Source organism: Frondihabitans sp. GW821-FHT04F02 (assembly GCF_059420045.1).
On sequence record NZ_JBWKSZ010000002.1, the window covers coordinates 587,889 to 642,084 of the forward strand.

General features: G+C 70.2%; 59 protein-coding genes, 1 pseudogene and 1 riboswitch (1 of these 61 running past the window's edge). Of the genes and pseudogenes, 31 read left to right on the top strand and 29 right to left on the bottom strand.

Annotated features, from left to right (window positions below):
* Positions 1-6: 6 nt before the first annotated feature.
* On the bottom strand, positions 7-642 hold the full coding sequence (locus AC07TY_RS07855; RefSeq protein ID WP_494784927.1) for a PadR family transcriptional regulator: 636 nt from the start codon (positions 640-642) through the stop codon (positions 7-9).
* Between the two features lie 163 nt (positions 643-805).
* Between AC07TY_RS07855 and AC07TY_RS07860 the strand changes: the two genes are divergently transcribed.
* Positions 806-1,837, top strand: a complete 1,032-nt coding sequence (locus tag AC07TY_RS07860; RefSeq protein ID WP_494784928.1) for an alpha/beta fold hydrolase — start codon at positions 806-808, stop codon at positions 1,835-1,837.
* On the opposite strand, the gene AC07TY_RS07865 is transcribed toward AC07TY_RS07860, so the two are convergent.
* The 3 genes from AC07TY_RS07865 to AC07TY_RS07875 are packed head-to-tail and all read right to left on the bottom strand — an operon-like array spanning position 1,834 to position 3,624.
* The gene (locus tag AC07TY_RS07865) at positions 1,834-2,448 is read right to left on the bottom strand and encodes a hypothetical protein (protein ID WP_494784929.1); all 615 of its coding nucleotides are present in this window, start codon (positions 2,446-2,448) and stop codon (positions 1,834-1,836) included. The genes AC07TY_RS07860 and AC07TY_RS07865 overlap by 4 nt on opposite strands.
* A gap of 5 nt (positions 2,449-2,453) precedes the next feature.
* The gene (locus AC07TY_RS07870; protein WP_233579887.1) at positions 2,454-2,729 is read right to left on the bottom strand and encodes a hypothetical protein; all 276 of its coding nucleotides are present in this window, start codon (positions 2,727-2,729) and stop codon (positions 2,454-2,456) included.
* Positions 2,730-2,766: 37 nt separating this feature from the next.
* Positions 2,767-3,624 (bottom strand): HpcH/HpaI aldolase/citrate lyase family protein, encoded by an 858-nt coding sequence (locus AC07TY_RS07875; RefSeq protein ID WP_488624541.1) that lies wholly within the window; start codon positions 3,622-3,624, stop codon positions 2,767-2,769.
* Positions 3,625-3,828: 204 nt separating this feature from the next.
* On the opposite strand from AC07TY_RS07875, the gene AC07TY_RS07880 reads away from it, so the two are divergent.
* Positions 3,829-5,409: a YrzE family protein gene (locus AC07TY_RS07880; protein ID WP_494784930.1), complete on the top strand. Its 1,581-nt coding sequence runs from the start codon at positions 3,829-3,831 to the stop codon at positions 5,407-5,409.
* A gap of 37 nt (positions 5,410-5,446) precedes the next feature.
* On the opposite strand, the gene AC07TY_RS07885 is transcribed toward AC07TY_RS07880, so the two are convergent.
* Positions 5,447-6,028, bottom strand: coding sequence for a hypothetical protein (locus AC07TY_RS07885; RefSeq protein ID WP_494784931.1), 582 nt, complete (start codon positions 6,026-6,028; stop codon positions 5,447-5,449).
* Between the two features lie 15 nt (positions 6,029-6,043).
* Positions 6,044-6,247, bottom strand: coding sequence for a hypothetical protein (locus tag AC07TY_RS07890; RefSeq protein ID WP_148061149.1), 204 nt, complete (start codon positions 6,245-6,247; stop codon positions 6,044-6,046).
* A 320-nt stretch (positions 6,248-6,567) separates the two neighbouring features.
* On the opposite strand from AC07TY_RS07890, the gene AC07TY_RS07895 reads away from it, so the two are divergent.
* Genes AC07TY_RS07895 through AC07TY_RS07905 form a run of 3 tightly spaced genes read left to right on the top strand, consistent with a single transcriptional unit; the run spans position 6,568 to position 9,626 of the window.
* The gene (locus tag AC07TY_RS07895; protein ID WP_494784932.1) at positions 6,568-7,377 is read left to right on the top strand and encodes a hypothetical protein; all 810 of its coding nucleotides are present in this window, start codon (positions 6,568-6,570) and stop codon (positions 7,375-7,377) included.
* 40 nt (positions 7,378-7,417) lie between these two features.
* Positions 7,418-8,209: a S53 family peptidase gene (locus AC07TY_RS07900; protein ID WP_494785049.1), complete on the top strand. Its 792-nt coding sequence runs from the start codon at positions 7,418-7,420 to the stop codon at positions 8,207-8,209.
* Positions 8,210-8,258: 49 nt separating this feature from the next.
* A complete protein-coding gene (locus tag AC07TY_RS07905; RefSeq protein ID WP_494784933.1) occupies positions 8,259-9,626 on the top strand; it encodes a glucose-6-phosphate dehydrogenase in 1,368 nt (455 codons plus the stop codon).
* A 22-nt stretch (positions 9,627-9,648) separates the two neighbouring features.
* Here AC07TY_RS07905 and AC07TY_RS07910 read toward each other — a convergent pair whose 3' ends face one another.
* Entirely contained in the window at positions 9,649-10,446 is a 798-nt protein-coding gene (locus tag AC07TY_RS07910) for a nucleotidyltransferase domain-containing protein (protein WP_494784934.1), read from the bottom strand.
* A gap of 120 nt (positions 10,447-10,566) precedes the next feature.
* Between AC07TY_RS07910 and AC07TY_RS07915 the strand changes: the two genes are divergently transcribed.
* Both AC07TY_RS07915 and AC07TY_RS07920 read left to right on the top strand, forming a co-directional pair.
* The gene (locus AC07TY_RS07915) at positions 10,567-11,280 is read left to right on the top strand and encodes an SDR family oxidoreductase (protein WP_123505281.1); all 714 of its coding nucleotides are present in this window, start codon (positions 10,567-10,569) and stop codon (positions 11,278-11,280) included.
* A 2-nt stretch (positions 11,281-11,282) separates the two neighbouring features.
* Complete coding sequence (locus AC07TY_RS07920; RefSeq protein ID WP_123505280.1) at positions 11,283-11,894, top strand: RBBP9/YdeN family alpha/beta hydrolase; 612 nt, start codon at positions 11,283-11,285, stop codon at positions 11,892-11,894.
* A 72-nt stretch (positions 11,895-11,966) separates the two neighbouring features.
* Here AC07TY_RS07920 and AC07TY_RS07925 read toward each other — a convergent pair whose 3' ends face one another.
* Both AC07TY_RS07925 and AC07TY_RS07930 read right to left on the bottom strand, forming a co-directional pair.
* Positions 11,967-13,868, bottom strand: a complete 1,902-nt coding sequence (locus AC07TY_RS07925) for an APC family permease (protein WP_494785050.1) — start codon at positions 13,866-13,868, stop codon at positions 11,967-11,969.
* A gap of 127 nt (positions 13,869-13,995) precedes the next feature.
* Positions 13,996-14,592, bottom strand: a complete 597-nt coding sequence (locus AC07TY_RS07930; RefSeq protein ID WP_494784935.1) for a DNA-3-methyladenine glycosylase I — start codon at positions 14,590-14,592, stop codon at positions 13,996-13,998.
* Between the two features lie 53 nt (positions 14,593-14,645).
* On the opposite strand from AC07TY_RS07930, the gene AC07TY_RS07935 reads away from it, so the two are divergent.
* Positions 14,646-15,605, top strand: coding sequence for an amidohydrolase family protein (locus tag AC07TY_RS07935; RefSeq protein ID WP_123505278.1), 960 nt, complete (start codon positions 14,646-14,648; stop codon positions 15,603-15,605).
* Between the two features lie 18 nt (positions 15,606-15,623).
* Here the strand turns inward: AC07TY_RS07935 and AC07TY_RS07940 are convergent, their stop codons facing one another.
* Positions 15,624-15,905 carry an acylphosphatase gene (locus tag AC07TY_RS07940; RefSeq protein ID WP_494784936.1) on the bottom strand — a complete coding sequence of 94 codons (282 nt, stop codon included), beginning with the start codon at positions 15,903-15,905 and terminating at the stop codon, positions 15,624-15,626.
* 142 nt (positions 15,906-16,047) lie between these two features.
* On the opposite strand from AC07TY_RS07940, the gene AC07TY_RS07945 reads away from it, so the two are divergent.
* Positions 16,048-16,314: a hypothetical protein gene (locus AC07TY_RS07945; RefSeq protein WP_123505276.1), complete on the top strand. Its 267-nt coding sequence runs from the start codon at positions 16,048-16,050 to the stop codon at positions 16,312-16,314.
* A 99-nt stretch (positions 16,315-16,413) separates the two neighbouring features.
* Here the strand turns inward: AC07TY_RS07945 and AC07TY_RS07950 are convergent, their stop codons facing one another.
* On the bottom strand, positions 16,414-17,859 hold the full coding sequence (locus tag AC07TY_RS07950; RefSeq protein WP_494784937.1) for a hypothetical protein: 1,446 nt from the start codon (positions 17,857-17,859) through the stop codon (positions 16,414-16,416).
* Positions 17,860-17,951: 92 nt separating this feature from the next.
* Positions 17,952-18,089 carry a hypothetical protein gene (locus tag AC07TY_RS07955; RefSeq protein WP_488624531.1) on the bottom strand — a complete coding sequence of 46 codons (138 nt, stop codon included), beginning with the start codon at positions 18,087-18,089 and terminating at the stop codon, positions 17,952-17,954.
* A 139-nt stretch (positions 18,090-18,228) separates the two neighbouring features.
* Here AC07TY_RS07955 and AC07TY_RS07960 point away from each other — a divergent pair, with 139 nt between their 5' ends.
* Positions 18,229-18,645: a DNA glycosylase AlkZ-like family protein gene (locus tag AC07TY_RS07960; protein WP_494784938.1), complete on the top strand. Its 417-nt coding sequence runs from the start codon at positions 18,229-18,231 to the stop codon at positions 18,643-18,645.
* Positions 18,646-18,773: 128 nt separating this feature from the next.
* Here AC07TY_RS07960 and AC07TY_RS07965 read toward each other — a convergent pair whose 3' ends face one another.
* Entirely contained in the window at positions 18,774-20,855 is a 2,082-nt protein-coding gene (locus AC07TY_RS07965) for an MMPL family transporter (protein WP_494784939.1), read from the bottom strand.
* A gap of 83 nt (positions 20,856-20,938) precedes the next feature.
* Here AC07TY_RS07965 and AC07TY_RS07970 point away from each other — a divergent pair, with 83 nt between their 5' ends.
* Complete coding sequence (locus AC07TY_RS07970) at positions 20,939-21,424, top strand: MarR family winged helix-turn-helix transcriptional regulator (RefSeq protein ID WP_494784940.1); 486 nt, start codon at positions 20,939-20,941, stop codon at positions 21,422-21,424.
* Between the two features lie 32 nt (positions 21,425-21,456).
* Here AC07TY_RS07970 and AC07TY_RS07975 read toward each other — a convergent pair whose 3' ends face one another.
* Both AC07TY_RS07975 and AC07TY_RS07980 read right to left on the bottom strand, forming a co-directional pair.
* Positions 21,457-22,935, bottom strand: a complete 1,479-nt coding sequence (locus AC07TY_RS07975) for a GH32 C-terminal domain-containing protein (protein WP_494784941.1) — start codon at positions 22,933-22,935, stop codon at positions 21,457-21,459.
* The gene (locus AC07TY_RS07980) at positions 22,932-23,933 is read right to left on the bottom strand and encodes a LacI family DNA-binding transcriptional regulator (RefSeq protein ID WP_488624526.1); all 1,002 of its coding nucleotides are present in this window, start codon (positions 23,931-23,933) and stop codon (positions 22,932-22,934) included. Before AC07TY_RS07980 ends, AC07TY_RS07975 begins: the two co-directional genes overlap by 4 nt.
* A gap of 181 nt (positions 23,934-24,114) precedes the next feature.
* On the opposite strand from AC07TY_RS07980, the gene AC07TY_RS07985 reads away from it, so the two are divergent.
* The 6 genes from AC07TY_RS07985 (at position 24,115) to AC07TY_RS08010 (ending at position 31,209) form a co-directional block, all read left to right on the top strand.
* Positions 24,115-25,518: an ABC transporter substrate-binding protein gene (locus AC07TY_RS07985; RefSeq protein ID WP_488624525.1), complete on the top strand. Its 1,404-nt coding sequence runs from the start codon at positions 24,115-24,117 to the stop codon at positions 25,516-25,518.
* 50 nt (positions 25,519-25,568) lie between these two features.
* Positions 25,569-26,477, top strand: a complete 909-nt coding sequence (locus AC07TY_RS07990; protein ID WP_494784942.1) for a carbohydrate ABC transporter permease — start codon at positions 25,569-25,571, stop codon at positions 26,475-26,477.
* Entirely contained in the window at positions 26,474-27,376 is a 903-nt protein-coding gene (locus AC07TY_RS07995) for a carbohydrate ABC transporter permease (protein ID WP_494784943.1), read from the top strand. The genes AC07TY_RS07990 and AC07TY_RS07995 overlap by 4 nt, the downstream gene beginning before the upstream one ends.
* Positions 27,377-27,426: 50 nt before the next feature.
* Positions 27,427-28,836, top strand: a complete 1,410-nt coding sequence (locus AC07TY_RS08000; protein WP_494784944.1) for a glycoside hydrolase family 32 protein — start codon at positions 27,427-27,429, stop codon at positions 28,834-28,836.
* 16 nt (positions 28,837-28,852) lie between these two features.
* Positions 28,853-29,761 (top strand): carbohydrate kinase family protein, encoded by a 909-nt coding sequence (locus AC07TY_RS08005; protein WP_494784945.1) that lies wholly within the window; start codon positions 28,853-28,855, stop codon positions 29,759-29,761.
* Positions 29,762-29,853: 92 nt separating this feature from the next.
* Positions 29,854-31,209 carry an L-serine ammonia-lyase gene (locus AC07TY_RS08010; RefSeq protein ID WP_494784946.1) on the top strand — a complete coding sequence of 452 codons (1,356 nt, stop codon included), beginning with the start codon at positions 29,854-29,856 and terminating at the stop codon, positions 31,207-31,209.
* Between the two features lie 36 nt (positions 31,210-31,245).
* Here the strand turns inward: AC07TY_RS08010 and AC07TY_RS08015 are convergent, their stop codons facing one another.
* Complete coding sequence (locus AC07TY_RS08015; protein WP_494784947.1) at positions 31,246-32,106, bottom strand: aminotransferase class IV; 861 nt, start codon at positions 32,104-32,106, stop codon at positions 31,246-31,248.
* Between the two features lie 22 nt (positions 32,107-32,128).
* Here AC07TY_RS08015 and AC07TY_RS08020 point away from each other — a divergent pair, with 22 nt between their 5' ends.
* The 4 genes and pseudogenes from AC07TY_RS08020 (at position 32,129) to ribH (ending at position 34,983) form a co-directional block, all read left to right on the top strand.
* Positions 32,129-32,794 carry a pentapeptide repeat-containing protein gene (locus AC07TY_RS08020; protein WP_158614158.1) on the top strand — a complete coding sequence of 222 codons (666 nt, stop codon included), beginning with the start codon at positions 32,129-32,131 and terminating at the stop codon, positions 32,792-32,794.
* 138 nt (positions 32,795-32,932) lie between these two features.
* A riboswitch (FMN riboswitch) is annotated at positions 32,933-33,082 on the top strand.
* 109 nt (positions 33,083-33,191) lie between these two features.
* The gene (locus AC07TY_RS08025) at positions 33,192-33,824 is read left to right on the top strand and encodes a riboflavin synthase (RefSeq protein WP_494784948.1); all 633 of its coding nucleotides are present in this window, start codon (positions 33,192-33,194) and stop codon (positions 33,822-33,824) included.
* Positions 33,821-34,459: pseudogene (gene ribB, locus AC07TY_RS08030) on the top strand (3,4-dihydroxy-2-butanone-4-phosphate synthase); the annotation flags it as partial. The gene AC07TY_RS08025 and the pseudogene ribB, both read left to right, overlap by 4 nt.
* Before the next feature lie 35 nt (positions 34,460-34,494).
* Positions 34,495-34,983 (top strand): 6,7-dimethyl-8-ribityllumazine synthase, encoded by a 489-nt coding sequence (gene ribH / locus AC07TY_RS08035; RefSeq protein WP_494784949.1) that lies wholly within the window; start codon positions 34,495-34,497, stop codon positions 34,981-34,983.
* A gap of 43 nt (positions 34,984-35,026) precedes the next feature.
* Here ribH and AC07TY_RS08040 read toward each other — a convergent pair whose 3' ends face one another.
* The 9 genes from AC07TY_RS08040 to upp all read right to left on the bottom strand — a co-directional run bounded on the left by AC07TY_RS08040 (position 35,027) and on the right by upp (position 43,339).
* On the bottom strand, positions 35,027-35,812 hold the full coding sequence (locus AC07TY_RS08040) for a dienelactone hydrolase family protein (RefSeq protein WP_494784950.1): 786 nt from the start codon (positions 35,810-35,812) through the stop codon (positions 35,027-35,029).
* A gap of 29 nt (positions 35,813-35,841) precedes the next feature.
* Positions 35,842-36,429: a TetR/AcrR family transcriptional regulator gene (locus AC07TY_RS08045; protein ID WP_158614157.1), complete on the bottom strand. Its 588-nt coding sequence runs from the start codon at positions 36,427-36,429 to the stop codon at positions 35,842-35,844.
* 80 nt (positions 36,430-36,509) lie between these two features.
* The gene (locus tag AC07TY_RS08050; protein WP_494784951.1) at positions 36,510-36,950 is read right to left on the bottom strand and encodes a GNAT family N-acetyltransferase; all 441 of its coding nucleotides are present in this window, start codon (positions 36,948-36,950) and stop codon (positions 36,510-36,512) included.
* Between the two features lie 85 nt (positions 36,951-37,035).
* A complete protein-coding gene (locus AC07TY_RS08055) occupies positions 37,036-38,511 on the bottom strand; it encodes a serine hydrolase domain-containing protein (RefSeq protein ID WP_494784952.1) in 1,476 nt (491 codons plus the stop codon).
* A complete protein-coding gene (locus AC07TY_RS08060) occupies positions 38,508-39,881 on the bottom strand; it encodes a cryptochrome/photolyase family protein (protein ID WP_488624515.1) in 1,374 nt (457 codons plus the stop codon). Before AC07TY_RS08060 ends, AC07TY_RS08055 begins: the two co-directional genes overlap by 4 nt.
* Positions 39,882-40,460: a MarR family winged helix-turn-helix transcriptional regulator gene (locus tag AC07TY_RS08065; RefSeq protein ID WP_494784953.1), complete on the bottom strand. Its 579-nt coding sequence runs from the start codon at positions 40,458-40,460 to the stop codon at positions 39,882-39,884. It abuts the gene before it with no gap.
* A gap of 76 nt (positions 40,461-40,536) precedes the next feature.
* Positions 40,537-41,262, bottom strand: a complete 726-nt coding sequence (locus AC07TY_RS08070; RefSeq protein WP_494784954.1) for a hypothetical protein — start codon at positions 41,260-41,262, stop codon at positions 40,537-40,539.
* A 275-nt stretch (positions 41,263-41,537) separates the two neighbouring features.
* Entirely contained in the window at positions 41,538-42,236 is a 699-nt protein-coding gene (locus AC07TY_RS08075; protein ID WP_494784955.1) for a winged helix-turn-helix domain-containing protein, read from the bottom strand.
* Positions 42,237-42,703: 467 nt separating this feature from the next.
* Positions 42,704-43,339, bottom strand: coding sequence for a uracil phosphoribosyltransferase (gene upp / locus AC07TY_RS08080; protein WP_123505259.1), 636 nt, complete (start codon positions 43,337-43,339; stop codon positions 42,704-42,706).
* A 72-nt stretch (positions 43,340-43,411) separates the two neighbouring features.
* On the opposite strand from upp, the gene AC07TY_RS08085 reads away from it, so the two are divergent.
* A complete protein-coding gene (locus AC07TY_RS08085; protein ID WP_123505875.1) occupies positions 43,412-43,843 on the top strand; it encodes a nucleoside deaminase in 432 nt (143 codons plus the stop codon).
* A 300-nt stretch (positions 43,844-44,143) separates the two neighbouring features.
* Here AC07TY_RS08085 and AC07TY_RS08090 read toward each other — a convergent pair whose 3' ends face one another.
* Entirely contained in the window at positions 44,144-45,106 is a 963-nt protein-coding gene (locus AC07TY_RS08090; RefSeq protein ID WP_488624510.1) for a cation diffusion facilitator family transporter, read from the bottom strand.
* A gap of 73 nt (positions 45,107-45,179) precedes the next feature.
* On the opposite strand from AC07TY_RS08090, the gene proC reads away from it, so the two are divergent.
* The gene (gene proC / locus AC07TY_RS08095; protein WP_488624509.1) at positions 45,180-46,013 is read left to right on the top strand and encodes a pyrroline-5-carboxylate reductase; all 834 of its coding nucleotides are present in this window, start codon (positions 45,180-45,182) and stop codon (positions 46,011-46,013) included.
* Between the two features lie 30 nt (positions 46,014-46,043).
* Here proC and AC07TY_RS08100 read toward each other — a convergent pair whose 3' ends face one another.
* Positions 46,044-46,715, bottom strand: a complete 672-nt coding sequence (locus AC07TY_RS08100; protein WP_123505256.1) for a potassium channel family protein — start codon at positions 46,713-46,715, stop codon at positions 46,044-46,046.
* Positions 46,708-48,099: a TrkH family potassium uptake protein gene (locus AC07TY_RS08105; protein ID WP_123505874.1), complete on the bottom strand. Its 1,392-nt coding sequence runs from the start codon at positions 48,097-48,099 to the stop codon at positions 46,708-46,710. The genes AC07TY_RS08100 and AC07TY_RS08105 overlap by 8 nt, the downstream gene beginning before the upstream one ends.
* A gap of 153 nt (positions 48,100-48,252) precedes the next feature.
* On the opposite strand from AC07TY_RS08105, the gene AC07TY_RS08110 reads away from it, so the two are divergent.
* The 4 genes from AC07TY_RS08110 to AC07TY_RS08125 all read left to right on the top strand — a co-directional run bounded on the left by AC07TY_RS08110 (position 48,253) and on the right by AC07TY_RS08125 (position 49,668).
* On the top strand, positions 48,253-48,756 hold the full coding sequence (locus tag AC07TY_RS08110) for an ArsR/SmtB family transcription factor (protein ID WP_494784956.1): 504 nt from the start codon (positions 48,253-48,255) through the stop codon (positions 48,754-48,756).
* Positions 48,757-48,887: 131 nt separating this feature from the next.
* The gene (locus AC07TY_RS08115; RefSeq protein ID WP_123505254.1) at positions 48,888-49,082 is read left to right on the top strand and encodes a helix-turn-helix domain-containing protein; all 195 of its coding nucleotides are present in this window, start codon (positions 48,888-48,890) and stop codon (positions 49,080-49,082) included.
* A gap of 140 nt (positions 49,083-49,222) precedes the next feature.
* Positions 49,223-49,321, top strand: coding sequence for a 30S ribosomal protein bS22 (locus tag AC07TY_RS08120; protein WP_003792170.1), 99 nt, complete (start codon positions 49,223-49,225; stop codon positions 49,319-49,321).
* 77 nt (positions 49,322-49,398) lie between these two features.
* Complete coding sequence (locus AC07TY_RS08125) at positions 49,399-49,668, top strand: glutaredoxin family protein (protein WP_494784957.1); 270 nt, start codon at positions 49,399-49,401, stop codon at positions 49,666-49,668.
* A 19-nt stretch (positions 49,669-49,687) separates the two neighbouring features.
* Here the strand turns inward: AC07TY_RS08125 and aspS are convergent, their stop codons facing one another.
* The gene (gene aspS, locus AC07TY_RS08130) at positions 49,688-51,016 is read right to left on the bottom strand and encodes an aspartate--tRNA(Asn) ligase (protein WP_233579885.1); all 1,329 of its coding nucleotides are present in this window, start codon (positions 51,014-51,016) and stop codon (positions 49,688-49,690) included.
* Positions 51,017-51,124: 108 nt separating this feature from the next.
* Between aspS and AC07TY_RS08135 the strand changes: the two genes are divergently transcribed.
* The 4 genes in view from AC07TY_RS08135 to resB are tightly spaced (each overlapping or abutting the next) and all read left to right on the top strand, a layout consistent with a single transcriptional unit that may run on beyond the window.
* The gene (locus AC07TY_RS08135; RefSeq protein WP_123505251.1) at positions 51,125-51,766 is read left to right on the top strand and encodes a histidine phosphatase family protein; all 642 of its coding nucleotides are present in this window, start codon (positions 51,125-51,127) and stop codon (positions 51,764-51,766) included.
* A complete protein-coding gene (locus tag AC07TY_RS08140; protein WP_123505250.1) occupies positions 51,763-52,365 on the top strand; it encodes a TlpA family protein disulfide reductase in 603 nt (200 codons plus the stop codon). The genes AC07TY_RS08135 and AC07TY_RS08140 overlap by 4 nt, the downstream gene beginning before the upstream one ends.
* A complete protein-coding gene (locus AC07TY_RS08145) occupies positions 52,366-53,133 on the top strand; it encodes a cytochrome c biogenesis CcdA family protein (protein ID WP_488624504.1) in 768 nt (255 codons plus the stop codon).
* On the top strand, positions 53,117-54,196 hold the 5' portion of the coding sequence (resB, locus tag AC07TY_RS08150; protein ID WP_494784958.1) for a cytochrome c biogenesis protein ResB. Its footprint extends 657 nt past the window's final position; the window shows 1,080 of its 1,737 coding nt (coding positions 1-1,080); its start codon is at positions 53,117-53,119; its stop codon lies beyond the right edge, outside the window. Before AC07TY_RS08145 ends, resB begins: the two co-directional genes overlap by 17 nt.

The following is a 54,196-nucleotide window of genomic DNA, read 5'->3' on the forward strand; positions in this document are numbered from 1 at the left end:
ACGGAGCTAGTCGGCCAGAATCGTATAGAGCGCCCGGCGCAGCTCGTCGAGCTTGTCCTTGCCGGCGCTGCGCTGCTCGGGGGTGGCGTCGAAGGCGAACTGCTTGATGACGCCGGCGAGCTTGATGGCCGAGCCGATGAACTCGTCGTGGCGGGGGTCGGCCTCGGTGGCCTCGCCCCACGCCTTGGCGATCTCGTCGCCGTGCTCGGCGACGTAGGCGGTGCCTTCGTCGGTGAGCTGGTACATCGACTGACGGCCCTCGCCGGTGACGGCGATGAGGCCCTCGTCGACGAGCTGCTGCAGGGTCGGGTAGACCGAGCCCGGGCTGGGACGCCAGGCGCCTTCGGTGCGCTCGGCGATGGACTTCATCAGTCCGTAGCCGTTCGCGGGGGCGTCACCGAGGAGCGACAGGATCGCGAGCCGGACGTCGCCCTTGCGAGCGCGGCCGCGGCCGCCGCGGCCCGGGCCGAAGCCCATGCCGGGGCCGCCGAACGGGAAGCCGGGGCCCATGGCGCCGGCTGCGGCACCGAAGCCGCTCATGCCGGGGCCGAAGCCGCGGCCGCGGCCTCGGAAGGGACCGAACTCGGGACGCTCGTGGTGGGTACGGGTTGTGTCTTTCTCAAAGAAATCGTGCGTGTTCATGGAGTACTTCTTTCGATAGGTGCAGAGGGCGACGCTGTCGGGCTCTGCAAGTTCGGTGGACCGCTGGGCTTTCCTACCCGGCGATAGCTCAAAGATATATCGTGATAGTTCGTTAAGCAAGCCCCGACTGAAACTTTCTTCCAGGCGCTGGCAGACTGGCCCGATGGTCAAGGGATCCGACACCACCGTCAGCGTCACGCGCGTCCAAGCCGGCGACGTCTACGTGCGCGTGTCGTCGATCGGCGACAAGGGGGTCCGGCCGTTCGTGCTGGTCCCGGGAATCGGCGTCGCGAGCAACTACTTCGAGAGGCTCGCCCCGAACCTGAACGAGTTCGGCCCTGTCTACGCGGTCGACCTTCCGGGCTTCGCGGGCGTTCCGCACCCGGAAGACGCCATGACGATCCGCCAGTACGCCGACCTCGTCGGAAAGGTCATCGACGAGCTCGAGCTCGTCGATCCGGTGATCGTGGGCCACTCCATGGGCACGCAGGTGGTGACCGATCTCGTCGCGAGGCGTCCTGAGATCTCGACCGTCGTCCTGATCGGGCCGGTCATCAACCCGGCTGAGCGCGTCCTCCTCAAGCAGGGCCTCCGATTCGCCCAGGCCGCTGTCCACGAGCCCGGCCGCGTGAAGGCGCTCGCGTTCTCGGCCTACCTGTTCTGCGGCGTGAAGTGGTTCTCGCGGATCCTGCCGAAGATGATGACATTCCCGATGGAGCGCGCGCTCCCGCACGTGAAGGCCGACACGCTCGTGATCCGCGGCGAGTTCGACGCGGTCGCTCCGAGCGACTGGGTGCGCCGGGTCGGCGAGCTCCTGCCGTCGTCGCGTCTGTGGGAGATCCCCGGGGCCGCCCACTCGGTCATGTACGCCCACGCTGAGGAGGTCGCGAAGCTGTGCGTGGAGCACGCCGAGCAGCCCATCGAGTACGACGAGGGCGGCGTGCTCCGGGTGTTCCGTCACGAGGGCGAAGGCGAGGCCGGCGAGATGTTCGATCCCTCGGCCGCCGACGTCGTCGCGTCGGTCCGAGGCCGGGTGCGCGAGTCGATCGGCATGGTGACCGGCGACGACGATCTGATCGCCGAGGGCAAGACGGAGCACGGCGAGGCGATGCAGCGCGCGCACGCTCGCGCCGAGGGCGACCACGAGGCAGAGGGCGGCGCGAAGGACGCCGCCGGGGCGGGGGAGCCCGCCTAGCGGTAGTTGCCCGGCCAGTCGAAGGCCGGAGCGGGCTGCGCGCGGGTTCCTGCCGCGTGGATGACGAGGTCGATGTCGTCGAGGTTCCGCAGCACGATCGACGAGGGATCGCCGACCCGCCGATGGCCGTCGACGAACACCGTCAGGATCTCGCCGATGTCGCGGCCCTCGGAGCCGATGTGGCGGGCGTCGAGCCGGACGTCCCACTCGGTGAAGAACTGACCGAGGGTGAAGTCGCGGCGCTCGGGCGACTCGACGTGGATGATGCCCGACGTGTCGTGCGTGTGGAGCGACGTCGCGTAGCCGTGGCTCTCGTCGAGCCCGATCTGCGCGGCGACGGCCTGGGGCACGCCGTCGACGGTGATCGTGAGGTGCGTGTGGACGTGCTCGGCCAGCTTCGCGCCGTAGACGTTCGGCAGGTTGGCGGCGGCGCTGAATTTTTGCTGGCGATCACCCGTCGGGGCCGGCCACGGCGGCGAGCTTGCTGCCCCGTGCGACAGCTGCGTCGACGTGGCCCGGTCGTGCGTGACGCCGATGGCGGCGACGATGCCGACCACCGCGAGGATCACGAGCAGGAACTCGAGGCGGTACCGCGGGCGGGCCGATGACACTCCGATCAGCTCCCCACGACGAGCGGGACGAGGAGTCCGGCGATCCACGCCGCGAAGAAGACGGCCACTCCGACGAACAGGAAGGCGAAGCGGCGGCGCGACGGGTGGCCCGGGCCAGAGCCCCAGATCGCTGCGCGCTGCATCACCCGGTGCGCCTCGTAGACGACCTTGTCGACGGCCGGCTCGCTCCGGTCGAGCGTGCCGTCGCGGTCGAGGGCGACGATGCGCTCGGCCTCGTCGAGCGTCATGCGGGTGACGCTGCGGCGGGGGCGGGAGGGCATGGGTCAAGCGTGCCACCTGCGGGGCTCGCTGGGGCGCCTAGTTCGGCTGCACTCCGAAGGCACGCGCGAGCCGGTCGATCTTCTGGGCGCGGCCGAGGCGGGGCAGGTCGCTGCCGTCGCGGATGATCCGGCCCCGACCCTCGAAGTCGGCGAGGAAGTCGCGGGCCCACGCCGTGTCGGACGGCGTCGGCGAGATCACCTCGTTGATGACCGGGAGCTGGTCGACGTCGAGGCACAGCTTGCCCGTCAGGCCGAGGTTGACCGCGATGGTCGACTGCTCGCGGAGCACGCCGTGGCTCGAGCCGACCGTGGGGCCGTCGATGGGGCCGGGCAGGTTGCCGATGCGCGAGGCCACGACGAGGCGGGAGCGCGGGTAGGCCATGGCCATGTCGTCGGCGCTGGTGCCGGTGTCACGGCGGTAGTCGCCCGAGCCGAACGCCAGGCGGAACGCGCCGCGCGCGCTGGCGATGCTCGGCGAGAGCTCGATGCCGAGGGCCGACTCGACCAGCGCCAGCACCGGTGTGACGCCGTGCAGGCGGTCGAAGGTCTCGGTGACGTGCTCGCCGGCCTCGGTCTTGGCGAGCATCACGCCCTGCAGGCCGGGGAGCCCGACGAGGGCGTCGACGTCGTCCGACCAGAAGTCGCTCGACCGGTCGTTGATCCGCACCCAGGCGCGACCGCCGTTCGACAGCCAGGCGACCACGTCGTCGCGGGCGGCCGGCTTGCGCTTCGGGTCGACGGCGTCCTCGATGTCGAGCACGATCTGGTCGGCGCGCGACGAGCCGGCGGAATCGAACGACTCCGGCCGCGTTCCCGGCACGAGCAGCCAGGAGCGGGCGATCTCGGGGTCGGGGCGCGAGCGGCCCGTCGCGGGCTGCGAAGTGGTGTCGGTCATGGTGCCTCGTCGTTCGTCGTCGATCGGTGCCCCCACGCTAGCGGGCGGCGGCGGCATCGGCCGGTTCGTGACGCGGGCGCGCGGGAACGGGCCAGCGGCGGCCTGGGACGGCGCCGGCGCGGGTTCGGCGGCAGGCGGCGGGGGAGAGCGGCGGGCGGGGCGGGGCGGGGTAGCGTCCCCGGAGACCGATCACGAGGAGCGATCATGACGGATCCGAACACGCCGGCCGGCGCCCCGCACGGCGAGGCCGAAGAGCAGAGCAGGACAGCGCTGGGCGGTGCCCCTTCGCAGGACGATGCCTCCGCGCAGGACGGTGCCCTCGCGCAGGAACGTAGCGCCGACCCCGACGACACGTCCTTCGCCGCGCCCGCCCCCGCGTGGACCGCCACCCGCGCCCCGGAGGCCTCCGCCGAGACGGAGCGGCCCGCCGCCGAGCAGTCGGCAGCCGAGGCGGAGTCCGAGCCCGTCGGTCCGAGCCAGTCGGAGCCCGCCGGCGAGCAGCCCGCGTCCGAGCAGCCGGTGGATGAACCGGTGCACGCTGCCGAGCAGCCCGTCGACGAGCCCGCCCGTTCCGCCGATGAGCCCGTTTCCGAGCCCATCGCCGTCGGCTCCGCGCCCGGCCCGGAGCCGGACTCGTCGCCGGAGCCGGCCGCAGCCGAGCGAGCCTCGACGCCCGAGCCTGCCTCGACGCCCGAGCCCACCTCGACCCGCGAGCCCGCCTCGACGCCTGAGCCGGACGCCGCTCCCGCGGCGCCGAGCGTGCCGCCGCTCGCGCAGCCGACGTCGGCGGTTCCCGCCGCAGCCTCGGCCACCGGCGCGCTGCACGACGACAGCGCGCTCCGGGCCGCCGAGGCGGCCCGCTCGGGGGAGGCCGGAGTTCCTGCGCCCGCATCATCGGCATCCGCCCCCGCAGGCGCCGATGCGAACGACGACCTCGACGACACGCGCATCACGGCGCCGAACGGCGCCCGCGCCTCGTCGTGGACCCCGCCGCCCGCGCCCGTCTCGCCGTCGGAGGGCGCCGCTCCCGCGCCGGTGACGACGCCGACGCCGTACGCGCCGCCGACCCAGACGGTTCCGGCCGTGACCAGCACCACGCCGATCTCGAGCCTCGGCACCTCGCCGGCCGAGAGCCTCGGGTTCGCCGACGGGATCGCCTCGGACGACGACTTCACCCCCGAGGAGCTCGCGCAGCGGCGCGCGTTCCACGGCGAGATGGTGTTCCGGCAGAAGCAGGAGTTCTCGGGCTTCAACTTCGGCGCCGCGTTCTTCGGATGGCTCGCCGCGACGGGCCTGGCAGTCCTGCTCGGCGGGATCGCCGGCGGCATCGCGCAGGCCTCGGGCTTCGTGCAGAAGCCGCTCCTCGACGGAAGCGTCGACACGATCTCGTCGTCGGGCACGACCCTGAGCGTCCAGACGCTGCAGATCGTCGCGCTCGGGATCGCGCTGTTCGTGATGCTGATCTCGTACTTCGTCGGCGGTTTCGTCGCAGCGCGGATGGCCCGGTTCTCGGGCATCAAGCAGGGCTTCGCGGTGTGGCTGTGGGGCGTGTTCCTCGCCATCATCTTCTCGGTCGTGGCCGTCGTGATCGGCAGCCAGAACTCGATGATCGCCGACTACCGCGACCAGCTCGGGCCGCTGACCATCGACGACTTCATCACCGTGCCGGCACTGATCGTCGAGGGTCTCATCATCGTGCTGTCGATCGGCGGCGCCCTGCTGGGCGGCCTGACCGGCACCGTGTTCCACCGCCGGGTCGACCGGTTCGGCATCGAAGAGGTCTGACGCCCGCAGGGCTGGATCAGACGGACAGGACTACGGACTAGAGGTACGTGATGCTGGCGGGTGCGTCGAGGCCCGCCAGCAGGTGCACGTGCGCCTGCCACAGGTCGTCGAACAGCAGCTCGCGGAAGATGTGCTGGTCGTACGTCTGAGCGGCGTCGCCCGTCTCGAACGGCTCGCCGACCCGTGTGCCCACATGCACGGACACGACGTGCGAGCTCGGCGTCGTCGTCCGCGGCAGGCTCGTGTCGCGGCCGCTGGCCGCGTCGGCGACGGCGCGCTCGGCCGACCCGCGGATCAGGTCGCGGTGCGAGTGCAGCAGGAAGGCCGCGTCGCGCATCCAGGTCTCGAGCCGGGCCAGCTCGGCGGAGTCGAATGCGTCGGCGGGGAACGACGTGGCCGAGAAGATCCCGATCTCAGGAAGCGTCTCCCACTCGAGCAGGAGCCTCGTGAAGGTCCCCGCGCGCGGCATCAGGAGAAGGCGGCTCGACTCGGCCGTCGCGGTGTAGTGGAGATCGGGCTCGACCAGGAGGCCGTCGATGTCGATCGCGGCGCCGAAGGCCGCATCGGGCAGCGACAGCCCGACCGTCAGGTCGCGCCAGAGCGGGGTGGCCGCCGTCACGCTGAGCCCCCCACGTCAGGCCCGCAGGATCGCAGGCAGCACGAACACGGCGAAGATCAGGAAGGCCGCCGAAGCCCCGAACACGATCCACGTGGTGGCGGGAAGGCTCGCCTGACCCGCGTCGGCCCGCTTCTGCAGGCGGCGGTGGCGCGCGACGCTCTGCACCACGATGAGGAGCACGATGCAGGCGACGAGGAGCGAGACGATCAGGACGGTCACGCCGACCATTGTCCCAGGTGTCGCCTGCGGGAAGCACCGGGATCGAGGCGGCTCACCCCAGATCGGGAGGCATTCCGAGACAAAAGACACCCGTGGCACCGAGGAGTTCGCTATGGTGTCCAAGCGACTCGGCTGGTTACCGGGCGCCCAGCGTCGATGGGGACGGTGCGCTCGTCCTTCTCCTGATCCGAGTGGCGGCCGCGCCGAGCATTCCCTTCGACCTCCGTGTGCCCTCGGCTTCGTGCCGGGGGCACACGTGCGTCCGGAGGCCTTTCGTCCATCCCGGCTGCCATGTCGGTGGCTCGGAGTACACCGGACCCATGACCGACGCGACCGATCCACTCGCCCACCTCGACCTCGTCACCCTGCCCGGCAGTGAGCGCGCCCCCGCGCCCGGCGTCCAGCCGGCGGCCGCGACCCTCGACGACTCCGCGGTCGTCGAGGCCACGCTCATCCTGCGGCGGGCGAACCCCGTCGATCCCGCTGTCGTCGAGGCCGGCGCCGTCGATCGAGACGCGTACCTGCGCGACCACGGCGCCGCCCCGGCCGACGTCGACCTGCTGCGAAGCACCCTCGGGTCGCTCGGCGTCACGGTCATCGCCGTCGATGCGGCGAGCCGACGGGCCCGGGTCTCGGGCAGTGTGCGGGTGATGTCGGCCGTCTTCGGCACGTCGCTCGACGAGGTCGCGAGCGAGGCGCCGGTCGCGGGTGATGGCCCGGTCGCGGGTGACGGCCCGGCCGGAGCTGACGCGCCGGTCACGGGCGACGCCGGGCCAGACAGCGCCTCGCCTCGCGCCGTCCACCGGCACCGCACCGGAACGCTCAGCGTTCCGAGCGCCCTCGACGGCGTCGTCACCGCCGTCCTCGGGCTGGACGACCGCCCCCAGGCGCGCGCAGTTTCGAGTAGCCCCCGCGACGGCGGGGGCCGCCTCCTTCATGCCCGTCGAGCTCGGCGAGCTCTACGCGTTCCCGGCGGGCACCGACGGCGAGGGCCAGACCATCGCCATCGTCGAGCTCGGCGGCGGCTTCGGGCGGGCCGATCTCGACGCGTACTTCGGCGGGCTGGGCATCGCGACGCCGTCCGTGACTGCGGTCGGCGTCGACGGCGGCTCCAACGCGCCGGGCGCTGACCCGTCGGGCGCCGACGGCGAGGTGCTGCTCGACATCGAGGTGGTCGGCGCGCTGGCGCCCGAGGCCGCGATAGTCGTCTACTTCGCGCCCAACACCGATGACGGCTTCGTCGACGCTGTCGCGACGGCGGCGCACGCGACGCCGACTCCGGCGGCGATCAGCATCAGCTGGGGTCAGAGCGAAGACCGCTGGACCGCACAGGCGCGCTCGTCGTTCGACGACGCCCTCGTCGATGCGGCCGCGCTCGGAGTCACGGTCACGGCTGCGGCGGGCGACAACGGCTCGAGCGACGGGCAGACCGACGGCGCCGACCACGTCGACTTCCCCGCGTCGAGCCCGAACGTGCTCGCGTGCGGGGGCACGAGCGTGAGAGCGATCGGCGGCGCCATCGCCGCCGAGACCGTCTGGAACAACGGCGCCGGCCGCGGCGCCACCGGCGGCGGGGTCAGCCGTGCCTTCGCGCGGCCCGGCTACCAGTCGTCGAGCGGCGTGCCCGCGTCGACCCAGCCCGGCGGCGGCCGCGGCGTCCCCGACGTCTCGGGCAACGCCGACCCGGCCACGGGCTACGAGGTGCTGGTCGACGGCACGCGGTCGGTCCTCGGCGGCACCAGCGCCGTGGCTCCGCTGTGGGCGGCGCTGGCCGCGAGGCTCACGCAGGCGCTCGGGGCACCGCTCGGGCTCGCCCAGCCGAAGCTGTACGCAGCGGCCTCCGCGTTCCGCGACGTGACCGAGGGCGACAACGGCAGCTTCTCGGCCGGTCCGGGGTGGGACGCCTGCACCGGCCTCGGGTCGCCGAACGGCGAGGCGCTCCTCGCGGCACTCCGCGGCTGAGACGGGTCTCCCCGGGCGCCGGTCGTCCTGCACGTCTAGCATCCGAGGCATGGCCCCCTCGAAGACCTCGACCCTCCTCATCCTCGGCGCCTCGGGCGACCTCGCTGCACGGCTCCTCATGCCCGGCCTCGGGACGCTCCTGACGCACGACCGCGACCGCCGCGTGCAGCTGATCGGCTCGGGTGTCGAAGACCTCAGCCCCGAGGAGTGGAAGCAGCGGGTCGCTGAATCCTTCGCGAGCGAGGGGGCGAAGGGGGCCGCCGTGCAGGCGGCGCTGCGCTCGACGACGTACATCAAGGCGGATGTCACTTCGGAGGAGGGGCTGGCGGGGCTGCTGAGTTCCTGCGCCTCACCGCCCGCGATCTACTTCGCCCTCCCGCCGGCGATCACCGAGAAGGCCTGCGCGGCGCTCCAGAAGATGGGGGTGCCCGAGGGCACGTCGCTCGCGCTCGAGAAGCCGTTCGGCACCGACGAGCGGTCGGCGAAGAAGCTGAACGCGCAGCTGCTGAAGATCGTGCCCGAGAACCGGATCCACCGGGTCGATCACTTCCTCGGCCGGTCGACGGTGCTGAATCTGCTGGGACTCCGGTTCGCGAACCGCCTGATCGAGCCGATGCTGTCGAGCCGCGATGTCGAGAGCATCGAGATCGTCTACGACGAGCAGCTCGGCCTCGAGAACCGCGCGCGCTACTACGACCACGCCGGGGCGCTCGTCGACATGATCCAGAGCCACCTGCTGCAGGTGATGGCCGTCCTCGTGATGGAGGCGCCCGCCACTCTCGGGGCGGCCGACGTGCGCGACCAGAAGCAGCTCGTGCTCCGGGCCACGCACCTGTGGAACGACGACGCGACCACCAGCCGCCGAGCGCGGTACGGCACGGGCACGATCGAGGGGCGCAAGCTGCCCGCCTACAAGAAGGAGCCCGGGGTCGACCCCGATCTCGGGACGGAGACGCTCGCCGAGATGACTGTCGAGGTGCGCAACATGCGGTGGGCCGGCGTGCCGATCCTGCTGCGCTCGGGCAAGGCCCTCCTGACTCACCGGCGCGAGATCATGATCACGTTCAAGGCGCCGACGCATGTGCCGCCGGAGTTCCACACCCGCACCACCGCCGATCGCCTCCGCATCGCGATCTCGCCCGACACCATGAGCCTCGAGCTGAACGTCAACGGGCCCGGCGACCCCTACACGATCGACCGTGCCAGCCTCGAGGTCGACTTCGGCGAGGGCGACCTGCCGGCCTACGGCGAGGTGCTGCAGGGGATCCTCGACGGCGACGCGGCCCTGTCGGTGCGTGGCGACGCGGCGGTCGAGGGCTGGCGGATCGTCGAGCCGGTGCTCAAGGCCTGGCGCGCCGGGAAGGTGCCGCTCGACGAGTACCCGGCGGGCACCGACGGGCCGAGGAGCTGGCGCTGAGCGGCGCCGCGCCGGAGCCGCGTCAGCCCTGGTAGCGCTCGAGCACGCGGCGGAAGAATGCGTCGGAGGCCGTCTGCTTGACGACCGACGGCACCAGCTCGGCGGTCTCGTACAGCTCGGTGGCGCGCTCGAACTCGCCGGTGATGAAAGCGGCGACGGCTCCGGGCGGGCGGCCGACCCCGAGTTCCCGCGTCGTGCGCTTCTTCTCGAGCAGCTCGGCGGTCTCGGCCAGCACGTCGGCGGGCGGGTCGCTCTCGGCGAGCAGGGTCGGGAGATCCATCGGCGCCACAGCCGAGTCGGGGTTCGACACGAGCCACCGCAGGGTCGTCGCGGCGCGGAGCGAGTAGAAGATGCGCTTCAGCTTCATCGGGGCGTCGGTGTCGGGCCAGTGGTTGATGCCGGTGTGCAGGTAGTGGCGCCCGGTCAGCGCGCGGTCGGCCACCTCGGAGGCCAGGTGCAGGAACTCCTCCCGGAACCACTCGTCGCCCCGGTACACGATCGGCGACCTCAGCCATTCGACGACCACCGCGTTTCCGCGGGCCAGGAGCCGCACGGCCTTGGCGAGGTCCCAGCCGTTCACGTCGAAGACCTCGTCGAGCGGCGTCTCGATCACGTCGCGCTCGGGCCAGAGCGACAGGTAGCGGTCGCGACCGCGCACGAAGAAGAACCGGCAGTCGTAGTCGCTGTCGGGTGAGGGGAAGCCCCACGCCCGGCTGCCGCTCTCGATGGCCCAGGGCACGACGACGTCGTGGTCGGCGATGACCGCGTCGAGTCGGGAGTCGATCTCGGAGACGACGTCGAGGTCGAGGGAATCGGGCATGCTGCGCATCCGTGCACGCTACCGGAGGCGGGTCCTCGACACGCGACGGGTGGCGCCGAGTTGCCTTCAGATGGCAGGAACTCCCGGCCGCCGCCCCTCCCGGCCCGCCAGAATGGAGCCATGACCACGACGCCCCGCCCCATCGCCCTCGTTACCGGTGCCTCGCGCGGAATCGGGCGCGCCATCGCCGTCGACCTCGGCCGCACCCACCACGTCATCGTGCAGGGCCGCGATCAGGGGGCTCTCGACGCCCTGGCCGCCGAGCTGCCGTCGGCCACGACCTGGGCGGCCGAGCTGACCGGCGACGGTGCGCTCGACGGATTCCTGGCCGCCGGGCCTGACGGTTCGCTCACGACGCTCGACGTGCTGGTGCACTCGGCCGGTGTCATCGGCGGGTCGACCGTCGAGGCCACGTCGCGCGACGAGTGGCGCCGAGTGCTCGAGGTGAACGTCGTGGCCGTCGCCGAGATCACGCGTGTCGCCCTCCCCGCCCTCCGTGCGGCACGGGGCACCGTCATCGTCATCAACTCGGGTGCGGGATTCACCTCTCGGGGCGACGGCGGCGTCTACGCCGCCAGCAAGTTCGCCGTCCGGGCCTTCGCCGACGCCCTCCGACAGGAGGAGCGCGCCCACGGCGTCCGCGTGAGCTCGGTCCACCCCGGGCAGGTCGACACCGACATGCAGCGCGAGATCCAGGATTCCAGGGGCAACGCCTACCAGGCCGACAAGTACCTCGGGGCGAGCGACATCGCGGATGCCGTCCGCATGGTCGTCGACCTGCCGCCGCGGGCCGTCGCGGAGGTCGTCTCCGTCCGCCCCCTGGCGCTCGGCTGACGATGGACGTCCCGACGCCCTCGAGCTTCCTGATCCTCCACGGCTATGAGAACCATCGGCCGCCCGGGCACTGGCAGCGGTATCTCGCGGAAGAGCTCACAGTCCGCGGACACGACGTCCGCTACCCGCAGCTGCCGGATCCCGACGCCCCCGACGAAGCCGCCTGGCTCGAGGTCGCGCTCGCGAACCTGGCGACGCTCACCGAGGGGCCGGTCACGGTCGTCGCCCACAGCGCCTCAGCGGTGATGTGGCTCCGGGCCTGTTCGCGAGCGGATGCCGAAGGCATAGAGGTGCCCCGGGTGGCTCGCGTGGCGGTGGTCTCGCCGCCCGAGGCCGACGTCATGCTCGCGATCCCCGCGGTGGCGGCGTTCGCCTGGCGACCGACGGGCGAGCCGCTCGACCTCCGCGCCGACGAGGCGCTCGTCGTGATCGGCGGCGGCGACGAGTTCGCGCCGCACGGCGCGGCCGGGATCGCCCCGCACGTGGCGGCCCCTGTGGTCGAGGTTCCGGGCGCGGGTCACATCACGCCGTCCTCCGGCTACGGCGAGTGGCCGGCGATGCTCGACTGGTGCCTCGGCCTGCCCGCCTTCCATCCCTCGCACTCACCCGGCTGAGGAGTCGCTGGTTGCTCAGCCAGACCCCGGCGAGAGCAAGCAGCGACCCCTCACTACCGCTAGATCGAGCATTCAGCTCACGTGCACGTCGGGGCGACGAGAGCGCTCCTTCTCCGCGCGCCGCAGCACCTCGCGGGTCACGGGCGCCACCTCGCCGACGCCGGTCACCAGGAAGCGCAGCATGTTCGAGATCGGGCTGCCTTCGGTCCACTCGAAGTAGATGTCGGGCACGACGCCCGTCACATCGCGGATCTCGAGCAGGATCGTCGCGATCGTGTTCGGCACGTTGCCGCTGCGGACCTTCAGCACGCGGTACCCGTGCACCGAGTACCCGCACACCTCGAGGTCCTCCTCGAAGTTGGAGGAGTCGTCGGGGTAGACCTCGAGGAACATGATCGGCGACCGCATGGGAATGCCGCTGGCCTTGCGCTCGTCGGCGAGCTTGGTCTTGTACTCGAGCCGTGAGCCGTCGTCGGGCTCGTTCGACACGATGCGGACGGCTCCGTACTCGTCGGCGTCCTCCTGCACGAATGCCAGGGCGGCGGCGTCGAGCGAGACCGAGGTGGCCCGGAGCTGGAACGAGCGGCGCACGCGCGACAGGATCGAGACGACGACGATCCCGGCGATGAAGAGGGCCGCGATGCGCACGCCCTCGGGGCGCTCGATCACGTTCAGCACCGTCGTGTAGCCGAAGACGGCGACTGCGACGCCGAAGCCGATGGTGCGCTTCAGCTGGCGCTTGTGCAGGGCGGACAGGAAGACGGCGACCGAGGCCGACGTGATGAGCACGAGCACGCCGGTCGCGTAGGCGCCGCCCTGCGCGTCGACGTTCGCGTCGAAGGCGAGAGTGATGATGAAGGCGATGGCGGTGAAGACCAGCACGAGCGGGCGGACCGCGGCGGCCCAGTGCGGGGCCATGCCGTAGCGGGGCAGGTAGCGCGGAACCAGGTTGAGGAGGCCGGCCAGGGCCGAGGCGCCGGCGAACCAGAGGATCGTGATGGTCGAGATGTCGTAGACCGTGCCGAATCCATTGCCCAGGAACTGGTGGGCGAGGTAGGCCAGCGCCCGTCCGTTGGCCTGTCCGCCCGCCTGGAACTCCTTCTGCGGGATCAGCAGCGTGGTCGCGATGCTCGACGTGATCAGGAAGCAGCTCATGACGATCGCGGCCGTGGCCAGCAGGCGCTTGGCGCCGCGGATGCGGCCGAGCGGACGCCCGGGGGTGTCGTCCTTGTCGCCGGTGATCTGAGGCATGACGGCGACCCCGGTCTCGAAGCCGGAGAGACCCAGTGCGAGCTTGGGGAACACCAGCAGCGAGATCCCGACGATGGCGAGCGGATTGGAGTGCTGGGTGGCGAGCGCCTGCCACCAGTTCCCAATCACCTGGGTGTTCTCGCCGACGTGCACGAAGGCGACGACGATGACGACGGCGTTCAGCACCAGGTAGAGGCCGACCAGCACGACCGCGATCCCGATCGCCTCCTTGAAGCCGCGGAGGAAGACGACGGCGAGCAACGCGATCAGGAAGAGCGTGAGCGGTACCTGCGCCCCGTGGAACCAGCCGGGCGCGTACGGGTTCTCGATCGCATGGGCCGTCGCGTCGGCCGCCGACAGGGTGACCGTGATCATGAAGTCGGTGGCCGCGAAGCCGAGCAGGATCAGCACGAACAGCTTGCCGCCCCACCACGGCAGCAGCCGTTCGAGCATCGCGATCGAGCCGGAGCCCTTGAAGCTCTCGCGGGCGACCCGGCGGTAGACGGGGAGCGCGCCGAGCAGGGTCAGAAGAACGAGCACGATGGTCGCGAACGGCGACAGCAGGCCAGCGGCGACGGCCGCGATCGCGGGCTGGTAGCCCAGCGTCGAGAAGTAGTCGACGCCGGTGAGGCACATGACGCGCCACCACGAGTGCGTCTTCTCGGGTGCCTCGGCGTGGGGGCCGGGGTGGACCCCGGAGCGGTCGCTCAGGCCGTCGAGCATCCAGGCCCGGAGGGAGTTCCTGCGCAGGGCCTTGATCTGACCCTGCTCGAGGGCGTCTGTCTGACCGGTTCGGTCGGTGGTGGTCACGGTGCAGTTCTACTCGCCGAAAGTGAATCCGGAGGGGAGGCTAGGCCCAGACGCCCGAGGTTCCGCGTCGGTGGCTGCCCAGCAGGTGGGTGTCGACGATGCCCGTCGCCTCCATCAGCGCGAACATCGTGGTCGGGCCGACGAAGCGGAAGCCCTTCTTCTTCAGGGCCTTCGACAGGGCGACCGACTCGGGCGACGTCGTCGGGATGTCGGCGAGGGTCAGGGGCTCGGGCGTGACCTCGGGACGGAACGACCACACGAGGTCGACGAGCCCGCCCTCGTCGCGGAGCGCGATCGCGGCCCGGGCGTTGTCGATGGTGGCGTCGACCTTGAGCCGGTTGCGCACGATGCCGGCGTCGGCCATCAGCCGTGCGCGGTCGTCGTCGTCGAAGGCCGCGACGACCTCGGGGTCGAAGTCGCGGAACGCCGCACGGAAGTTCTCGCGCTTCTTCAGGATCGTCGCCCACGAGAGGCCCGACTGGAACGCCTCGAGGCTCAGCCGCTCGAACAGGCCGCGCTCGTCGCGCACGGGCATGCCCCACTCGGTGTCGTAGTAGGCCTGGAGCACGGGGTCGGTCGAGGCCCAGATCGGGCGGGAGAGGCCGTCGGGGCCGACGACGAGGGGTTCCGGGGGCATACTCCAAGCCTAGGAGGGGCCTCCGACGTTCCTGCGCCCGGTATTCTGGGGCAATGCGTCTGGCGAGTGTCCCCGAGACGACTGCGCCTCTCACGAGTGCTGTCAGGCCTGCGTCGACGCGGGTCGACCTGCACCAGCACCTGCTGCCGGTCGAGTTCCTCGACGCTCTCCGCTCGCGCTCGGCTCTGCCGCGCATCGTCGACGACTGGACCCTGCTGACCGAGGGCGAGTCGCCCTACTCGGTGAACCCGACGGCGCACGACGTCGAGAGCCGCCGCTTCCGCGAGCTGGCCGAGGGCAAGGGCGACGTGCTTCTGTCGCTGCCGGGCAACCTCCGCGTCGAGGAGCTCCCGTTCGACGACGCCCGCGAGCTCATCGCCGTCTGGCACCGGTCGGCGCTCGAGCTCGGCGAGCCGTTCCGCGTCTGGGCGGCCACCCCGATGAACGAGTTCGACCTCGACGGCGTCGCCGCGATCCTCGCCCACGACCGGGTCGTCGGGCTGCAGGTGCCCGCGACCAGCCTGGCGTCGGCGGCCGATCTCGAGCGCCTCGAGCCGGTCTTCTCGATCGTCGAGCGCGCAGGCAAGCCCGTGCTCTTCCACCCGCGCCACGTCGTCGCGGCCCCGAACCACGGTGTCGCCACAAGCGACACCCTGCCGCGGGCCGAGCAGCTCAAGACCGCCTGGAACACCTGGGCCGACGGCGGCCGCGACCGGCACCCCGCCCTGCGCGTGGCGTTCATCGCGCTAGCCGGGCTCGCGCCGCTGGCGCACGCCGCAGCCTCGGCACGGGGCGGACGCGTGCCGAAGAGCGATCCCAACGTCTTCTACGAGACCAGCGCCTACGACGAGCGCGCGATCGACGCGATGGCGCGCATCGTCGGCGTCGCTCCGCTCGTGCACGGCTCCGACCGGCCGTTCCGCCAGCCCCGCGACCCCGAGCTCGGCCGCCGCTTCAACCACGCCGTCTTCTCGCAGAACCCGCGCGCGCTCCTCGCCGGCCCGCCCTCGTAGGTGCCCCGGGCGCAGGAACTAGCGGGCCGTCGTGAACCCGCCCTCGCCCCGCACCGGCACGTCGCCCACCTCCACGCCGTCGACGCGTGCGGCGGCCGGCCCGCCGTCCCGAACCCACGTGAGCAGCTCAGCCACCCGGTCGGGCGTGCCCTCCGCCTCGATCTCGACGCGGCCGTCCTCGCGGTTGCGCACGAACCCCGCCACCCCGATGCGGTTCGCCTCGTGCTCGGTCCAGTAGCGGAATCCGACGCCCTGGACGACGCCGTCGACCAGCAGGCGGCGGCGGATGAGGTCGGTCACGCCTGCACCCTACCCACGCGGAGCACGGAGCGTCCTCCGATGCGTGCCGCGTAAGCTCACCGCCAGTGGGTGCTCGACGAGCACCTTGACACACGGGGGCCGCGACGGAGCGGCCCCGACCTTCGAATGAAGGAGTCGCACCATGTCCGACACCGCTTCCATCCGTCTCCCGCGCACCGCTTCGGTCCGCACCCGTCCGGCCAAGGCGGCTCGCGCCGCTCGTCCGGCTCGCACCATGGCCTCGCCCCGCGCGGCCTACCCCGCCGGCACGTACGTCGTGGTCGACGCGGAGTACGCGGCACGCCCCGCCGGCACCTTCACCGGTGCTCCTGCGGTCGGCCGCGCCGACGGCACGTTCGTGTCGGTCGATGCGCTCGGCGCTCGCGGCGCCGGGTCGTACGTCGACTGAGCTCGCACCCTTCGGCGTTCGCGACGACGGAGATCCTCGACCCGACCCCGGCCGATCGGCGTCGGGGGAGGCCGGCGGCGAGGATCTCCGTCGCGCGGCCTACGGGCGGCGTCGCGTTCGGACCCTCGCGGCGACCATGAGGGCGACGCCCGCGGCGAGCAGCAGCCCCCCGGCGGCGAACGGCAGCTCCGGGGCCGAGCCGGTCATGGCCAGTTCAGCCGGGTCGTCTGCGGCACCCGCGATGACCGGGGTGGGCGAGGGGGCCGGAGAGCCTGAGACCGGAGGCGCGGGCGGGGCCGGCGGGGCAGGCGCCGCGGGCTGGGCCAGCGGTGTCGCGAGGGCGCCCGATGTCGTGGGCGTCGTGAACTCGATCGGCTGGTCGTCAGCCCCGTCGACGACGATCGTGTACGGCTGGCCGGGCAGCAGCTCGGCCGTGAATCCGCCGTCGGCGTCGGTCGTCGTGGTGGCGGTCGGCGCGTCGTCGCCGTCGCGGGTGATCACGATCGGGGTGTCGGCCGCAGGCTCCCCGGTGGGCGTGACGATGGTGGCGGTGACCTCGACCGGCGGGATCGTGAAGTCGAAGTCCAGGCCGGGGGTGTCGGCGTCGAGCGTGTCGAACGTGATCGGATCGGCGGCCGCTGCCTGCGGGGGAGTGGCCACGGAGACCGTGTATCCGCTCGTCGAGACCAGGCCGGGCACGCTCCAGGTGCCGTCGCCCGCCGTCGTGGTCGTCGCGACCGCCGTGCCGGAGGCGTCGCGGATCGTCAGCTTCGCGCCGCCGTACGCGGCACCGTTCACGCGGACGGCGCCGGACGCAGCGAACGTCTTCGTGGCGAACCAGGTCTGGTAGACGGGGAAGCCCGAGCGCCACTGGTAGGTGATCGTCAGGGTCTCGAGGGGCACGGACGGGCTGAACCAGCCCGAGGCGCCCTCGGTGTCGGTGGCCGTGGCGTTTCCGGTGAGCGTGGCCGTAGCCGGGTCCCAGGTCGGGAGGTCGTGGGCCTTGGAGGTGTCGCACGAGGGCCCGCCCGCGCGGTCGCAGTAGTTGTAGGCGCCCTGGAACCCGAGCGCGTCGACCGGGACGGCGTCGCCGTTCACATCGGTCGCGGTGATGGTGGCGCCATCGGCATCGATGTCCCCGACGACGAACGACCAGCCCGAGGCGGGGGTCGGACTCGCGAACGTGTAGGTGGTGACCGCGGGCGACGCGGCGTTGTTCGCGTTCGGTCGCTGGTTCAGGTAGGGCTTGCCGCGGCTGGTGCCGTAGACCTCGCCCACCGGGGTCGCGTTCGCCTGCCACGTGGACACGCCGCTCGGGGTCGTGGCCGCGCTCGACGTGCTCGTGAAGGTCGTCTCGGGGAAGCCGCCCGGGAGAGACATCGTGCCGGTGTACGCCTTGCTGGAGCCGGCCACGGTGAAGGTGCCCCACGCGCCGGCCTCGGCCGCGTTGGCCGGGGCGGCGCTCACGAGGGCGAGCGCCCCGACCGCGGCGGCGGCGACCACCACGGCACCGACGCGAGAACGAATGGACGAGACGGTGATCATGGCGTGCGCCTTCCCCTGGCAACAGTGACTCTGCGGGGTGAGCCTAAATCACACCCGCCACATCTGTCACCCGGGGGTGTACCCCGTTGCCGCTACCTCTTCTTGACCTTCGAGACGACGTCCTCGTTGAACGAGGTCTTGGCCGCCTTCTCCTTCTTGTCGAGGCGCTTCTCCTTGAGGGAGCGGGCGGCGGGTTTCGCGGTGTCCTTGCGGGCGGATTTGTCGGCCATGGTGGTGCCTCCGTTCAGAACCTGTGCGGTTCCGTGGCCCCCGAGGCTACGGCGCTTGCAGCGCGTTCCGACCCGGGGCAGGCGGATTGGCAGGTTCACGGCCGAGCGCCCGGTCGGCGGCCAGTGACAAGCTGTGGCCATGACCGAGGTCGCTCGACGCCGCCTGCGCGCTCAGGGTGTCGCCGGGCGCGGATTCTCGCGCGTCCCCGAGGCGGCGTCGGGCTTGCTGGCCCTCCAGGCGCAGGATCTCCATGCGGTCAAATGGGCCCTGGCGCTCCGCTCGACCGGTTCGCTCGCCGACGTCGATGCGGCCCTCGACTCGGGCGCCGTCGTGCGCTCCTGGCCGATGCGCGGCACCCTCATGTTCGCCGCCCGCGACGACCTGCGCTGGCTCACCGAGCTGCTCGCGCGGCCTCGCTCGGCGGCGTGGCCGTCGACGGCGGCGACCTCGAGCCCCCGGGTGGCACGGCGTCGCCGGTTCGTCGCGGCGACGTGCGGCTGCTCGGGGCGTTCGACGAGTTCCTGCTCGGGTACGCCGATCGCACGGCCTCGCTGAGGCCGGAGCACTTCGCCCGGGTCGTGGCCGGGGTCGAGCGGCGGGCGGCCGAGTACGCCCGGTACCTCGGGCGAGAGCTCGACCTGTCAGTCGGCGCCGCCTGACGTCGATCGGCGTCCGTCCGCCTCTCAGCGCATGTGCGCCCCGTGGTGCGGCCGCGACGGCCACCAGAACGCGTTGCCGGTGACGAAGACGAGCGCGGGCACGAGCACGGTCCGCACCACGAGGGTGTCGAGCAGCACGCCGATGCAGACGATGATCCCGACCTGGGTCAGGGCGACGACCGGCAGCACTCCGAGCACGGCGAAGACGGCGGCCAGCAGCACGCCGGCGCTCGTGATCACGGCCCCGGTCGACGAGAGGGCGCGGATCATCCCGGGGCGGGTGCCGTGCAGGGCGGACTCCTCGCGCGCCCGCGTCGTCAGGAAGATGTTGTAGTCGACGCCGAGCGCCACCAGGAAGAGGAATGCGAACAGCGTCACCGACGAGTCGAGCGCGTCGAAGCCGAAGACGTGCGTGAACAGGAACGTCGAGGCGCCGAGGCTGGCGAAGAACGTGGCCAGGACGCTCGCGATCAGGAGGATCGGGGCGACGAGCGACCGCAGGAGCAGGAGCAGCACCACGAAGACGATGGCCAGGATGATCGGGATGACGAGGTCCTGGTCGTGGTTCGCGGCGTTCTGGGTGTCGAGGGCGGTCGCGTCGGTCCCGCCGACGAGAGTCTGCGCCAGAGAGCCGTCGCCGTCGGCATAGCCGTCGCGCAGCCGCTCGATGGTGCGGAACGCGGCGTCGCTCTCGGGCTCGGCCGTGAGCGAGACGCTGATCTCGGTGCGTCCGGCGTGGGCGTCGCCCGCCGTCGCGCTCGAGACGCCGGTCGTGCCCTTCGCCAGCTCCGTGGCGTGATCGGCGACCGAGGTCGGAGCGAGGACGGTCGTGCGGCTGGTCAGGCCCGCCGAGAACGAGCGGTCGATGACCTTCTGCGCTGTCACGCTGGCCGGGTCGCCGAGCAGCTGCGCCGTCTGCGAGAGGCCGACGGCGTATCCCGACAGTCCGAGCGCCAGGACTCCGAGGCCGACGACGGCCACGACGGAGACGACGACGGGTCGATGCGAGACGCGGGTGCCGAGGCCGGCCCAGAATCCGCGCGGAGTATCGCCCGTCTCGGGAGTCGTGTCGGCGACGCGGGGGATGAACGGCCAGAACAGGCGACGTCCGCAGATCACCAGGGCCGCGGGGAGGGCGATGAGGGCGAACAGGATCGCGACGACCACGCCGACGGCGCAGGCGAAGCCGAGAGCGCGGTTGGTCGACAGGGTGGCGAGCAGCAGGGTCAGGAGGCTGAGCGCCACCGTCCCGCCGCTGGCGGCGATGGCCGGCCCCGCGCTCGTCACGGCAGTGCGCATGGCGGCGAAGCGGTCGGGGGTGCGCGTGAGCTCCTCGCGGTACCGGGCGACGAGCAGGAGGGCGTAGTTGGTGCCCGCCCCGAAGACGAGGACCGACAGGATGCCCGAGATCGAGGCGTCGACGGTGAGGCCGAGCGGCTCGGCGAAGGCGTTGACGACCACGCCGGCGAGCCCGTCGGCAGTGCCGACGACGGCGAGCGGCACGATCCAGAGCACCGGGCTGCGGTAGGTGATGATCAGGAGGGCGGCGACCACCAGCACCGTCACGAGAAGCAGCCGGAAGTCGGCGCCGGCGAACGAATTGCTGACGTCGTCCTGGAACCCCACCGGGCCGGTGAGCTGAGCCGTCAGGCCGGACGGGAGCGACTTGGCGGCCGCGGTGCGGAGGTCGGCCGCGGTCGTGCCGACGTCGTCGGACGACGAGACGGGCACCGCGACCAGGGCTGCCGAGCCGTCGTCGCTGAACTGCGGGCGGACGGCCTCGGGCGTGGTCGAGAGCGTCGCGAGGGCGGTGGCGCGCTCGGCGATCGCGGTGCGGTCGGCAGCGGTCAGATCGTCGCCGCCGCGGTCGTAGACCACGATTCCGACGGTCGTGTCGGCGGAGGGGAACGCCGCGAGCAGGGCCGACACCTTCGCCGACTCGGCGCTGGAGGGCAGGCCCGACGGCGGGTACGAGTCGGAGGCCGGCTTCGGCAGGAAGGCGAAGAGCAGGGCGACGGCGATGGCGGTCAGCCCCAGGACGAGCCAGGAGCTGCGGCGGGAGCGGAAGGCGGCGGAGAAACGGCGAATGATGAGATCCTTCAGCAAATCGATGTCTTAGTCACTGAGAAGTCTAGATGCTAAGAGTTCTACTCCGTTCCGCTAGATTCTGCAACGAGGAGGTTCTCCCGATGAACCCGAGCACACGACCCGACTCCGGTCGGCGCGCCGAGATCGTCATGCGCCTGCAGGTGCTCATGACCGAGTCGCGTCACGTCGCCACCGCGTTCTCGACACAGCACGGACTCTCGTCGAGCGACCTCGACGCACTCCTCTACGTGATGCACCAGCAGGACGCCGGCTCGCCGGCCACGCCCGGCGGCATCGCCGAGGCGCTCGACCTGACCTCCGGGGCGGCGACCGGCATCATCGACCGGCTCGCCAAGGCGGGGCACGTCGTGAGAACGCGCGATGAGCAGGATCGGCGGATCGTGCGCGTCCATTTCGCCGAGCCCGCCCGCGACGTGGCACGCGGCTTCTTCGCCCCGCTCGGACGCCTCACCGACGACGTCATGGCCGGCTACTCGCCCGACGAGCTCGACGCGGTGACGCGGTTCCTGGGCGAGATGGGCGACGCGATGCGCGAGCACGGGCGCGGGGGAGCGGCGGCGGGGTAGTTCCTGCGCCGGGCTACCGTCTCGGCCACCGGTCAGCGATCCCGGTGTCTGATCTCCGCCTTCCGCACCGTGAAGCCGCCATCCTGTGCGAACAATCCGACTCGGCCGTCGGTCCGGTCGTACAGACGCGTGCTCAGGGCGACCCCGCCATCGATTACGGCGACGCAGATGTCATGGTCGAAGTGGACCTCCAGTCGGTGCGTGCCTGCCGGGAGTGCGACTGATCTCTCGAGCTCGACCGCGTGGGGAACGTCGCCGAGCACCTGCCACTGCTCGTCGCCGGTTCGTCCTCGCGGCCATCGATCCAGGACCATCCTGTTCCGCTGCGGTTCGAGACGAAGCGCGTAGCCCTCTTCGCCGTCGTCGGAGGATCGCAGCAGGACCCCGCATGACTGAGAGCCAGGCGCGATGTCGATCTCGACGGCGAAGATGCTGTCGGGCTCGAGGACGGGGCCGAGCCAGGCGGAGAATCGATCACGCGCGCCAGCTCCGACTCGAGGATCTGCGCCATTCGCAGCAGTGAACTGCTCCGTGACATCGATGTCCGCGCCGTAGGCGTCTTTCACCGCGTCGGGAAGGTCGAAGGCCAACGATCCGTCGGAGCGCTGATGCGCCTGGAGGATGGACATCGTGCCCGCCCACTGCCACGCGCCGTCATCTCGCTCGCCCTGCTTGGAGGCGATCCATCCGACGAAGAAGCGGTTTCCGCTGAGCTCCACGGTCTTGGCCGCGTAGAAGGCTCGGCCGTCGATGGTGTCATCCGCTGGGGCATGCCAGGGGCCGTCCGGAGTAGCCGAGACGCGATAGCGGGTGCAGAACGAATCCGTGAACTCCGAGTACACGAGGTACCACCAGTCGCCCCACTGGAAGACATCTGGACACTCCTGTGTGATGAAGCGGTGGGGCTCCCATGCGGTCCCGGCGTCGCGCCAGGTCACGAGGTCGTCCGATTCGAGACGGGCTACGACACCCGAGCGGCGGAACGGCTTGTCGATACGGCGAGCGGCCATCAGCATCTGCCAGGGTCCGCCCTCGGACGGGCGGAAGACGAACGGGTCTCGCCAGTCCTGAGGTGCGTACTCGGGCCCTGCGGGCAGATCCCAGTCGGGGTGCTTCGTCCACTGCGTGAGATCGCCCTGCGAGGTGGCGTGGCAGACGACCTGCGCATCTCCATCGGTCCCGTCTCGACTCACCCTGATGCGAGGGTTGTGTCCCGTGTAGAACAAGTGGAAGAGACCGTCAGAGTCGCGTACGACACTGCCGGTATAGCAGTCGAAGTCGGCAGCATCGGGCCCGCCCGAGGGCAGGATGACTCCCCGGTCGACGAATTCGACGAAGTCCGTCGTCGTGACTGCGGCCCAGGGCATGCCGAACGGCCGCTCCAGCGGGGGTTCGGAGGGTCGTTCGTCGAGGAGGTAGAAGAGCCATGCGGTGTCGCCGACGGCGAACGGAATGACGTCTCCGACCCACGCGGACGGCGGACGGAAATGCGTCGATGGGCGATTGCTCACTCGAATCCTCTTGTAGGGGGTGCTGACAGGGATTGCCGGGGGATGAATCTGCACGACACGATGTGCCGCACAGGTGCCCTGCCTTCGAGCAGGAGCATCGCCGCCTCGAAGCCCATGCGCTCGTGAGGCAGCGCGACAGTCGTCAACGACGGATGCATCTGATCGGCGAGGTCGGGCTGGTCGTCGAATCCGACGATGCTGATGTCTCGAGGGCAGCTGAGGCCGCGCGCCTGTGCGGCCATCATGGCGCCCACGGCCATGCGGTCGTTGCCGCAGACGAACACGCTCGGATGGCCCTCCTCGAGGGCAGACGTGGCAAGCTCGTACCCGGATCCGACCTGGTAGTTGCCGTACTCGAAGCGGATGCCGGAGGGATCAACTCCCGCTTCCGCAGCGGCGTCGAAGAGCCCGCGGACGCGTTCCCGGCAGGCGAAATCATCCTCGGGGCCGCCCAGGAAGACCACATCGCGATGGCCTGACTCGAACACCGCCATGGCGGCGTCGCGGCCTCCCCGGTACTCGTCAGCGAGCACGACGGCGGCCGTGGTGTCCGTCTCGGGGAAGCAGTTGACGAAGACGACCCGGGTTCCATCCGGGACGTCGATGGGATAGACGATCTCGGGGCCGGGCGCTGCGTAGATGAGGCCGGCGACACCCTGGCGCACGAGGTTCTCGACCGCGGCCTTGCCCCCGTCGGGCGTCTGCTCGGTCTCGACGACGAAGCAGACGTAGCCCGCGTCCTGCACTGCTCGTTGGATTCCTGTGATGATCCGACCGGCGTAGGGCTGGGAGACGACTCTGTCGGCTATCACGCCGACCGTGTAAGACCGATTCGAGCGCAACGCCTGCGCGGCACGGTTGGGCTGGAAGTCAAGATCTTTCGCGGCCTGGATGACGCGCACGCGGGTCTCGTCGGCCACCGACACATCGCGCCGATCGTTCAAGACGAACGAGACCGTGGGCTGGGATACGCCGGCGGCCCGAGCGACGTCTTTCATTGTCACGCGCCTGGCCGGCTCGGGTGCTTCACGGCTTGCCATCTGGGCCTCCTTGTCTGTCTCATCATGGCAGAGACAAATACGTATTGCCTAGTCACTGCCACTTGTGTAGGGTCGTGCCAGCAAATACGTATTGGCTCACCACGAGGTGGGCCGGACAGCGCTCAGAGAGGAGCGGGTAATGGTCTCAGCATTTCAATCACCCATCGATCGTCGAACCCTTTTCAAGGCAGGCGGGGCGGGGCTGGCCCTGGCAGGACTGACGAGCCTCGCCGCCTGCTCGACGAACACCGGAGGCGGGGGCGGCGGAACCGTCACCATGCTCTACTTCGGCGAGCAGAGCGCTGCGACGACGTTGCAGAAGGCGATCGAGCCGAAGATCAAGGCGCTGGACAAGAACGCGAGCTTCCAGGTCACGGCGATCAACGGCACCGACTGGAACGACTTCCTCGCAAAGGTTCTGACGCAGATCGCCGCAGGCAACGCCCCCGACATCGTCAGCGTCGCAACGGAGGGTCAGCAGCTGCTCGCCTCCAAGGACCTGCTGGTCCCCCTCGACAGCTACGTGACGAAGGACTTGTCGTCTCTCGACACCTACTTCTCTGGTGTCCACCCGGTTCTCGTCGAGTCGACGATGTACGAGGGCCACCTCTACACGCTCCCCGACAGCTTCAACGCCGGCAGCATGTTCTACTCCACGAGCGTCTTCGAGAAAGCCGGTCTGGATGCACCCAAGAGCAACTGGACGATGGACGACTTCCATTCTTCGGCTGGCAGCATCGCCAAGATGGGCGGCAACACGAACGCCTTCGACTGGGTCGTGCGCCTGTGGGGCAGCTGGACCTCGTTCCTGTACGCCAACGACGGCAACCTGCTCGAGGAGGGCAAGTACTCCGGCGGTGACTGGCTCTGGAAGAGCGACGCCTTCAAGAACAACGCCATCGGCGTGAGCGGTCGCAACGGCGGATGGAAATGGGGTCAGCCGACAGCCAATTCCGACGCTGCCGTCGAGGCGCTCGAGTACATGATCGACCTCCAGAAGTCGGGCTACTCGCCGTCGCCCGATGTCGGAGGCGGTGCGACCCTTCAGGGACTTTTCGCCTCGGGCCGGATCGGCATGGCCATCGGCGGAGGATTCTGGGCCGGCGGCCTCCACAACGCGGGCATGAAGGACGGCAGCTTCGACGTCGTGAACTTCCCGACCTGGAAGAGCAACAAGTCGCTCTTCGGTGCCGGCGGCTACGGCATCTTCAACTCCTCGAAGAAGAAGGACCTCGCCTTCGAGGTGGTGAAGCTCATGGTGCAGCCGTCGACTTTCGACACTCTGTGGCCGGGCAATGTGACCACCCCCGCCCAGAAGCCCCTCATGACAAGCGCCCGGTACGCTTCCACCGGACCTGCGCACTGGTCTACGTTCTACGACCAACTGGACAACTCGGTTCCGATCTCGGCACCGCCGTACTACAACGCTCTGGCGACATCGCTGAATCAGCGCACCACGGAGGCCATCTCGTCCGGCAACGCCAAGAAGGCTCTCGACGGCATGCAGGCCGATTTCGAGCAGGCAGCGAAGCAGTCGTCCTGATGTCAGCCACTCTCGAACGCCGCGATGGCTCGGCCACGGGCCCTCGCCGCGTGACCCCGCATGCACGCCCGGGTGCCAAGAGGGCACGCCGTCGCGAAGCCACATTCGGCTTTCTCATGATCGGGCTCGCCGTCATCTTCGTGGCGGTCTTCACCCTTGCCCCGATCGTCGCGTCCCTCGGGTTGTCCTTCACATCGTGGGACGTCTTCACGCCTCCGAAGTTCGTCGGTCTGGACAACTACACGCGGCTCTTCACCGATGGGCAGGTGCTGGCATCGTTCGGCGTCACGATCACCCTCGCCCTGGCAATCGTGATCCTGCAGATTTCTCTCGGGATGCTGCTGGCGGTGTTGGCCAACAACCGGCGCCGGAACGCCACGCGGGTGTTCTTCCGCACGTCGTTCTACCTGCCGTTGCTGGCATCGACGGCCGCCGTGTCGATCTTCATGGGCTATATCTTCGACACCAAGTTCGGCCTCATCAACTACTACCTCGGCGAGCTCGGCCTCTCGGGCGTGCACTGGTTGAACAATCCATTCTCGGCAAAGGTCACCATCGTCCTCGTCGTCGTGTGGCAGCAGGTGGGCTTCACGTTCGTCCTCTTCGTCGCAGCCCTCATGTCCGTGCCCGTCGATGTGCAGGAAGCCGCGGCCATCGACGGGGCCGGTCCGTGGCGCACGCTGTTCAGGATCAAGATCCCGCTGATCAGCCCGACGATCCTGTTCGCGACAGTCATCGCGATGATCAATGCGATGCAGCTGTTCGACCAGCCCTTCATCATGACGAAGGGCGGGCCCGGGACGGCCACCACGACCGCGACCATCGCGATGTACCAAGCCGGGTTCCAGAACCTCCAGTTCGGATTCGCCTCCGCCATCGCCATCCTGCTCCTGGTCATCATCGGCATCATCACGGGCCTTCAATTCATCGCCGCACGAAAGCTGGTGTTCTACCAATGACGACAGAAATCCTCCACCCGGTCCCCGCTCTCGACGACAACAAGCCCCGTGTCGACGGCGTCGTCCGACGCAGGAAGCCCCTTGTCACGGTCGGCAGCGCCCTCGGCCTGGCGATCCTGATCATCGCCGCCGTCTTTGCCCTCGGTCCGCTCCTCTGGACCCTGACGACATCGCTTCGGACGCCCGCCGCGTCGTTCAACAATCCGCCGCAGTGGTTTCCGGTGGACTGGGACTTCAGCAACTACGCCGCCGTGTTCCACCAGCTGCCGATCGGACAGTTCTTCTTGAACAGCGTCGTCGTCACCCTGCTCATCGTCGTCGGGCAGACGGTCACCTGCAGCCTGTCGGGGTACGCCTTCGCCATGATCTCGTTCCCGGGGAAGAACACGATCTTCGGGATCTTCCTCGCGACGATGATGGTGCCGATCCAGACGATCATCATTCCGGTCTTCGTGATCCTGAAAGACATCGGCCTCACCGGGTCGATCGCGTCTCTCATCATCCCGGCCCTCGGCAGCGCGTTCGGCACGTTCCTGATGCGGCAGTACTTCATGCAGATGCCCAAGGAACTCGGGGAAGCCGCTCGGATCGACGGTGCCAGCCAGTTCGGCGTCTTCCGGCACATCTACATCCGCATGGCGAGCCCCGCTGTGGCGACCCTGGCGATCCTGAACTTCTCGGGCTTCTGGGCGGAGTACTACCGCCCTCTGATCTTCCTCAACCAGCAGAACACCTTCACGCTCCCGCTGGGACTCGTGGCCCTTCAGGGCAACCTCGGCACCGGCTCGATCTCGGTCGTCCTCGCCGGCGTGATCCTGACCATGATCCCCAGCGTTCTCCTCTTCATCCTCGCTCAGAGGTACTTCATCGAAGGCGTGACGGCAGGATCATCCCGATGAACGAGACTCCGGCCGGATCCACTTCGGCGCGCAGGGAAGGACCTCCGTCAATGACACGCACAGCCGATCACCACCTTCCGCGGTTCCATGTCCGCCTTCCGCGCGGGTACGTCAACGACCCCAACGGACCGATCGACATCGGTGGCCAGGCGCACCTGTACTTCCAGTCTCGACCCCGGGTCGACATCGAGATACCCGTCGAGTGGGGCCACGCGACCAGTGACGATCTCGTTCACTGGCGCCTTCACCGCCCAGCCATCGTGCCTGTTCCGGGTGGTGCGGACTCGGGCGGTGCCTGGTCCGGCAACACTGTGCTTCACAGCGGAGCCGTCAGGGCCTACTACTCCGGAAAGGTCGACCACAATCCCTTCCAGTCGGTGCTGATGGCCGAGTCCCTCGACGACGGCGCCACCTACGGGCCGCCCCGGCAGGTCGTCGCCGACCCGGCCGCCGACGAGGGGATCACGATGTTCCGGGATCCCTTCGTGTGGTACGACGATGGCGCCTGGTCGATGGCTGTCGGCGCTGCCGCCGACGACCAGACGGCATCGATCCGCCACTACCGGTCCGCTGACGGAGTCGACTGGGAGTACGTCGGCGATCTCGCGTCGATGCCCCGAGGCATCGTCAACGACGTCGACACCGGAGAGGGATGGGAGTGCCCCCAGATCCTCTCGGTGGGAGGCTCAGAGGTTGCGATCGTGGCCTCGTGGTCACACGCGGCCGGCCCGGGCGACGTCTTCGCCATCGCCCTCGACGGGTCGCAGATCCCGCACAGGGTCGATGACGGTCACAATTTCTACGCCGCATCCGTCATGCGGACGAGCTCATGGGGCCCGGTCTTGTTCGGGTGGGTCACTGAAGGACGCCCGATGGACTGGTCTGCGGCCGCAGGATGGTCGGGTGCGATATCGGCACCGCGAACGACTTGGTTGCAGGACGGACGGCTCGCCTCCGAGCCGCATCCGGCTCTGAGGTCGCTCCGACTCGGCGACTCCCGGTCCGGCCGCAATGCCACTATCGGGGCTCAGGCCGAGGTGGTTCTCCCGGTCGCCGAGACGGGCGTGCTCCGGCTGCGCTTCTCCGATACCGAGTACCTCCTCATCGCCGTCGATGCAGAAGCCGACTCGATCTCGATCGACCGGAGGCACGCCAGCTCGGACACGCGGGCTGACGCGAGGCCGGCCATCGCGAGGGATGCGTTCGCCCCCTCGACCGCTCGACCCGCCGTGCGGATCCTGATCGACGGATCGATCGTCGAGGTCTTCACGAGCGCCGGAAGATCTCTGACGACCCGCGTCTATCCGACGACGGCTCCGCCCTGGACTGTCGACGGGCCCGCCGAGGCGATGGTGTGGGATCTCGAGAGTGCATTCTCCCTCGAGCGCGAGCGCGAGCGCGAGCGCGAGCGCGAGGGCGCCGCCGTGGCCGATCCCGACCACGTCCTGGCCAGACGATGACCGAATCGGACACGGAGTGAACGGGGCGGCGATCGTGATCGCCGGGGAAGCGGTCGTCGATATCGTGACCGGGCGAGCAGGTAGCGAGATACCCGGGGGAAGTCCTGCCAACGTCGCTCTCGGGCTGGGCCGCCTGGGCGCCGACGTCGAATTCGCGACGTGGCTGGGGGATGACGACCGAGGACACCGGATCGCGCATCTGCTGGAGGCATCGGGAGTACGACTCTCGGCGGGCGCCTTCGGAGCTCGGCGGACCTCGACGGCGACAGTGCATCTGACCTCCGGGGGCCAGCCGAGCTACGGCTTCGATGTCGAGTGGGACCTCCCGCGCCTGGAGCAGATTCCGAGATGGCTTCACATCGGCTCGATCGGCGCGTTCCTCCAGCCGGGTGCCGGCAAAGTCCTCGATCTGGTCCGGAGGACGACGGCGTCGGGCGGCACCGTGTCCTTCGATCCGAATATTCGCTCAGATCTCCTCGAGGAGGTCCCTGACGCCCGGGGCTGGTTCGAGCGACTCGCTCAGGGCGCACAGGTGCTGAAACTCTCGGATGAGGACGCCGAGTGGCTCTATCCCGGCTTCGACACCGATCGTGTTCTCGACCACCTCCTGCGACTCGGAGTATCGCTGGCGGCTCTGACGCTCGGCGGGGAAGGAGCTGTCCTCTCAACGTCCATCGCGCGAACCCGGGTCGCGGGGCGCTCGGTCGCCGTCGTGGACACCGTGGGGGCGGGAGACACGTTCATGGCGGCGCTGATCTGGCAGCTCTCCGACCGATCCGTGCCGTGGTCGTCTCTGACCGAGACGGATCTCACGCGGCTCGGCACTGTGAGCGCCGCAGCGGCGTCCATCACGGTCGGGCGGCGTGGCGCCGACCTCCCGAGCATCGGCGACCTACGCAAGGCCATGCGTGACATTCACGTGTGACGGCTCGATGCGTCGAGGTCTCCGCTTCAGCCGTCGGGCCGTCGCGCCGCCCCACCCGAAAACCTGCCGCGCGGCAAGGGTAGCCTCGGAGCATGTCTTCGACGTATGTCTCGGCGCTCGACCTGTTCTCCGTCGGCATCGGCCCCTCCTCGTCGCACACGGTGGGGCCGATGCGCGCGGGGCGGAGGTTCGCCGGCGAGGTGGCGGGTTCCTGCGCCCCGGGCTCCGTGGCGGCGCTGGAGGTGACGCTGTACGGATCGCTCGCGGCGACCGGGATCGGCCACGGCACGCCAGACGCGGTGATCGGCGGGCTGCTGGGGCTCGATCCCGAGACGTGCGACCCGGCGGCCGTGCGCGGGCTGGCCGAGCGGACCACCGGCACGCTGCCTCTCGACGGCGTCGGCGAGGTGGGGTTCGCCGGCGTGCGTCTCGCACCCCTCACGCGCCTGCCGGCGCACCCCAACGCGCTCTCGTTCGAGGTGCGCTCGACGACGGGCGAGACGGTGCGCCGCGACGTCTACTACTCGGTCGGCGGCGGGTTCGTCGTCAGGGAGGGCGAGCCCGACCAGGCGCTTCCCGACCGCGAGGCCCCTCTCGGATTCGACACGGCCTCCGAGCTGCTGGCGCTCTGCGACGAGCACGACGCCCCGATCGCCGACATCGCCTGGCGCAACGAGGTCGCCCTGCACGGGGCCGACGCCGTGGTCGCCGGGCTCGAAGCGCGCTGGGCGGCGATGGAGGCGTGCATCGACGCCGGCTTGACCGCGACCGGCGTGCTCCCCGGCTGGATGAAGGTGCCCCGGCGAGCCGCCGACGTGGCCGCGCGCCTGTCCGAGGTGTCGGCGACCGACCCCGATGCCCCGGCTCGCTGGCTGCAGGCGTTCGCGCTCGCCGTCAACGAGGAGAACGCGGGCGGCGGCCGGGTCGTGACGGCACCCACCAACGGAGCCGCCGGGATCATCCCCGCCGTAGGCCTTTACGCGATCCGCTTCCTCGGCATCGAGCGCGCCGCCGTCGTGCGCGACTACCTCCTGACCGCCGCCGTGATCGGCTCGCTCTACAAGCGCAACGCCTCCATCTCAGGAGCCGAGGCCGGCTGCCAGGGCGAGGTCGGGTCGGCGTCGTCGATGGCCGCCGCCGGCCTGACCGCGGTGCTCGGCGGCTCGTGGCGCCAGATCGAGAACGCGGCCGAGATCGCCATGGAGCATCACCTCGGCCTGACCTGCGACCCGGTCGGCGGGTTCGTGCAGGTGCCCTGCATCGAGCGCAATGCGATCGCGGCAGGAACGGCGGTCTCCGCCGCCCGGCTCGCCCTCCTCGGCGACGGGTCGCACTTCGTCAGCCTCGACACCGTCGTCGAGACCATGCGCCAGACCGGCCGCGACATGTCGGCGAACTACAAGGAGACCTCGGCGGCCGGCCTCGCCGTCAACGTCATCGAGTGCTGACCCGCTCGAAGTGGCGGGGCGGGGAGAGGGACGGGGCTAGCGGGCCAGGAGAGCCTCGACCCCGGCGGCGGTGAGTGCCAGGTCCTGCGCCACCGGCTCGCCGTCGAGGGTGGCCACCGGGGCGATCTGGCGGCCTGACGAGGCAAGCCACAGGGCGGTCGCGGCGTGGAGCTCGTCGACGGTGATGGCGCGGTAGGCGGTCGAGCCGCCCCGTGACTCGACGTCGGCGAAGAACGCCGCCTGCGTGGTGCCCTCGAGCACGCCGAGCGAGTCGGGCGTGGTCACGTAGACGCCGTCGAGGAGTGCGATGACCGTCGAGTTCGGCCCCTCGAGCACGATGCCGTCGGTCGACACGAAGATCACGTCGTCGGCCCCGCGGCGGGCGGCCTCGCGGAGCGCCGCCTTGTTGACGGCGTACGAGAGCGTCTTCGCGCCCTGCAGCAGCCACGGCGAGGTGTCGCGGACGTCGCTCCGGTAGCCGCGGTCGAGGGTGACGACGGCGATCCCCGCCGTGCGCTCCTCATCGAAGCCGCCCGCCTCGAACAGGTGCACCCAGCCGGTGGGCGCCGCTGACGCCGACCCCTCGATGCCGCGGGTGTAGACGAGCTTGACGAGCAGCTCGGGCGCGGTGTCGTCGGCCAGCTCGATGCTCCGCAGCACGGCCTCGCGCCAGACGTCGAGGTCGGGCACCGGGAGGTCGAGCATCGCCGCCGACCTCGCGAGGCGCGTCAGGTGCGGCTCGAGGGCCTGGGCTCGGCCGCCGACGACGCCGATGCTCTCGAAGGCGCCGTCCCCGCGCGTCACGCCCAGGTCGAGGACCGACACCTGCGGGGCGTCGGGGTCGGCGGTCGCGATGGTTCCGGCGGGGTCGATGATCAGCAGCACTGGCGATGTCATACCCCGACGCTACCCTTCTGGCATGGCCAGCAAGAAGAAGACCGAGTTCGAGGCGCCGCGTCTCGACGAACCCGATCCGCAGGGTCTCGACGACTCCGCGGCCGAAGAGCTGGGCTCACGCGAGTCGCACGACGCCGAGCGGTTCACCGGCGGCGACCTCACCGAGTACGACCTCGAGGGCTCGCGGTTCAGCGAGTGCGTGTTCGAGCAGCTGACGCTGACCGGCGCCCGGCTGCGCGGCAGCCGCTTCACCGAGTCGGTGCTCGTCGAGTCGTTCGCGCCCGAGCTGAAGGCGTCACGCACCTACTGGCGGGCCGTGCGGTTCGACCGTCCGCGCTGGGGGTCTGCCGAGCTGTTCGACTCCGAGCTCGAGTCGGTGCGGATCTCAGGCGGCAAGATCGACTACCTCAACCTGCGGTCGTCCAAGCTGACCGACGTCGTCATCGAGAACTGCTCGATCACCGAGCTCGATCTCGGCGGCGTCTCTGCGACGCGGGTCGCCCTGCTCGACTGCCGCATCGGCACCCTCGACGTGACCGGCGCCCGGTTGTCGTCGGTCGACCTGCGCGGCGCGACCTTCGACCGGATCGACGGGGTCGACGACCTCGGCGGCGCCGTCATCGACGACCTCCAGCTCCAGCTGCTCGCCCCGATCCTCGCAGCGAGAATCGGCGTGCTGGTTCGGTGATCCCGTGTCCCGCGGGCGCATTGCCGGTGTCGGCCGCGGGGATCCGGGCTCTGGCGAATCCGCCGCGGCGGCGCAATGTCGACGGACGTAACGCGTAAGGCGAACGAAACATGGCGGTGATACCTTGTGGATCACAAGCAACGCGCTCCGGGGTCAGTGAGATTCTGAACCGGCGGTATAGTCCGCGACCCGCACCGCACGGCGATCATGACGATCGCACGGCGAGGCGGCTGAACTGGTGTGATTCCAGTACCGACGGTGAAAGTCCGGATAGGAGGCAGCGCGTGCCCGTGCGCGTCATCCTGCGCGCGGGCGGCGGCCGTCGGCCGACCCATCCCCGGAGCTCTGACAAGAGCCACCCCGCCCCGAAGGCGGAGTGCAGACCGGAGAAGAACACGTGTTCACGGGAATCATCGAGGAGCTGGGCCGGGTCGTCCGCATCGACGACAACGGCGACTCCGTCCGGCTGACCGTCCACGGCCCCCTGGCCGTCGACGGAGTCCACCACGGCGACTCCATCGCCGTCTCGGGAGTCTGCCTCACGGTCGTGGAGTCGACGGCCGACAGCTTCACCGCCGACGTCATGAAGCAGACCCTCGTCATGAGCACCACGGGCGATCTGGATGCCGGCTCGTCGGTCAACCTCGAGCGGGCGGCCCGCGTCGGCGACCGTCTCGGCGGCCACATCGTTCAGGGTCACGTCGACGGCACCGCCACCCTCGTCGAGCTCGAGCCGGGCGACGCCTGGCGCCGCCTCCGCTTCAGCCTGAGCGACGAGCTGTCGCCGCTCCTCGTCGACAAGGGGTCCGTCACGCTCGAGGGCGTCAGCCTCACGGTCAGTGCGATCAGCGACCCAGGAACTCCGGACGCGTGGTTCGAGGTCTCCCTCATCCCCGAGACCCTCGCCGCCACCACCCTCGGCCACAAGGCCGTCGGCGACCGGGTCAACGTCGAGACCGACGTGCTGGCCCGCCATGTCCGCCGCATGCTGAAGCTCGACGAGCTGTCCGAGACGGCGGCCGCGCTGTGACCACCGCCGCCACGCTCGACACGATCGACACGGCGCTCGAGCACCTGCGCCTGGGGCGGCCGATCATCGTCGCCGACGACGAGTCGCGCGAGAACGAGGGTGATATCGTGCTCTCGGCCGAGCTCGCCTCGCAGGAGTGGCTGGCCTGGCTGGTCCGCTACTCGTCGGGGTTCGTGTGCGCGCCGATGAGCGCCGAGATCGCCGACCGGCTCGACCTGCCGCCGATGGTGGCGCGGAACGAAGACGAGCGGGGCACCGCGTACACGGTGTCCGTCGACTCGGCGAGGGGCGTGACGACGGGGATCAGCGCCCACGACCGCGCCCACACGCTGCGAGTGCTCGCGGATCCTGCGTCCGTGCGAGACGACCTGCACCGCCCCGGGCACATCCTGCCCCTCCGCGCCGTCGCCGGCGGCGTCCGCGCCCGCAACGGGCACACCGAGGCCGCCGTCGACCTGATGATCGCCGCAGGGCTGCGCCCGGTCGGGGTCATCAGCGAGATCGTCGCCGACGACGGCGAGATGATGCGCCTGCCGGCCCTCCACGAGTTCGGCGCCGCCCAGGGCGTGCCCGTCATCACGATCGCCGGGCTCATCGAGTGGCTCGACGCCCGCGAACCCCGCCAGACCCCCACCGCGGCGACTGCCGCTGCTACAGAAGGAGCGACCGCATGAGCGGCGAAGGAGCACCCACCACCACCGACATCGACGGCACCGGCGTCCGCGTCACCGTCGTCTCGGGCACCTGGCACACGAAGATCGCCGAGGGGCTGCTGAGCGGTGCGCTTCGCGCCCTCGAGGCCATGAACGCCACCGTCACCGTCGTGCGCGTGCCGGGCAGCTTCGAGCTCCCCGTCGTCGCGAAGGCCGCGCTCGAGAACGGCGCCGACGCGGTCGTCGCCCTCGGCGTCATCATCCGGGGCGGCACTCCGCACTTCGAGTACGTGTCGGACGCCGCCACCTCGGGCCTCACCCGCGTCGCCATCGACGCCGGCAAGCCGGTCGGATTCGGCCTGCTGACGCTGGACGACGAGCAGCAGGGCATCGACCGAGCCGGCTACCCGGAGTCGAAGGAGGACAAGGGCGCGGAGGCCGCGACGGCCGCCGTCGAGACGGTGCTCACGCTGCGCGCGATCACGGCGCCCGCCCTGGTCTCGTAGCTCGACGGGGCCGGACCCTCGAATCGGCCGCTCAGCGAACGGGCTACGCGAGGACCTCGCCGAAGAACGTCTCCATCGCCGCCCACGAGCGCGCGTTCGCCCGCTCCTGGAACGCGGCGCCATGGTCGGGCGCGTCGGTGCCGGGCACCGCGAACGCGTGCAGCGCGCCCGAGTACGACACGATCTGCCAGTCGTCGGCGCCCGCGGTGGTCATCTCGTCTTCGAAGGCCTCGACGGCGGACGGCGGGACGATGGGGTCGGCCGCACCCGTCAGCACGAGCACGGGCGCCGTCACGGAGCCGGACGCGGCGGGGGACTGCGTGCTGAGGTTGCCGTGGAACGACACGACCCCGGCGACGTCGGCCCCGGCGCGGGCGGCCTCGAGCGCGCCCGAGCCCCCGAAGCAGTAGCCCATGACGGCGATGCGCGACGGATCGACGCCCGGCGTCGCCTTGAGGGTCTCGAGGTTGGCGAGCACGCGCTCGCGGAACAGGTCGACGTCGCCGTAGAACTTCCCGGCGAGGGCGCCCGCCTCGTCGCCGTCCGCCGGCTGGCTGTCCGCGCCGTAGATGTCGCCCGCGAGGGCGATGTAGCCGAGGCGCGCGAGCATCTCGGCGCGCACCTTCACGTGGTCGGTCAGGCCGAACCAGTCGTGAAGCACGAGGACGGCCGGCGAGAGATCGTCGGCATCCGCGGGAGCGGCGAGATAGCCGCCGAGTGCGGTACCGGCGGAGTCGTGCTGCACGTCGGTGGCGGTGACGGCGGCCTCGGGCACGGAGCCCAGGAGGTCGCGGAGTTCGGGGGTCAGGGCTGAGGCATCGAGGGTCATTGTCCCGACGCTACTCGCAGGAGACTGCGCTACTCGCCGACGGCGACCGGGATGGGGGCGACGGACAGCATGCGGTCGACTGCCTCGCGGACGACGATCGCGCGCCGTTCGGTGTCTTCGCGGTGGAGGTTCGTCGTCGACGGGGTGACGAACCACGAGAGCACGAGGCCGAACGACATCGTGAAGACCTCGTCGACGCGCCACTCCGAGTCGATCAGGCCGCCGGCCTGCGCCTCCCGCACGCGCTCCCGGCGCGCCTCGAGCTCCTCGTGATCGACGATGCCGGGGCTCGACAGGCTGACGCCCTCGATCTGACCCCAGAGGATCATCCGGGCGTCGTCGACATGGGCGGAGAAGTGCAGGTAGAGCCGGGACGCCCAGCCGGGCATGTCGTTCGCGTCGAGCGGCACTGCCTCGAGCCAGCGGTCGATCGACGAGCCGAGCGCGGCGTCGAAGAGGTCGCGCTTGGTCTTGAAGTGCGCGTACAAGCGCTCCTTGCTTGCTTCCGCGTTCCGCGCGATGGTGTCGATCCGGGCCCCGGCGAGGCCTCGCTCGGCGAATTCCGTGTGCGCGGACGCCAGGATCCTCTCGCGAGGAGGGGTCTCTCTGCGTGCCATTTTTCGAGTGTATGTCCGGAGGGGCATCCCCGGGCCAGAAATCCGGAACAGAACGTTCGGTGTGTCGGCGAGAAGCCTCGTCAGCCTGCCGGGCGCGTCATCGGAACATGCACGATCTCGTCGTCCAGGAAGTCGTCGCCCGAGCGCACGAAGCCGAAGCGCGCGTACCAGCCCTCGAGGCGGGCCTGCGCGTCGAGGCGGGTGAGCCGGCCTTCGGCGGCATCGACGGCGCGCTGCATCAGGACGCCGGCGTAGCCGTGCCCGCGGGCGGGGAGGGCGGTGGCGACCCGGCCGATCCTGCGATCCTCTCCGTCGTACAGGAGGCGCAGCGTCGCCAGCACGTCGCCGCTCGCGTCGGCAGTCCAGAACTGGCGTGTGTCGGGCTCGAGGTCGCGACCGTCGAGCTCGGGATAGGCGCACGCCTGCTCCACGACGAACACGTCGACGCGCAGCCGCATGATCCGGTAGAGCACCGTCGGGTCGAGGCGGGCGGTGAGGGCGTCGTCGTGCGTGACCGTCATGCTTCGAGCGTACGGGGTGATCGCCGAGCGCTCTGTCTGTCGAACACATCGACGGGCGCCTGCCGGTGCAGGCCCGCCGCCGCTCTCAGCGCTCGACGCGCACGCCCAGCGTCTGCACCCGCGGCGCCGCCTCCGGGGTCAGGCGGATCTCGACCCGCAGCCGGCCGTGCGCGCCGGGGATCCGCCACACCAGGTGCGAGGGCGCCGACGACTCCTCGTCGGGCCCGGCCTCGGGGCCCGCCGGGAGCGGCTGCTCGGCGAGCCCGCCCGCGGCGTCGATCGCCTCGGCCCAGGCCGTGCGGCGGTGGCCGAGGGGCACGTCGAGATCGACGTTCTCGCTCAGGAGACCCGCGGGCACGTCGGCCCCGCGCACGACGGCATCGACAGCCGCCTGGGCGACGCGCGTCTCGGGCCACACGGTGGCGCGCGGCGCGGCGTCGACGTCGTGGAGCAGCGCGTGCAGCGTCGAGGCGGTCGGGACCGACACCTGCGCGTAGGTCGCGTTCTCGAACGCCACCATGCCGATGCCGGAGGCGGCGTGCCAGCGCATGTGCGCCGAGAAGCCGGGGTAGCCGCCGGAGTGCGACACGACCGTTCCGAGGTCGACCTGGTCTTCGACGAACAGCCCGAATCCGTACGCGGTCGGCTCGCCGCTCGACTTCGACACCGCGGGCACGTACCGGTGCATCTGCTGGAGCTCGCGCCGCGACGCCCGCGAGAGGATCCCGTCGCGGTCGCCGTCGCGGCCGTCGGCCCATGCCGACGACAGCCAGCGTGCCCAGCGCGACAGATCGGCGACGGTGCTGAACAGCCCGCCGATCGGCGAGAAGCCGCCCGGGCCCGAGAAGGGGAGCGGCTGCCATTCGCCGTCGAGCCTCCGGTGGCCCACGGCGAGTCGGTCGTCGGCGTCGTCGGGCCGCACGAACCCGGTCGACGCGAGCCCGAGGGGCTCGAGGATCGACCGGGTGACGACGTCGCGGTAGGGGGTGCCGCTCGCGACCGCGACGACCCGGCCGAGCAGGGCGTAGCCGAGGTTGGAGTAGGCGAATCGGGTGCCGGGCACGCTGTCGAACGACAGCCCCGAGGTGAGCAGGGCGTCGAGGGCCTCGTCGGTGATCGACTCCTGCCGGTCGCCCCACGGGTCGTCGGTGGGAAGGCCCGCCGACATCGTGAGCAGCATCCGGATCGTGGGCACCGGCGCGTCGGCCGACGGCAGTCGGACGGCCTCGAAGGCGGGGACGTACGCCGTCACCGGGTCGTCGAGGTGGAGCGACCCCGCGTCGCGGAGGGCGAGGAGGGCGGTGGCCGTGAAGCTCTTGGTGCACGACGCGATCCGGTAGACGGTGTCGGCGGTGGGCCGCGTTCCTGCGACCGTTCCCGTGGAGCCGGTGTGCACCAGGCCCTCGGGCGTGAACACCCCGTACGAGGCGCTCGGGGCATGACCCTCGCCGGCTCGCTGATCTTCGCCGGCTCGCAGATCTTCGCCGGCTCGCTGATCTTCGCCGGCTCGCTGGGCGAAGAGCCTGTCGACGCCGCGCACGGCCTCTGTGAGCGACGTCACTTCAGACCGGCCTTCCGTCGCATGTGGTCGTAGGCGTCGAGGGCCTCCTGCCGCGACCGCTTCAGGTCGACCATCGGCTCGGGGTAGTCGTCGGTGCCGTACTCGGGCACCCACTGCCTCACGTAGTCGCCCTGCTTGTCGAACTTGTCGCCCTGCAGCACCGGATTGAAGACGCGGAAGTACGGCGCCGCATCGGCGCCCGACCCGGCCACCCACTGCCAGTTGCCGGGGTTGTTGGCCTCGTCGGCGTCGACGAGGGTGTCCCAGAACCAGGCCTCGCCCACTCGCCAGTCGACGAGCATGTTCTTGATCAGGAAGCTGGCGGCGATCATGCGCACGCGGTTGTGCATGACGCCGGTCTGCCAGAGCTCGCGCATCCCGGCGTCGACCATGGGGATGCCGGTGCGGCCCTGCTGCCACGCTTCGAGGTCGGCCTCGTGCGGCTCCGCCCACTCGAAGGCGTCGAACTCGGGGCGGTAGTTCGCCGTCGCGAGGTCGGGGTTGGCGAAGAGGACCGTGTAGTTGAACTCGCGCCAGACGACCTCGCGCAAGAAGCCCGCCGCCTGCTTCTTCGCGGCCGGCGACAGGTCTCCGCGGAGGCGGTGCCACACCTGGAACGGACTGATCTCTCCGAACTTCAAGAACGGCGAGAGGTGGCTCTGGGTGTCCTCGCCGGGGAAGTCGCGCCGGTCGTAGTCGGCGAGGTCGTCGGCGATGAACTGCTCGAGACGACGATGAGCGCCGGCCTCGCCGGGCTCCCACCGGTCGCGCAGGCCACCCGCCCAGTCGGGCTTCTCGGGCAGCAGCGACCAGGAACTCAGGCGGTCGCCCTTCGGCGCGGGGGTCAGGCCGTCGAGGTGCTTCGGCCCGGGATACGGGTGGCGGGGCTCCGGCTGGTCGAGGCACGCGCGGTAGAACGGCGTGAAGACCTTGAACGGGGTGCCCGAGCCGGTCTTGATCGTCCACGGCTCGAAGAGGAGGCTGCCCTGGAAGCTGTGCGCCTCGATGCCGGCGTCGGTCAGGGCCTCTTTGATGCCCGCGTCGACCTCGCGGGCCCGACCGCCGTAGCGGCGGTTCCAGACGACGGCACCGGCGTCGATCTCGGCGGCGAGGGCGGGGATCACGTCGGCCACCGGGCCGCGGCGGAGCGTCAGCGCAGCCCCGCGGTCGTCGAGGTCGGCGGCTAGCGACTCGAGGCTGTGGTGCAGCCACCAGCGGGAGGCGGCGCCGATCGGCCGGATACCGGCCGTCTCGTCGTCGAGGACGAACACGACGACGATCGGCTCGCCGCGTTGGACGGCCTGGTGGAGGGCGGGATTGTCGGCGACCCGGAGGTCGTCACGGAGCCAGACGAGGGTGGGGGAGGCCACTCAGCTGCCGACCCCGACGGGGGCGGTGACGCCTTCGCTCGACTCGGCAGCCGCCGCCGGCTCATCCGGCGCGTTCGCCGCGTCGCCCGGGAGGCTGGGATCGTCTGGGAAGCACAGCCGGTCTTCGTTCGGCGTGTCCGCGATCTTCGGGCCCAGGCGCAGCTTGAGGCAGAGCGCCATCAGCTGCTCGAGCTCGTCGCGGTCGAGAGTCCCGCCGACCCGGCGCGCGATGGCATCGGCGTGGCGGACGGCTGTCGACCGGAAGACCTCGCTGCCGAGGGAAGTGAGCGCCACGATGATGCCGCGACCGTCGCCGGGGTCGCTGAGCTTCTCCACGATGCCCTTCGCGGTGAGGCGGTCGACGAGGCGGCTGATCGAGGGCTGAGTCAGCAGCAGGTGCTGGGTCAGGTCTTTGATGCGAGCGCGCTTGTCGGTCTGGTTCGACAGATTGAAGAGCACGTCGTACTCGTTGAACGAGATCTCGTTGGTGGGAAAGCACGCCGTCAGCTCGCGCATGATCGTGACCTGCGCCCGGAACAGGGCCTCCCAGGCCCCCACGGCCGCGCTCTTGTCGCTCATCGCTACTCCCTCAAACAGTTCCATCAGTGTACGGAGTACCGCCGACAAAAGACCGGGGAGGCGAGGTGCCGACGGGCTACTCGGTCGGCTCCGCGACCTCGAAGCCGTAGTAGCCGCAGGCCTCGGTGAGGAAGAGCCCCGGGAACTGCGCGACGACCGCCGTCCAGGCGCGAGCGCCGTCGAGGCCGAGGTCTTTCACGGCCTCCGGGTCGAGCTCGGCGTCCTCGGCATCCGTCTCGAGCAGGACGGTGGCGATGTAGCCGCCGTCGATGTTCTCGTTGTCGCCGAACGGCATCGAGATGGTGAAGCCGTGCGCGATGTCGTCCTCGACGCGCTCGGCGGTGAGCTCGATGTGCGGCTGGAGCCGGCGGGCCAGATCGATGGTCGAGTCGATCCAGGTGCGCGCCTCGGCGGCCTGCTCGGACGACCATCCCATCTCGGCCCGCGCCTCGTCGAAGCCGTCCAGCCTGACCGGGCCGTCGTCCGACCAGGTCGCCGTGATGTCGGTCGTCGACGTGTCGATCGACGGCGTCACGACGAGCTCCGACGGCAGATCGTCGACGCCGTACGCGAGCCAGAGGCCCAGCTCCGGCAGCGCGGAGTCGAGCAGGTCGCTCGTCGGGCGGACGTTGCCGGGCACGACGAAGCTCACCTCGAACTCGGAGCCGACGCGAACCGGCTGAACGACGCCGAGGGGCGACCGGCCCGACGCGTCGACCCAGTCGACGTCGTCCGGGTCGTAGAGGAGGACGCCGTGGGGGCGCTGGTCGGAGGAGATCCAGCGGAGGTCTGCGAGAGTCACGCGCCCAGTCTGGCATCCCCGGGGCACAGCACCGGTCGACAGACTGAAGGCCAGCTACCGAGGCGGGTAGCTGGCCTTCTCCCTTGCACCAAGAGTGTCCTGCAATCACATTCCACTGACGTTGCCACAGCAAACAACTTCAGTGACATCAATGTATAACGGCGAGGTAACGACGTCTAGTTACCGAATCGTTATTTTGCTGGGAAGTCACCCAGTGGCCACTGACGGCCGGGGTACGCGATGTCGGCGGGCCGGGGGACAACGGCGAGGGCGGCTCAGAAGACGTCGGGGCTGGGCGTGGAGGCCTGACGGATCGACACGTCGGCGTGACGGTCGAAGCGGTAGCCGACGCCGCGGACGGTGCGCACGATGTCCTCGAACGCGCCGAGCTTCGAGCGCAGGCGACGCACGTGCACGTCGATGGTGCGCTCGTTCGGCACCTCGTCGTCAGCCGCCGACCAGAGGCTCGAGATGAGCTCCGCGCGGTCGATGGTGCGGCCCTCGCGCAGGACGAGGTACTGCAGGAGCTCGAACTCCTTGTAGGTGAGGGGAGCGACGTCGCCGTCGAGCAGGACGCGCTTGCGCGAGATGTCGACCACGACGCCGCCGCGGGCGCCGGGCTCCTCGTCGACCTCGGTGTGACGGTGCTTCGCGAGGGCGGCTGGATCCTGCAGCGCGAGTCGCACCACATCCACGTCGCGCCCCCCGGCGCCTTCGGGGGCGAGCGCCACGGCGGCATGCGTCTCGGCGGCCGGGGCCAGCTGCTGCGTCAGGGCTCGCAGCTGCGAGACGATCTCGCCGAGGCTCGTGCCGGCCTCCAGGGCCTTGAGCTCGTCGATGCCCACGTAGAGGACGAAGCCTCGGGCTTCGCTCCCCTCGGGGACGGCGCGAAGGCGGGGGGCGGGGGATTCCGTGACGGCCGTGAGGTGGCGCTGGGTGGTCTGGACGGGGGTGGTATCGAGTGCGAGTGACATGGGTGAGCTGAGTCCTCTGGGACGTCGAAGGCGCCCGTTCGTCCGCTGTCGCGACCCTCGTGGAGCGGGAGGGGCGTGCGGAGAAGGAACGCGATGCCTTCTGTGTGTGCCGCGTGGCTCCCTGCTGAGCGGAATGAGGCTCGAAGCGGGTAGCAAGTGGGGATGCGCCGCCGGGTGGGCGGATGTGCATCCGGAGTCGGCCTCGCGAGCGGGTGTGCTCGCACTGAGGGTGCGGGTCGCAGACAGCGGTATCAGGTCTGCGGACCTGCGGAGACTCGGCGGGTCGGACGCCTTTAGGCGTGCATTCGACAACACATGACTGCCGTGACCGACATCATGCCGGCCGACGCCTTGAGACCTCGGGGAGCGGAGGCTCCCTGGGTGATCGGGGCGAACGAGTGTGCAGTCATGGCCCCGATTGTTTCGCACGGCGACGCCCGGTGTCAACCGGACGTGCCGCCCGTGCCCTACTCGGCCAGCCCGTACAGGCGGTCGCCGGCGTCGCCAAGTCCGGGCACGATGTAGCCGTTCTCGTTGAGGCGCTCGTCGACGGCGCCGAGCACGATCGACACCTCGCGGCCGTGCATAGCCTTCTCGACGGCGGCCAGTCCCTCGGGCGAGGCGAGGATGCAGACGGCGGTGACGTCGACGGCTCCGCGCGCGAGCAGGAAGTCGATCGCGGCGATCAGCGAGCCGCCGGTGGCGAGCATGGGGTCGAGCACGAAGCACTGGCGGTTCGACAGGTCGTCGGGGAGGCGCTCGGCGTAGGTGACCGGCTGCAGGGTCTCCTCGTCGCGCATCATGCCCAGGAACCCCACCTCGGCGCTCGGCACGAGCTTCGTCATGCCCTCGAGCATGCCGAGGCCGGCGCGCAGGATCGGCACCACCAGCGGCCGCGGCTTCGAGATCGCGAGGCCGATGGTCGTCGCGACCGGCGTCTCGATCTCGACGGGCTCGGTGCGGACGGTGCGCGTGGCCTCGTAGGCCAGCAGCGTCACGAGCTCCTCGGTGAGGGCCCGGAAGGTCGGCGACTTGGTCCGCCGGTCGCGGAGCACGGTCAGCTTGTGGGTGATGAGGGGGTGGTCGGCCACGTGCACTCGCATAGGCTCGAGGCTAGCGGAGTCGAACGACGGAGGTGGCCGGTGCCCGCGATGCCGACGGAGTTCGCCGCGTGGATGGGCGACGCCCTCGACGAGGCCGCCCTCTGCGCCGCGACGGGCGACGTCCCGGTCGGGGCCGTCGTGGTCGACGCCGCCGGGCGCATCATCGGCTCGGGCCGCAACGAGCGCGAGGGGGCGCAGGATCCCACCGCCCACGCCGAGGTCCTCGCTCTGCGGGCCGCGGCCCGTGCCACCGGCGACTGGCACCTCACCGGCTGCACCCTCGTCGTCACCCTCGAGCCGTGCCCGATGTGCGCCGGGGCGATCCTGGCGGCGCGGGTTCCGCGGGTCGTGTTCGGCGCCTGGGACGACAAGGCCGGTGCCGCCGGAAGCCTCTACGACATCCTGCGCGACCGGCGCCTGCCGCACCGGGCCGAGGTGTACGCCGGCGTGCGAGAGGCCGAGTGCGCCGCCGTCCTGCTCGACTTCTTCGCCGCCCGCCGCTGACGAGGCCCCGCTCCGCCCCGCCGTTTCGGCTCAAATCCGCCGTCTATCCCGCGGGCCCGCGCCGCTCCGGCGGTCTGGCGGACGCTGCGGCGCAGCCGCGCCGCGCCGAAGGCGCCAGAAGGCATCGATTAGCGGCCGCCGCGGCCGAGGACCAGGCGAAGCCCGGCCTGCGCCGCTCCGGCGGTCTGGCGGACGCTGCGGCGAAGCCGCGCCGCGCCGAAGGCGCCAGAAGGCATCAATTAGCCGGCCGCCGCGGCCGAGGACCAGGCGAAGCCCGGCCCGAGACCATCAGGCGACCGGCTAATCGGCGGCGCGGAGGATGATCGCGTCGGTCGGCGGCGCGACGGCGTCGGGCGCCGCGTAGACGTCCGGCTCGACGTAGATCACGCGTGCTACGGGAACGGCCGCGCGGATCCGCGCCTCGACGGCGTTGATCGACGACGCGACGTCGGCGAGCAGCATGCGCCCGCTCAGCGCCACCTTGACGCCGACGAGCAGCTCGTCGGGCCCGAGATAGAGGGTCTTCATGTGGATGATCGACTCGACCTCGGCGCCCTCGGTGATGGCCGAGCGGATCGCGGCGACGTCGGTGGACGACGCGCCCTCGCCGACGAGCAGGCTCTTCGTCTCGATGCCGAGCACGATCGCGACGAGGATGAGCAGCGCGCCGATCAGCACCGTGCCGAGCGCGTCGAACAGGCTGTTGCCGGTGACCCAGGTGAGGCCGACGCCGAAGAACGCGAACACCAGGCCGGTGAGGGCCGCGGTGTCTTCGAGCAGCAGCACGGGGAGCTCGGGGGCCTTCGCCCGGCGGACGAACTGCACCCACGATCCCGTGCCCTTGTGCGGCCGCGCCTCGCCGAGCGCCGTCTTGAGCGAGAAGCCCTCGAGGCCGATCGCGATCACGAGCACGATCATCGGCAGCCACGGCACCTCGAGCTCGTGGGGGTGCTGCAGCTTCTCGATGCCCTCGTAGAGCGAGAAGACGCCGCCGACCGAGAACAGGATGATCGACACGACGAACGCGTAGACGTACCGCTCGCGGCCGTGGCCGAACGGGTGCTCCTCGTCGGCGGCCTTCTTCGCCTGGCGGCCGCCGATCAGCAGCAGGAACTGGTTGGCCGAATCGGCGATGGAGTGGATGCCCTCTGCCAGCATCGACGCCGACCCCGACAGGGCCCACGCGATCAGCTTGACGAGGGCGATCCCGAGGTTGGCGCCGAGCGCCGCGAAGATCGCCTTGTTTCCGTGACCCGAGCTCATGCAAAGCCTTCCTCGTGATTTGCGACCCGGACCCCTGCGCCCGCGTCGCTGCCGCCAATCCTAGGATGGACGAATGACCACCACCCTGCCCGCCACAGCGATTCTCGGAGCCGGATCGATGGGCGGTGCGATCCTGCAGGGGCTGCTCAGCCCGGAGGTGACCGTCGAGGGGGGTCTCCGCGTGACCAACCGCTCCGAGGCCAAGGCGGGCGCCCTGCGACGCGGAGCCGTCACGTCTCTGGCCACCGAGACCGATCCGGCCGCCAACGCGTCGGCGGTCACGGGCGCGAAGCTGGTGCTCATCGGCGTGAAGCCGTACCTGGTCGTCGACCTGCTGCGCGAGATCGCGCCGGTCCTCGAAGCGGGCACGATCGTCGTCAGCCTCGCAGCCGGGATCACCACCGCCGCGATGGAGGCCGTCCTGCCCGAGCACGTGGCCGTGCTCCGCTCGATGCCGAACACACCGGCCGTCGTGGGCCTCGCCGTCACGGGCCTCGCCGCCGGCAGCCGGTCGAGCGACGCCGACCTGGCGCTCGCCCGCTCCCTCTTCTCGTGCGTCGGCGACGTCGTCACGATCCCGGAGGAGAAGATCGACGCGCTCTCGACCATCTCGGGCTCGGGACCGGCGTACGTCTTCTACCTGATCGAGGAGATGACCCGTGCGGCCGTCGACCTCGGCTTCACCGACCACCAGGCCGCGACCATGGTGCAGGGCACGTTCCGCGGGGCGAGCGAGCTGCTGGCCCGCGAGGTGATCGATCCCTCCGAGCTGCGCCGCCGGGTGACGAGCCCGGGCGGGACGACCGAGAGGGCGGTGGAGGTGCTGCAGAGAGCCGACCTCAAGGCCGTGTTCGACGACGCCGCGGCGGCCGCGCTGGCGCGGGCCAAGGAGATCGGCGGCGAGTGAGGCGGCGTCGGGCGGTTCCTGCGACCCGCTCTACGACTCCAGGGCCGAGAACCGCTCGAGATCCGTCTCGGTTCCGCTGACGATGATGAGGTCGTGGTCGCCGACGACGGTGTCGGGGCGGGCCTCCTGGAAGGCGCCGCCGGGGCTCTTCACCCCGACGATCGTGACGCCGAACTTCGGCAGCACCTTGCACGCGCCGAGGCTCTGCCCCCGCACCGACTTGGGCGGGTACATCTTGACGATCGAGAACTCGTCGTCGAACTCGATGTAGTCGAGCATGCGGCCCGAGACGAGGTGCGCGACTCGCTCCCCGGCCTCGGCCTCCGGGTAGATGACGTGGGTCGCGCCGATGCGCGTGAGGATCTTGCCGTGCGAGGTCGAGATGGCCTTGGCCCAGATCTGCGGAACTCCGATGTCGACGAGGTTCGCCGTGATGAGCACGCTGGCCTCGATCGACGATCCGACGCCGACGACCGCGATGGCGAAGTCCGCGGCGCCGATCTGGCGGAGCGCGTCGATGTCGCGAGCGTCGGCCTGGACGGCGTGCGTCACGCGGTCGGCCCACTTCTGGACGAGTCCGGCGCTGGTGTCGACGACGAGCACCTCGCGGTCCTGGCGTTCGAGCTGGCCGGCGGTCGCGGCGCCGAACCGGCCGAGCCCGATGACCAGGACGGGGGCGTCGTGGGGAATCCGTTCAGCCAACGATCGGCCTTTCTTCGGGGCGGGTGAACAACTGGCGGCGCTGGCTGTTGGCCAGGGCCACGGCGAGCGTCACTGTACCAACGCGGCCCATCCACATCGTGACCGCCAGCACGTACTTGGCCGGGTCGGGCAGCGAGCTGGTGAGGCCGGTCGAGAGGCCGCAGGTGGCGAATGCCGAGATCACCTCGAAGAGCACGTGCGAGAGCTCCGCCTTGGTGATCTGCAGGATCACGATGGTCGCCACGGCCACGATCGTCGCGCCCCACAGGGCCACGCTGACCGACAGGCGCAGCACGTCGGAGGGGATGCGGCGGCCGAACGCCTCCATGCTGCGCTTGCCGCGCGCCTCGGCGAAGGCGGCCAGGAACAGCACGGCCAGGGTCGTCACCTTGATACCGCCCGCGGTCGACGCGGAGCCGCCGCCGATGAACATCAGCATGTCGGTGACCAGAAGGCTCGAGTCGTGCAGATGCGCGATGTCGATCGTCGAGAAGCCGCCCGAGCGCGCCATCGTGCTCAGGAAGAACGACTCGAAGACCGTCTTGCCGGCGTCGTCGGTGCCGAAGGTGCGCGGGTTGTCGAACTCGAGCACAAGGTAGAGGACGGCTCCGGCGACCAGCAGCACGGCGGTCGTGACCAGCGTCAGCTTCACGTGCAGCGACCAGCGGCGCGGATGCAGGGGGTTGCGCGTGATCGCGTAGATGACCGGAAAGCCGATGCTGCCGAGGAAGACGCCGACCATCAGCAGCCCGAGAAAGACGAAGTCGCCTTCGAACGGCGCGAGCCCGGCTGCGTTCGGCGTGAAGCCGGTGTTCGTGAACGCCATGGCCGAGTAGTAGAAGCTGTCGAGCACGGCATCGCCGAACGGGATGCCGTCGATCAGCATCCGCGGAATCAGGAGGAGGGCGATCGCGAGCTCGATCGCGAGGGCGCTCACCGCCACCGTCGTCAGCAGGCCGCCGACCTCGCCCAGCCGCACCGCCTGCCCCTCGGGCACCGGGCCGGCGTGGGCGCGCAGCGGGTTGGTGTCGCTCGCCGCCATCAGCTTCGACCGGAGGCCGAGTCGGCGCGACACGACGAGGCCGAGGATCGACGCCACGGTCAGCACTCCGATCGCGCCGATCTGGACGCCCACGAAGATGACGACGTGGCCGAACAGCGACCAGTGCGTCGCCATGTCGACGGTCGCGAGCCCGGTGACGCAGATGACCGACACGGCGGTGAACAGCGAGTCGGCGACCGGGGTGATCTCGCCCGACGTCGACGAGATCGGCAGCATGAAGATGCCGGTGAAGACGAGGATCAGCGAGGTGAAGATGAGGATCGCGAACCGCGCCGGCGACTTGCGGGTGATGTCGTCGACCGAGTCGCGGAGCACGGCCAGAGGCCCTCGCGAGCCCTTCGAGACGGGGCGTCGCGGCTGGACCCGACCGGTGCGACCCACCTGCGGAGCTGTCGCCACCCGTCCTCCAACGCCGCCGAGATTCGCCTAGAAGCCTCCATGGTAGTCGGGCTCGCGGATCGATACCCTTGCGCCATGGCCGACATCTACACAGTGATCGCCGACCCTACGCGTCGCGAGCTGCTCCGTGTGCTTCGCGACCGAGCCGACGGCCAGGACGCCCGTGGCCACGACGGCGACGGCCGCGGCAGCGACGGCGAGATCAGCGTCGGCGAGATGGTCGTCGAGCTGATGCTCAGCCAGCCGACCGTGTCGAAGCACCTCCGCGTCCTGCGCGACGCCGGGCTCGTGTCGGTCCGCGAAGAAGGGCAGCACCGCTACTACCGCATCGACTCCGAGCCGCTCATCGCCGTCGCCGAGTGGCTCACGCCGTTCGTGGCCGTCGTCGACGAGCCGATCGAGGCGCAGGAACTCGCCCCCGCCACCGGGCGCACCGTCCCCGCGCCGCTCCGCCGGGCCGCCGAGACCCTGCCCGATGTCGGCGACGTGGGGGCCACTCTCGGCCGTACCGTGGCCGGCGCCCGCAGCCGCATCCTCGACACCGCCAAGAAGCGGCTCGGCCACCGCGAACAGGGGTAGCCGGCTCGCTGGACACCGAGTCACATGCGCCCCTAAAGTAGCCACGAGGCACACGAGCAACACTCAGCGGGCCCCAAGACGATGTCGTCCGCTCCGAGTGAGCGGGTCGACCCCTAACCCGAGGCAGGACCATGTCGGACGATCTGACAGACGCGCGCTTTCTCACGGTGGCCGAGGTCGCCGACATGATGCGCGTCTCCAAGATGACCGTGTACCGCATGGTGCACTCGGGGGAGCTGCCGGCGATCCGATTCGGCCGCTCGTTCCGCGTGCCCGACTCGGCCGTGGCGGCCGTGCTGCGCGGCGGGGTCGCCGACGTCGGCTGACGTCGTGCAGGGCGGGCAGTTCCTGCGCCGGTTCGTGTTTCCGATCGCTGGCGAGTAGACTGACGCGAGGTATTTTTCCGCGGTTCTTGATGGGCCCGGTTTTTCCAGGTTTCATCCAACAGACAACTGCGAGGTGCCCTATGGGTTCTGTCATCAAGAAGCGTCGTAAGCGCATGGCGAAGAAGAAGCACCGCAAGCTGCTTCGTAAGACGCGTCACCAGCGCCGCAACAAGAAGTAGAGCAAACGCAAAAAGGCTCCTGGCCTTCGGGCGGGGGCCTTTTTTCGTGCCTCGCACGGCGGCGGTAGCATGACGGAGTGCCCGTGCCCCATGTGACCCTGCTGACGAAGCCCGGCTGCCACCTGTGCGACGACGCCCGCATCGTACTCGAGGCGGTGCTCGACGAAGTGGAGTTCGCTGGCGCTCGCGACTACGACGAGCTGTCGATCCTCGACGATTCTACGCTGGCCGACGAGTACGCCGAGGAGATCCCCGTCGTGCTCATCGACGGGCGCGTGCACACCATCTGGCGCGTCGAGCCGGAGCGCCTGCGCACAGCGCTGCGCGCTGCGGCACCGCCCCGCTGATAATTGTGCTCTAACCGGTCTACGGCTCGAGGCGCGTGGGCCCGCGGAACAGGTAGGTCGTCTCGCGCAGGTTCGGCAGGTGCAGCATCAGCATGAGCACGCGCGCCAGGCCCATGCCGAAGCCGCCGTGCGAGGGCACGCCGTAGCGGAAGAAGTCGAGGTAGCCGCCCAGCTCCTCGGGATCGAGGCCCTTGTCGCGGGCGTTCGCCTCGAGGTGGTCGATGCGGTGCTCGCGCTGGGCGCCGGTCGAGATCTCGGTGCCGTTGTAGATGAGGTCGTAGCTGTTCGTCAGGCTCTCGTCGCCCTCGTTGCGCATGTGGTAGAACGGCCGGATGCTCGACGCGTAGTCGGTGAGGAACACGAAGTCGTGGTCGTAGGTCTCTTTGACGTAGGCCGAGATCTGGCGCTCGCCCTCGGGGTCCATGTCGTCGTCGGCGCGGGGGATCTCGTAGCCGCGGTCGGCGACGATCTGCTTGGCCTCGGCCAGGGGGATGCGCGGGAACGGCAGCGACGGAACCGTCAGCTCGACGTCGAACAGCTCTGCGATGGCGGCTCCGTGCTTCTCGACCACGGCCGAGAACGCCGCGTGCAGAAGCTCTTCGTGCAGCTTCATGACGTCTTCGTGCGACTCGATCCAGCTGATCTCGGAGTCGACCGAGGTGAACTCCGTGGCGTGGCGGCTGGTGAACGAGGGGTCGGCGCGGAACGCGGGCCCGACCTCGAAGATCTTGCCGAAGCCGGCCGACTGGGCCATCTGCTTGAAGAACTGAGGGCTCTGCGCCAGGAACGCGCTGCCCTCGAAGTACTCGACGCGGAACAGCTCGGCCTTCGACTCGCTTGCTGAGGCCATGAGCTTCGGCGTCTGGATCTCGACGAAGTCGTGCTCGACCCAGTAGGTGCGGAGCGCGTGGAGCAGCGTCGTCTGGATCTTGAAGATGAGGGCGTTCTTCGGAACGCGGAGGTCGAGGAAGCGCCAGTCCATGCGCTTGTCGATGCCGGAGTCGTCGGCGATCGGGGTCTCGGGGATGGCGAGCGACGCCACGTCGAGCGACTCGAGCTTCACCTCGACGCCGCCGAGCTTGACGCGCTCGTCGTGCTTCAGCTCGCCGGTCGCCGTGAGGAACGAGCCCTGGGACAGAGCGGAGATGGTGTCGGACACCGGGGTGGCCTCGATCTCGCCGGCCTCGTTCGAGACGCGGGGGGCGACCAGCTGGACGGCACCGGACTCGTCGCGGAGCACGACGAACTGCACCTTCTTCTGATCGCGCACCGTCTCGACCCATCCGGACACCGTGACGGGCCCGTCGGAGGAAGCAGCGAGGTCTTTGATGAGGGTGCGTTCAGTCACGGTCCCCGAGTTTACGTGTCGGGCGGGTCTCTCGGGGCCGAGAGACCGCATCCCTGTGGAAAACCCTGGTGGGAGGTGTGCGCGACGGCGCAATCTACACTGGATGCCGTGCCCGCGAACCAGATCCACCTCGTCCGCCACGGCGAGGTGTTCAACCCCGAGGGCGTCCTCTACGGGCGCATCGAGGGGTTCGGGCTGTCCGACCTCGGCCATCGGATGGCCGAGGCGGCGGCCGACGCGCTGTTCGCCGAGAAGGCCCCCGTGCACGCTCTCTTCGCCTCGCCCCTCCAGCGCACGCAGGAGTCCGCGGCGCCCTGGTCGCACCTCTTCGGGCTCGACATCCAGACCGACGAGCGCCTGATCGAGCCGACGAACAAGTACGAGGGCCGCGCGGGCGGCTTCACGAAGTCCCTGGTGCGACCGGCCGAGTGGCCGTGGATCGCCAACCCCCTCAAGCCCAGCTGGGGCGAGGCCTACGTGAGCATCGCCGCTCGCATGCTCGCCGCCGTCGACAGCGCCTGGCGCAGCGTCGACGACGGCGACGTCGTGCTCGTCAGCCACCAGCTCCCGATCTGGATGGTGCACCGCAGCCTGGAGGGCGAGCGGCTGTTCCACGACCCGCGCCGACGTCGGTGCTCGCTCTCGAGCGTCACCACTCTCGAGCGCCACGACGACGCCTTCGTCGAGGTCGGCTATCGCGAGCCGGCCGCAGCCCTCCACGCGTCCGCCATCGACTCTGGAGCCGTGTGAACCTCAAGCGCCCCTCGACCCTCGTCCGCGCCGCCGTCCTCGGGGCCGCTCTCGTGGTGGCCCTCGCCGGCTGCTCGTCGAACGACCTCCTCGCGCAGTACCAGAGCGGATCGAACAAGAACTACATCTCGGGCGACGGCAGCGTCACCGAGGTCAAGGTCTCGGACCGCACCGACCCGGTGCAGTTCACGGCCACCACCGACGAGGGCAAGTCGATCTCGCGCAAGACCTACGAGGGCCACGTCGTCGTCCTCAACTTCTGGTACGCCTCGTGCCCGCCCTGCCGTGTCGAGGCCCCGGCGCTGCAGTCGCTGAGCGAGCAGTACTCGTCAGACGGCGTGCAGTTCATCGGCGTCAACGTGCGCGACGAGTCCGACACCTCGCGCGCCTTCGCCCGCAACTTCAAGATCACCTACCCGTCGGTCACCGACGTCACCGACGCGAAGGTCCAGCTGGCGCTGGCCGGCACCCGCGGACCGAACTCGACGCCGACGACGATCGTGCTCGACTCCAAGGGCCGCGTCGCGGCGCGCATCCTGGGCGAGGTCGACAAGAGCATCCTCAACACCCTCATCTCCGACACGGTGGCCGGCAAGTAGGTGTTCCAGGGCAACCCGTTCTACGAGGCGGTCACCAGCGGCCAGCTCGCACTGGCCCTGCCGGTGGCGATGCTCGCCGGCCTGCTGTCGTTCGTGTCGCCATGCGTGCTGCCTCTCGTGCCGGGGTACCTCGGCTACGTGGGCGGCCTGGCCGGCACGTCGCAGGACGCCCGGGGCAAGCGCCGCGACCGCGCCCGAGTGGTGGTCGGCGTGGTCCTCTTCATCCTCGGCTTCACCATCGTCTTCGTGGCTCTGAACACGGCCGCCGGCGCTGTGGCGGGGTTCTGGTACCTCCAGTGGCGGGTGCTCATCTCCCGGGTGCTCGGCGTCGTCGTGATCCTCATGGGGCTCGTCTTCATCGGCAACTTCCCCTTCTTCCAGCGCACGGCGAAGCTCACGATCAGCCCGAAGGTGGGCCTCGTCGGCGCCCCGCTGCTCGGCATCGTCTTCGGCCTCGGGTGGAGCCCCTGCCTCGGGCCGACTCTGGCCGCGATCACCGCGATGTCCGTCAACTCGGGCTCGGCGGCGCAGGGCTTCCTGCTCGGTCTGTTCTATTGCGTGGGCCTGGGCGTCCCGTTCCTGCTGGTCGCCCTGGGCCTCGGCTGGATGGCGCGCACCATCGCATTCGTCAAAAGGCACATCCGTGCCGTCAACCTTGTGGGAGGCAGCCTTCTCGTGGTCATCGGAGTTCTCATGGTCGTCGGGGTCTGGGCAGACCTCATGTCGCGCTTCGGGGCGGTGATCGCGAACTATGGCACGGTCGTCTGACACCGACAAGGGGCTGACCGGCGGCTCGAGCGACACCTCCGAAGACCGCGGCGTCGATCAGCGCGCCGATCCGCTGAGGCCGAGCGACCACATCGACTCCGAGCCCGGCGACTCGGGCGACTCCGGCATCACCCAGCCGCGGCTGAGCCCGCTCGGGTACCTCCGCTTCTTCTGGCGCCAGCTCACCAGCATGCGCACGGCGCTCCTGCTGCTCATGCTGCTGGCCCTCGCTGCCGTGCCCGGATCGCTCGTGCCGCAGACCAGCTCCGACCCGAACGGCGTCGCGCAGTACAAGTTCGACCACCCGACGCTCGCGCCGATCCTCGACAAGATCGGCCTGTTCAACACGTTCTCGACGCCGTGGTTCTCGGCCGTCTACCTGCTGCTGTTCGTCTCGCTGGTCGGCTGCATCATCCCTCGCGTCAAGCACCACCTCGAGGCGCTCCGCTCGGCCCCGCCGAAGACCCCGGCCCGACTCTCGCGCCTCGCCGGCTTCCAGGCCTTCGACGTGCCGCGCCCCGCCGATCCGAGCGCCGCCCCGGTGTCGGCCGAGATCGCTGTTGCGCACGCCAGGTCGCTGCTGCGCCGGGCCGGGTACCGCACGCGGATCGTCGGCGACTCGGTCAGCGCCGAGCGCGGCTACCTGCGCGAGACCGGCAACCTGGTGTTCCACATCGCGCTGCTCGGCATCCTGGTGACCGTCGGCATCGGCGGCGGCTTCGGCTACACCGGCCAGCGCGTCGTGGTCGTCGGCCAGACCTTCTCGAACGTGCTCGGCTCGTACGACTCGTTCAACCCGGGCCGGTTCTTCAACGACGCCCAGCTGGCGCCGTTCAACATCAAGGTCGACAAGTTCACGGTCAAGTACGAGCAGAAGATCCTCGACGCGATCGGAACGCCGATCGAGTACAAGACCGACGTGACGACGACCCAGCCGGGGGCGACGGCCGAGAAGAAGACGATCAAGGTCAACGAGCCGCTCCAGATCGGCGGCACCAACGTCTACCTGCTCGGCAACGGCTACGCGGTCAACGTGGTCGTCCGCGACGGCGAGGGCAACGTC

Excerpts from the sequence above, each read along its gene's own strand:
- upp (WP_123505259.1), bottom strand. The coding sequence starts at position 43,339 with ATGCGAGTGCACGTGGCCGACCACCCCCTCATCACCCACAAGCTGACC.
- AC07TY_RS08085 (WP_123505875.1), top strand. The coding sequence starts at position 43,412 with ATGGGCGACGCCCTCGACGAGGCCGCCCTCTGCGCCGCGACGGGCGAC.
- AC07TY_RS07980 (WP_488624526.1), bottom strand. The coding sequence starts at position 23,933 with ATGAAAGACGTCGCTCGGGCCGCCGGCGTATCCCAGCCCACGGTCTCG.
- AC07TY_RS07920 (WP_123505280.1), top strand. The coding sequence starts at position 11,283 with ATGGACGTCCCGACGCCCTCGAGCTTCCTGATCCTCCACGGCTATGAG.
- proC (WP_488624509.1), top strand. The coding sequence starts at position 45,180 with ATGACCACCACCCTGCCCGCCACAGCGATTCTCGGAGCCGGATCGATG.
- AC07TY_RS07960 (WP_494784938.1), top strand. The coding sequence starts at position 18,229 with ATGACCGAGGTCGCTCGACGCCGCCTGCGCGCTCAGGGTGTCGCCGGG.
- AC07TY_RS07945 (WP_123505276.1), top strand. The coding sequence starts at position 16,048 with ATGTCCGACACCGCTTCCATCCGTCTCCCGCGCACCGCTTCGGTCCGC.
- AC07TY_RS08115 (WP_123505254.1), top strand. The coding sequence starts at position 48,888 with ATGTCGGACGATCTGACAGACGCGCGCTTTCTCACGGTGGCCGAGGTC.
- ribH (WP_494784949.1), top strand. The coding sequence starts at position 34,495 with ATGAGCGGCGAAGGAGCACCCACCACCACCGACATCGACGGCACCGGC.
- AC07TY_RS07930 (WP_494784935.1), bottom strand. The coding sequence starts at position 14,592 with ATGCCCCCGGAACCCCTCGTCGTCGGCCCCGACGGCCTCTCCCGCCCG.
- AC07TY_RS08045 (WP_158614157.1), bottom strand. The coding sequence starts at position 36,429 with ATGGCACGCAGAGAGACCCCTCCTCGCGAGAGGATCCTGGCGTCCGCG.
- AC07TY_RS08120 (WP_003792170.1), top strand. The coding sequence starts at position 49,223 with ATGGGTTCTGTCATCAAGAAGCGTCGTAAGCGCATGGCGAAGAAGAAG.
- AC07TY_RS07915 (WP_123505281.1), top strand. The coding sequence starts at position 10,567 with ATGACCACGACGCCCCGCCCCATCGCCCTCGTTACCGGTGCCTCGCGC.
- AC07TY_RS07870 (WP_233579887.1), bottom strand. The coding sequence starts at position 2,729 with ATGCCCTCCCGCCCCCGCCGCAGCGTCACCCGCATGACGCTCGACGAG.
- AC07TY_RS07985 (WP_488624525.1), top strand. The coding sequence starts at position 24,115 with ATGGTCTCAGCATTTCAATCACCCATCGATCGTCGAACCCTTTTCAAG.
- AC07TY_RS08050 (WP_494784951.1), bottom strand. The coding sequence starts at position 36,950 with ATGACGGTCACGCACGACGACGCCCTCACCGCCCGCCTCGACCCGACG.
- AC07TY_RS07955 (WP_488624531.1), bottom strand. The coding sequence starts at position 18,089 with ATGGCCGACAAATCCGCCCGCAAGGACACCGCGAAACCCGCCGCCCGC.
- AC07TY_RS07925 (WP_494785050.1), bottom strand. The coding sequence starts at position 13,868 with ATGCTCGACGGCCTGAGCGACCGCTCCGGGGTCCACCCCGGCCCCCAC.
- AC07TY_RS08075 (WP_494784955.1), bottom strand. The coding sequence starts at position 42,236 with ATGTCACTCGCACTCGATACCACCCCCGTCCAGACCACCCAGCGCCAC.
- AC07TY_RS07950 (WP_494784937.1), bottom strand. The coding sequence starts at position 17,859 with ATGATCACCGTCTCGTCCATTCGTTCTCGCGTCGGTGCCGTGGTGGTC.
- AC07TY_RS08010 (WP_494784946.1), top strand. The coding sequence starts at position 29,854 with ATGTCTTCGACGTATGTCTCGGCGCTCGACCTGTTCTCCGTCGGCATC.
- AC07TY_RS08065 (WP_494784953.1), bottom strand. The coding sequence starts at position 40,460 with ATGAGCGACAAGAGCGCGGCCGTGGGGGCCTGGGAGGCCCTGTTCCGG.
- AC07TY_RS07935 (WP_123505278.1), top strand. The coding sequence starts at position 14,646 with ATGCGTCTGGCGAGTGTCCCCGAGACGACTGCGCCTCTCACGAGTGCT.
- AC07TY_RS08090 (WP_488624510.1), bottom strand. The coding sequence starts at position 45,106 with ATGAGCTCGGGTCACGGAAACAAGGCGATCTTCGCGGCGCTCGGCGCC.
- AC07TY_RS07905 (WP_494784933.1), top strand. The coding sequence starts at position 8,259 with ATGGCCCCCTCGAAGACCTCGACCCTCCTCATCCTCGGCGCCTCGGGC.
- AC07TY_RS07970 (WP_494784940.1), top strand. The coding sequence starts at position 20,939 with ATGAACCCGAGCACACGACCCGACTCCGGTCGGCGCGCCGAGATCGTC.
- AC07TY_RS08040 (WP_494784950.1), bottom strand. The coding sequence starts at position 35,812 with ATGACCCTCGATGCCTCAGCCCTGACCCCCGAACTCCGCGACCTCCTG.
- AC07TY_RS08015 (WP_494784947.1), bottom strand. The coding sequence starts at position 32,106 with ATGACATCGCCAGTGCTGCTGATCATCGACCCCGCCGGAACCATCGCG.
- AC07TY_RS07895 (WP_494784932.1), top strand. The coding sequence starts at position 6,568 with ATGACCGACGCGACCGATCCACTCGCCCACCTCGACCTCGTCACCCTG.
- AC07TY_RS07910 (WP_494784934.1), bottom strand. The coding sequence starts at position 10,446 with ATGCCCGATTCCCTCGACCTCGACGTCGTCTCCGAGATCGACTCCCGA.
- AC07TY_RS07880 (WP_494784930.1), top strand. The coding sequence starts at position 3,829 with ATGACGGATCCGAACACGCCGGCCGGCGCCCCGCACGGCGAGGCCGAA.
- AC07TY_RS07860 (WP_494784928.1), top strand. The coding sequence starts at position 806 with ATGGTCAAGGGATCCGACACCACCGTCAGCGTCACGCGCGTCCAAGCC.
- AC07TY_RS07875 (WP_488624541.1), bottom strand. The coding sequence starts at position 3,624 with ATGACCGACACCACTTCGCAGCCCGCGACGGGCCGCTCGCGCCCCGAC.
- AC07TY_RS08110 (WP_494784956.1), top strand. The coding sequence starts at position 48,253 with ATGGCCGACATCTACACAGTGATCGCCGACCCTACGCGTCGCGAGCTG.
- AC07TY_RS08020 (WP_158614158.1), top strand. The coding sequence starts at position 32,129 with ATGGCCAGCAAGAAGAAGACCGAGTTCGAGGCGCCGCGTCTCGACGAA.
- AC07TY_RS07855 (WP_494784927.1), bottom strand. The coding sequence starts at position 642 with ATGAACACGCACGATTTCTTTGAGAAAGACACAACCCGTACCCACCAC.
- AC07TY_RS08000 (WP_494784944.1), top strand. The coding sequence starts at position 27,427 with ATGACACGCACAGCCGATCACCACCTTCCGCGGTTCCATGTCCGCCTT.
- AC07TY_RS07995 (WP_494784943.1), top strand. The coding sequence starts at position 26,474 with ATGACGACAGAAATCCTCCACCCGGTCCCCGCTCTCGACGACAACAAG.